This is a genomic window from Chryseobacterium sp. BGA-UO-ETr-SB22 (assembly GCF_059567885.1).
The window spans coordinates 1,556,996-1,614,666 of sequence record NZ_JCAQOV010000005.1 but is presented as its reverse complement, the minus strand read 5'-3'; the positions used below and the strand labels follow the sequence as shown (position 1 = coordinate 1,614,666).

The following is a 57,671-nucleotide window of genomic DNA, read 5'->3' as shown; positions in this document are numbered from 1 at the left end:
AAAAAATGCACCTAAGAAAAATAGCACCGTATCCATTATGGCAAGATTAACCATTAATGGCAGTATCTCTCAATTTAGCACCAAGCTGGAAATTAATATTCAACAATGGGATTTAAAATATGGAAGGGTAAATGGTAAAAGTAGGGATGCAGTGGAAACCAACCAAAGACTGGATAAAATAAGAGTCCGTATAGAGCATTGTTATTCTAGGATTTTGGATAAGGATGGTACTGTATCTACTGAAAAACTAAAAGGCAATGTGTACCAAGATATATTTTTTTTAATATAAATCAAATCTTAAAGGTTGATTGGGTCAAAGATTCAGTTGAAAACAGTGTTTTTTATACACAGTAGCCTTGGTACACTTTAGTATATCGTTGCCTTATTTATTTAAAAAAATTCCCATATGATAAGGAACCTAGTACCTAAGATGCTATCAACAGTAAGATGATCTTGCGATCTCACTGTTTAAATGACCCTCTTTATACCAGGAATCATAAGAATAATTGAGGCCAATAAAAAGCTTGCCACTACAGCGGTAGGTGCAAGGATTAGAAATTTGACTGCTGGATCTACAGACCAGTTTTTAATGGAAAGTGATAGTACAACAATTACTAAAGGATGAAAAATATAAGTAGCAAAGGTACTCTTTGATAGCTTACTTAATAATGGTGAGGACTTATTCCACGAATGTTTAGCCAAGCTGAATAAAGAAATGAGAATGGAAAAACCGATCCATTGTTCCCAAACAGCATACAATAGCGATTGCCAATGAAAGCCACCGGAATACCAGGAAATAGGCATATTGAGTTTAACCCTGATCAGAAAAAATACCGGAAAAAATAGTAAACTTAACCAAGCAGATATCCTGAGTTTTTTACCAGTTTTTATCGACAAGGAATCAAACCACTGATTTTTATATGCCAATAAACCGATAACAAATAAACTGATGTATTGTGGAAAGTGGCCTAACTGGAAGCCAAATGGTTTTAATACCCAGCCAACCGGAAATGCAACTCTAACCACAAATGTGATAATCCCTAATACAACAGCAAACAGCAAAATGGTTGTGGTTCCGGGTGTTGGCATAGGATTTTTGAATTTAATTGTAATAAGGCTTATTGCGCCCACATACAGCAGAGTAAAAAGTAATAATGCTGCAACGAACCAAAGCACCCCAAAATCAATCCAGGTATGATATCCTGAAAGATAATTCAGATAAGTAACGTGATTCCCATCTGCAAAATTATAAACCATATAGCCCAATGCTGGTGACAGGATAAAAGAATAAAACAGCAGTGGTATTCCTAATCTCATCAGACGGTCTCCAGTAAATTTTAAACCACCTTTTCTATCGTAAGATGGTTTGGTAAAGTAGCCCGAAAGCAGGAAAAAGAAGCCCATAAAAAACGATTGATTTAGGCTTACAAAAATTGTTGCTGGAACAATTGCTGCCATGTTGGTTGTTTTCTCTGTATAATACCAACCGCCCGGAGCGCAATAGGCAATGATAGCATGGTGCAGGATCACCAAAATTGTTAAGAGTATTTTAAGGTTGTCAATGTAAAAGAGTTTATTGGTTTTCGCTAGTGCTTGGGCAGGTAATGTTTTTGCTGACATAATAGAGTATGTGTTTATTTCTTAAGCATCTGGTTAGTCCAGTACTTACTGCAAATATATACCTGAAAAAGACATAGTTTGAGCCTTATGTTACCAGCAACAAACCTTTGTGACCAATAACTAGGTCTGGTGTTTTAGGGAGAAAGAAGCTCCTGGTAGCGTTTATTAAATGCAACCAGTTGAGATCTTGAAACGGGTACTTTATCAGTGGTAGGCCCGAAGGAAAGTTGGTAGCCCTGCGAGTTGCCGGTCATATTTTTTATATGGTTCATGTTTACCAGATAGGCTCTGTGACAACGGAATAAATTCTGAACTTCTAGCACTTGTGCTTCAAATTGTGTCAGGGAAATTCTTTTGAGTTCTATATTTAGCTGGTTATTATTGCAAGAAGTTATTTCAATATAATTTCCATCGGCTTTAACGAAAAGTAAATTTTTTACATCTAAACTGAAGTCATCTTGCTTGACTTGGGTTTTAATATAAACCAAAGTGCTGGTCGTATTTTCTTCAATTTTGGGGTTTAGGGGTGTAAATTGGAATATCAGGGAGGAATCTTTTTTTGATTCAAAATAGAATACTGCCAGCCGCATAAAAAAATACAAAATCACACCGCCAACAAAACAGTTTCTCACTTCTTCCCATAGATAGTTCCAGGTCCAATTATTTGAATTCAGATAAATGATATCGCGGATTAGGAAACTGCATACACCGGTTAATAGAAGAACAATGCTAATGTGAGTATATTCTTTTGCTAAAGACCAATTTTCGTTTTGGTGATTCTTGGCCTGCAAGTAGTTAAACCCAGTAAAGTAAAAGTATAAAATCAATGAAGGTATCAGGGCGTGAAAGCAGCATATCATAATATAGGACACTTTCTGCTGGGATATATTGACTTCAAAAGGTTTAACCAGGATTAAAAAACTAAAGATAACACCAAAAATAACGAGTACAGTTTTGAAAAGATTGTTCTTTCTGTAGCGATCCGGATAGTCAATTTCCTTAAATAGATGCTGCCGGTTGATGTAGATCTTCATTGTTAAGTCCAAGGTTAGATTTCTCAAATTTATGGAATTTTCTGTCGGAATTTTCATTTATTATTCTAATATCTGGTATTCCTGAGATTACAACGAGTAAGCAGGTTGTTAAAGTCATCCGTTCCGATAATGTTTTCAGTTGAGAGGATAACATCCTTAAATAGATTGAGGATCTCTGTGGGTTTCCAGTAAAAATGTTTCAGTATTATTTCTTTTTCTTGCAGAAAATCAGATCTTTTTTGAAAGCTACTATAAGATGTTGTCGATATGGATGCTTCGCAGTAAAGAACCTACCGAAACTAAGATTTTATAATAAATTCAAATTCATTGTAAATTTAGACTGTGTAAACATCTGCTCTAATACTTAGGTGGGAATTAGCAAATTAAAACCTGAATTGCTGGAAAATGATTTTGTTGGAAACAAGACTTTACTAAATTATAGTAGCGATCAAGAAAATTTTCTAGGAATATAAAGACGTATTTAACTGATGCATGTGAGCTGATTGTCTCTACATAGACAAGTGATTATATTTAAGTGTGCCTTGCCCAAGGAACAGACCTCTTAATACTACCGTTTACTTTTGAAATAATAAATATTATGAAGTACTTGTTGGAAATATTTAAATTTAGATAAATTTATTGTGTTTAGATCCAGTGTGATAGGAATGCATTAAGAATTAAACGAGAAGACTTTAATAGTAAGCAACATCTTATCCAAGATTGATACAAATACATGTTAAAAAAATATCCATTAAAACTTAGATCAAATGAATATACCATTATTTGAATCAAACCTTCCAACTAGGGTGCATCCTGAATTAGATGTGTTGGTACAGCATATGAAAGCCTTTATTAAGACACCAGCTTTCAATGTAATGAATGAAAACACTGCGTTGTATGGTGACTATATCGCAGTGGGAGCCCAATATACAGCCTACATTTTTCCTTTTGGGGGTATAGAAAAACTTAAATCTATTTGTAGGTATTACAGCATGTGGGCTTTAATAGACGACCAATTCTTTGACAATTCCGTAGATCTGGATCACATTGTTAAGACCATTAAAGGGTTTAAAACAGCATTGGATGAGCATCCAGATGTTGATAAGTTATTTTATCCAATTGTGAATTTTTGTTCAGAAAATGACTGGACAAAGGATGCAAAAAATATTTTCAAAATTGAATCGGTTAAATATCTGGATAATGTTCTGATGCAGCGTACTATCGAAGTGCAAAAGTTGGAGCCTTCTCTTGAAGAATATCTTGATTGCAGGGCTTATGATGTTGCAATGCCCATAATGTTTTCTTTATTGTGGTATCTTCATGATGATCTGCCTGCGTCATCATATTATAGTGGTTCATTTGAAAAAGCTTTTAAAATATCAGGTTATACAATAGGCTTACTTCTCGATTTGTACTCGTATAAGGCTAAAAAGAAGGAAATTAAAGATTACGCCCATGCTGTAAAAATTATTCAAAGAATTGAAAATTGTGATGAGCAGATAGCGATCGATAGTATTGTCTCTTTATTCTACCAATACTCAACTGATCTGGAAGAGGAGTTCGACCGATTGGAAATACAGTATCCTGTTGAAGTTTGTTATTTCAGGTATATTCAATCAGGTTCAATCAGATATTGTAATGAAAATAGGAAGATCCGATATTTGAAAGAATCAGAGGCAGATGAAAATTTATCTAAAGGGCGGTCAATACTTTAATTACACACTGAAAAGTTGATATGAATTTCGAGTTTTTAATTGAGAATATATAAATTTTTGATTTGAGATATGTCAAGCAGGATCTGTTTTTTTTGATCTGATAAAAATACTTAAAATAATAGCTTTTCAGAGGTTATTATATTATCTGATGTTCATTCTTCCAAAATTAATAGTTTCTTGGAATGGTAGAAACGAGAAGGTGGCAATTGTAAGACCTCAATAATAATGTGAAAATAAAAGCTTACTGACACTTCGCGTGACTCTCAATGCGACGGTAATACGATATTTACCCTTAAATTAAGAAATAAGGAGGTCTGATTGAAAATTTAGAGAGAATTTTGTGGATTTCAAAAAATATGGAAAGTCTTGACAAAGAGACGTTGTTCAGTATTTTTGAAAAGATAAATTAATATCAGAATATTATACGTGATTTGGTTTATCTTTATTTACTGGATTACGATGGATGAATTGAAGATAATTATCGTTTCTAACCAATAAGTTATTATAGAGTATGTGAAACTCTAAGTTTATGGTCTCCATATTGAAAATATTTTCTATTTTTGGTGAAACTGTAGACCTCTATCTATGAATAAAATAAGTTTTAAATTAATTTGCGCAATCGATTGCATTTTTTCATGTTTTTTACATGCTCAAAGATCTGTAAAAGTTGTTAATTCTTTGGATTTTTCCAGAAATGAAGTAGTGGCAATTCCCAGAACTATGCTGCGGTCATTTTTACATAAAAACAGTGAGGAAGAGCTTAGGATAAAAGATGCAAAAGGAAAATGGCTTCCTATTCAATGGATAGATTATGATGCTGATGGGAAAAATGAAGAATTACTTTTTCTGGTAAATATTGACGCAGAAAAAACAAATATATACACTATTGTTGCGGATAGGAGCGTTCAAATCCCGGAAAGCGGGATTTCTACCTATTCGAGATTAGTCCCAGAAAGAGTAGATGATTATGCCTGGGAAAATGATAAAATTGCTTTCAGAGTCTACGGTCCAAAAGGCCAGCAGGAAGCTTTAAAGGGAATTAAAAGCAGTACGCTTTCAAGTGGTGTTGACATCTGGTTGAAAAGAACAGACCGGCCTGTTATCAATACATGGTACAAAGGTTATCTTACAGATCCTATGTATTATCATAAAGATACAAGAGGGGAAGGCTATGATCCTTACCATGTGGGAAACAGCAGAGGAACAGGCGGGATTGGAATCTGGAAAAATGAAAAACTTCAGGTTTCCCAAAACTTTGTTGCCTCCAGAACAATTGCTGAAGGTCCTTTAAGAACAGTTTTTGAACTGACTTATCAGCCATGGAGTGAATTTGGAGTAAAAGAAACCAAAAGAATTTCACTGGATCTGGCTTCCAACTTTTCAAAGTTTGAATCTGTTTTTGAATCAGAAAAACCTGTTCCGAACTATACTATTGGAATTACGCTGCATAAAAATGAAGGAAAAACCCAACTGAATAATCAAAACGGATATTATCTTCACTGGGAGAAAATAGACGATGCTTTTGTGGGAGAAGGAATTGTTGTGAATCCGCAAATCGTTGAAAAATCAATCGCTTTTACCTCAGATGTTTCTGATGAAAGTCATCTATATGTTATTACAAAGCCTTATAAAACCTTAACATATTATGCTGGGTTTGCCTGGCAGAAAAGCGGTCAGGTTCAAACACAAAAAGACTGGGAGAATATGCTTCAGAAGCAGGCTCAGATCATTGCAAAACCATTGGTGGTGAAAGTAGGAGAGTAATGAAGGGATAATTTTAAATATTAAAAAATGAATCTAAAAATCTACACATTTACATTAGGATTACTGGCGGTAAATTATTCTGCTCAGTTGAAAGATACACTGGCAGAGAAAATGCTGGTCTATCAGCTTCGTAATGGCGGCTGGGGAAAACAGCTGGAAGACAAGTCAGTGGTAAACTATAATCTGCCTGTTGATAAAAATCTTTTGAGAAAGATAAAGTCTACGGGGGATGATCATGCAACTATTGATAATAACGCCACTTCCAGAGAAATCAATGGATTGATTAAAGCGTATTCAACTACAAAAAATCCTGAATATTTAAAAGCTGCAGAAAAGGGAATCAGTTATCTTCTTCTTATGCAGTATGATAACGGAGGTTTTCCACAATATTATCCCAATACAGGACTCTACAGAAAGCAGGTGACTTATAATGATAATGCGATGATCAATGCCCTGACAGTTCTGTATAATGCAGCGGAAGGAAAGAATGGTTTTGATATGGTTTCTTCTTCCCTAAAAGAAAAATCAAAAATTGCAGTTCAGAAAGGCATTGGATGTATTTTAAAAACTCAGGTTCTTCAAAAGGGAAATTCTTCTATTTGGGCTGATCAGTATAATGAAATTACTTTGCAGCCGGATAAAGCAAGAGCTTTTGAGCCTGTTTCATTAGCTACGGGAGAATCGGTAGGAATTATCAGGTTTTTGATGCAGCAGCCAGTGACTCCTGAAATAGAAAAGTCTATAAAAGCAGCAGTAGAGTGGTTTAAGCAGAATAAAATTGAAGGGTACAGTTATAATGTAGCAAAACAGAACGGAAAAGCGGTGAGAATACTGGCAGAAGATAAAAATTCTGTGATCTGGGCGAGATTCTATGATATTCATACCAACAAACCTCTGTTTGGAGACCGGGATGGCAGTGTAAAGTATAATTATAATGAAGTTTCGGAAGAAAGGAGAAATGGATATAGCTGGTTTGGAGACTTTGCCGAAAAACTGCTTGCTAAGGAATATCCGAAATGGCTTGAAAAAAATAAAATAATAGAATAGCAACAGATATTAATAAGAGCGGGCTTTAGTCCGCTTTTTATGTCAAAACCTTAGGCTTTATCTAATCTTTATAGAATACTGAAAGGCCGGAATACAAAAGAGAGCACCTCATTGCTGAGGCACCCTCCTTGTATTACTACTACTGTTATTTATGATTTAAAATGCGTCACAAACATTTCCTCCTAAAGTAGCACCTGCATTAGCTGTAACATCTGCTTTCACATCCGCAACATTTAGTTTTCCTATGTTGTATGGCGGTGTGAATGCTGTTCCGCTTCCGTTAATATTCCCTGTAACATTAATGAAACTACTTCCCGTTTGCGTTACTGCTGTAAAACCGCTCATTAAATTAATAGGCTCTTTTACGTTTTCAAAGACATTTCTTTCTACGAGAATATTGGCCTGTACTCCTGCTGCAATACATTTATTACTTACAGAACTGTTGAAATAACTGTTCAGGATATGGATTTTGCCAAATCTTACTCTAGGCATACGCTCTCTGCATCCCGGAGCCCACCAGCAACGGACAAAGGTTACATTCAGCTTCCCGGCGTCAGCAGTAGCACCATCACTGGATCCGATGAGGTTAGAGAATCTGTGGTCATCCGTTCCGCCTGAACCACCAGGTTTTGGAGCTTTCAGATAATGGAATTTGGTGTAGGAAACTGTAATAAAGTCTGATTTGTTTTTGATATCAAAATTTCCATCCACACCATCTCTGAATTCGCAGTGGTCTATCCATACATTTCGGCAGTCATCAAGAATGGCATTATCCCAGCCGTCAGTATCGTAAGCTCCCGGACCTTCAAAAATAAGGTTTCTGATAATGATGTTGTTACATCTTTTAACATTGATAATTCCTGAGCCGTCTTTCGTCTGGTTTGTAGATACCAATTTAGCTCCGGTTGTTCCGTAAATTGTTTTTCCGGTCTGATCCTGAAGAGATAAACGCGTAGTGATGGTAATGGTTCCGGTTACTTTAATCACTTTTACAGCCGTATTTTCAATAGCAGCCTTTAATTGGGCATACGTGGAAACAGTAGTCTCTGCAGCCGTTCCTCCTCCGGTAGTGCCTCCGTTTTCAGAAGCCCATCCGGGAGCCACACAATTGGCCAGAGGAACAATCTTTTGTGTAAGACTGTTTTTAATATTGATTTCGCTTTCTGCCAGGTCATTATTGATTTCTTCGTGACCACATCCGGTAAGGGCAAAAGCTGAACTTAGAGCTGCTGTAAAGAAGACAGCTTTGAACTTTGTTTTCATAGTTTATATTTTGTGATTTGTTCTGAAGTAAAATTATGAAGTTAATATTTAATTATTTTATATTTTACTATATTAATATTTATATAATTATAATGTTGAATATTTTATTTGGTTAATCGGTTGCATTTTGTTATTTATTTAAATTAGCAAATTGAAATTGATTAAATGTTAAAATAAAGCAGTAATAATTGGAGTATAGAGCTCAAATCTAATGAAGAATAGATTTGCTTTTTTCTGTTGAATATTCGGAAAGGCGCAAAGGTTTAAAAGTACCTGCATATTAAATTTCATTATTATCTTCCTTTTTCCGGCTTCCTAAATAAGAAAATCCTCTCTAAAAGGTGTAAAAGCATCAATCAGTTTTCCTTCCTCAAGGCATTTTACCCCATGGAAAACATTGGGCTGTGCAAAAAAGCCATCACCTTCCTGCAGAATTTTTGTTGCATTGTCTACAGTAACTTCAAACTTCCCTGATGCCACATATGTAATCTGAGAATGATAATGCTGGTGTAATGCTCCGGTTGCTCCTTTCGTAAATTTGACAATCACCATCATTACCTGAGCATTGTAGCCCACAAACTGTCTTGAAACACCGTTTCCCAGATCTTCCCAATCAGAGTTTCCATTAAAGAAAGGTTCTTTTTTAAAATCCATTTTTATCTTTTTTGAATTGAAATTTTGTAAAATCTGCAGAGAACTGTTTGTGTTCCCTCTGTCATTCTCTAGAAATCTAAATTTTTTATTTATTACCCAATAAAAAAATCTTTGCTGTACGAATTCCTTCAGAATGAAAACTGTATGGATAGCCTAAACGAGTAATTTGTATTACTGTATTAATTCAGGAACAAATTAATATCTATATACACTTACATACCTATACATCTTATCATTCCGAAGAAATCTAAACTCTTGTTTTTATCATCATGTATTACTCGATAAAAAAATATTGCTGTCTGATTAGTGCATAATGACAAACCGCGCAGATCGTAAAACTTTTTATTTAATATATTTCTCTAATCCGGTGTTTAGACTTTTCAATGAAGCCGCTGCCAGTTTTGCAACGGATTCAGCTCCTAGCTTTGACAAATGAGTATCATCATCTTTTCCTTCCGGATAATAATTTTCATCCCCTTTTTTATAATGCAGATGCAGCTTTTTTGAATTTTCCGGACCATAAGAAATTTCCAGTTGCTCTGACAATAATTGTAAATCCACAAAAGGAACTTTAAGATCATTGGCAACCATTCTTACTACCAAAGGATATTCTTTATGTGTATCCATCAAAACACCATTCTCATTAAAATTTCTTCTGGCAATAGACGTCATCAGAATTGGAATAGCACCTTTAGATCTTGCTTCGTTCACATATCTTTCAAGGTTGGCTCTGTATTGAGTATATGGATTGGTAAACCGTGTCGAGTCATTGATTTTCTGATCGTTGTGCCCAAACTGGATAACGACAAAATCTCCCTTCTTAAGCTGATTTATTACTTTATTCCATCTTCCTTCCGTTCTGAAGCTTTTTGAACTTCTCCCGTTAGTTGCGTGATTCTGAACGGATATTCCGGAGGTCAACAGAGAGGGAAACATCTGTCCCCAGCCATGTTCCGGGTTTTTATCCGGATTTTCTTTATTGGCCATCGTTGAATCACCAATCAGAAACAGGGTAGGTTGTTGTGCCCATGTCATGATTGAGAGGAAGAAAAGAAGTAGGGTAAGCTTTTTATACATAGTTGTTTTTTATAAATTTTTTTATCTTGTTACAATTGATTCTACATCATCAGATAAGTAAGCTGGAAAAACGCAAAGGAGCTAATGGAGTTAAAAGACAGTGTTTTAAGGTGCAATGATTTTATTTTCGATAAAATTTTCAATCATAAAAACTATTGGAAATTTCTGATTTTCTTGGATTGTAAACAGTATATTTTTTTTTTAATCTTTGCCCCTTTGCGTCTGTTCAACAATTCAATAATTAGGGTTCCAGCCATCAAATATTTTTTCCAGGGTGTAATTTTTCAGATCTTTTTTGGTAAGTTGATGAGACCAGTTGATGCGTTTTGAAGTGTTTCCGCCTTTTCCTTTACTTCCGGATTCTGCATAGTAGGCAGTTTTTTCTTTATCAGGGAACATTTTATCGCCTTTCCATGGGTTCCAGCCCTCGGGAAGAATATGTTTTCCCATTTCCGTATTGATAAAAATTGTTTTGGCGTAAGGTCTCCAAGGTCTTCCCAGATACACTTTGGAAATGCCATCTTTTGCAATCAGTTGACAGTCAAAAAATATAAAACCATATTTCCTGTCAATTTCGGTGGCGGCTGCAGTGATATAAGAATCAGCGAGACTTTTAATCGTACAGTTTTTAAATACGGCAGTAGCCTGTCCGAAAATAAAATCTGTAGTTCCTTCTATATAACAGTTATCAAAATATTGCCTGCTGTGATTGGTCGCAGAATATAAAGTATCCTGACATCCCAAAATAGCAGCGTTTACCATGATAAAACGATCACCTTCTACATGAAGCGCAACAGCCTGCCCTTCGTTGCATGAGCTGTTTTGAATGGTGAGATTAGTAATTTTAACATCATCCGACATTACCAATACCGTATATGAATTGAACGTCGTCATCTTTTCATTGAACGCATCTGGCTTTCCAGAGAAGTCGTTATGGGTAATGATCGTATTTTCTTTGTTTTCACCTTCCAGAGTGATTTTATGTTTCGAAGAGGGAATCTCTATCTTTTCATGATAGGTCCCCGGTTTTATTTTGATTAATGCCTCAGCAGGTCCCAGATCTCTTATAGAATTGATGGCTTTTTGAATGGAGGTAAAATCTCCGCTTCCTTTCTGATCAACTGTAATCGTAATGTATGGTTCGCCTGCCCATAGCAGTTGAGCTGCTGTTATGAATAGAATTAAAAGTGATTTTTTCATACCATTTATTTGATCCGTTTGAGATTAAAAGCTATTTTAAAACCTTATTTAAAAAATCTACAGTATACTTCAGAGTTTCTGTAAACCACGGTTCTGCCGACCAGAATGAATGCGGAGAATCTTTGAATTCATAAAATTCAGTAGGGATGTCATAAGACTGCAGTTTCTTCATCATATCATCTCTTCCTGCATGGAATCTGGACTGCGAACTGTTGATGAAAAGAGTAGGCGGTGTATGTTGATTTACATATTCCAACGGTGAGGCTTCCGTCCAGTTTTTGAGATTGATATCCCTGTCACCACCAAGCCAGTAAGAGGCATACGTACTTTCTTCAGCTTCAGGATGGATAAACGAAACAATTCCGTCAATATTGATGATCGCCTTTATTTTGTTTTTGGCTTTTACGCCTACCAGGGTTGCCATCTGTGCACCGGCAGACTCACCTAAAACCGCCATTTTATTTTGATCTAAAGCGTATCGTCTGTGATTTTTTCTGCCCCATTGAATAGCCGTTTCAATATCTTCAATACCTGCAGGATATTTGGCAATATCAGCAAGGCGATAACCAACAGCAATGACCACAAAACCTTTTGATGCCAGCTCCATTGCCATGTATTTTTCATTTTCCTTACTTCCGGAAATCCAGCCTCCACCATGTACCATAGCAATTCCTGCATGTTTTTTTGACGAATCAGCAGGGTAGTAAACATCTGCTTTTAAAGAAATTCCATGAGCAGTGCCATATTCAACATCTTTATCAATTCTGATATTTTGGGGTATCGGACGGTCAATAGGAGTAATAAAGCTGTGTTTCTTTTTAAGCTTTTCAAAAGTCCCTTCATTGGTGTAAGGAGAAGCATTCGGTCTCGTCTGCCCGAATGCCATCGTCCCTACGAATAAAATAGAAATATAAGTATGTCTTTTGTTAAAAATCATGAGCCGGATTCTTACAAATTATATTATTTTACTGCATTCTTAGGTACTTCTGTTCCTATAGAAAGCAAATTTTTGTCGGATCGTATTTCTTTTGGCAAAACAACAGCTCCCGTTTTGTTTCCTAAAATTTTGATATAAGGTTTGATTGGGGATTCAAATTTTACATCAGCAAGGTTAATATTTTTGCTGTTGTAAACTGTTGCTCCCGTACCTTCAGAGTATTTCAACGTTACATTTTTTAATTGAATTCCGTCTGCATCAACAATAGTCAGTGCTTTTTTGGTATCAAATTTTGAATCTTCAATCACAATATTTTTAAGGTTCATTTCTGCCAGACCAAATAGAGTGATGGCTTCATAAGAATTAATGGCATTGATGTTTTTAAAGAAGATATTTCTGAAAACCGGAGTTTCATCTGTTACAGGATACACTTTTTCGGGGGTCTTGTTTCCTTCCTGTTTCTGTCCGTCTTCTAAAACAGGGGAAGAACCTTCATAAAACATATTGAAACCAATTGTTTGGGTAGGAATATTAATCATATCAATATTTTTAATATAAATATTTTCTACAATTCCGCCTCTTCCACGCGTTGTTTTAAAACGAAGCCCGATGTCTGTTCCGATGAAAGTACAATCAGATACATGAATGTTTCTTGCTCCGCCGGACATTTCACTTCCCACGACAAATCCTCCATGACCATGATACACTACATTGTTTTTGATGATTACATTTTCTGTAGGCATTCCTCTTTTTCTGCCATCCTCATTTTTTCCGGATTTAATACAGATAGCATCATCACCTACATCAAATGTATTGTCATAGATCAGAACATTTTTGCATGATTCCAGATCTACACCATCGCCATTTTGTGAAAACCATGGATTTCTTACGGTAAGATTTCTTAGGATAAGGTTTGAGCACATCAGTGGATGAAGGTTCCACGCCGGGGAATTCTGGAAAGTAGGACCATCTAACAATACTTTGTCACAACCCACCAGACTTACCATCACCGGACGCAGAAAATCTTTTACGGAAGTCAGTTCGTCTTTGGATATTTTATCAGGAACATTAAAGCTTGAGCTACTTTCAAATCCTTTTTTATAGCTTTCCGAAGGGTACCATGTTTTGCCGTCGGATGATAGAATTCCACCCGATTTTATGATTTCTTTCCATTCAGATTCTGCAACTTTACTTTTTTTGATAGCCCTCCAGGCGTCACCGCTTCCATCAATGACTCCTTTTCCTGTAATGGCAATATTCGTAGCATTTTTTGCGAAGATAGGAGACTGGCAACGGATGGTATTTAATCCTTCAAAACTTACATCTACCAAAGGATAATCATTTTTATCTTTACTGAAAATAATAAATGCGCCTTCTTCTACATGAAGATTGATATTGCTTTTCAATTCAATAGGACCTGTTAACCACATTCCTCGTGGTACTACCAGCTTTCCTCCTCCTTTTTTACTAAGGTCTTCAATGGCTTTTTTGAAAGCTGCTGTATTTTTTACATTTCCACCTGAAATTCCGCCAAATTGTGTGATGGAAACTGTTCGGGCAGGAAAAGTGGTTTCTGCAACCTGAGGCATTGTAAACTCAATGTTTTTGTAAATATCCAGATTCTGAGCAAAAACTTGCCCCGAAAACATTATTGCTGTGGCTAAACCGATCATTGTAAGTGACTTCTTCATGTTATTTTTTTTGAGTTTTAATTATTTTTTTTAATTCCTGATACACCAAAGAGGCGACTGTTTTTGCTCCCTCAGGCTGAAAATGAGTATTATCTTTCTGTCCTTTTGGGTAGGCTTCATACAAGTTCTCAGGAAGGTTCATAAAATAATGAATGGTTGTAAAATCCTGCCCTTTTTTCGTAAAGTATTCCATCGATAATCTATTAAGATCGATATAGGGAACATTCATTTCCTTTGCAATATCAATAGGGGCCTGCCAGTAATCTCCATGTACATTTTCCAGTTTTCCGTCTTTCCATGGATAATTTCTGGCAACTGGAGTTACAATAATGGGATTTCCTCCTTTCTGTCTCGTCTGAGAAACGAATAAACGTAAAAATTCTTTATATCCCTGAATATTCACATAGCGTTCAGGATGCTTTTCTGAGCTGTCATTATGCCCGAACTGCATGATCACATAATCACCAGCCTGAAGGTGTTCATAGACATACCGCCATCTTCCTTCCTGGAAAAATGTTCGTGTGCTTCTTCCACCATGAGCCCTGTCAATAACCGCTACAGAATCTGTTGTGATCCCAGGTTTCAGAGATTGTATACTGTCTTTTACAAAAAAAGGCTGAAAAACCTGTCCCCAGCCTGTGATGGGATACCGGACTTTCATATAGTCTTTTCCAGGATCATACTCTCCTGTATAATCAGCCATTGTGGAATCTCCGATGAGGTAAATATGGGTTACTTTTCTATCCGTTTTTATTGCTGCTTTTTGTGCTTTATCCTGTGACTGGCATGCTGACAGAAATAAGATACTTAATAAAAACAAAATGGGTTTATATATTCTTTTATTCATGACTTTTTTGTTGGGTAATCGCAAAGGCGCGAGGTTTTTATTCTCTGATTTAAAGCGCAGAAATATCTTAAAACAGTGCTTTTTGCTATCGTTAGCCTCTTAGCATTTACCAATATTATTTTACTTTTTAGTAATTCTGAACCAATCAAAATCAGCATATCCTCCTCTTGGTGCTTTTGGCGTACTGATACTATAAAGCCCTACTTTTGCTCCAATCCATTTTCCCGGTTTTGCCTGGAAAACGTCACCCGCTTTGATGAAATTTTTACCGTTTTCGCTGTAACTGAACTGGCACAATCCATTGGGTTCGGTTACATTCACTTTTAAATAAGCCTCATTGCTTTTTAATTGAGTTTCCCAGAGTATTTTCTCCTCACCGCCTTTGTCTGCTTTTTCAGCTTTCCTTAGTTGTAGGTAATAGCCGTCAGGTTTGTTGGTGATGACCAGTGATGCATGATCTAGTCCCATAATCAGTAATCCTGCAGTCTTTCCATCCTTAGCTTCTTCGGGAACTAATTTTACCTTTGTTGTGGCAGTAAAATTAGGAGCTGGGAATTTTTGGGTTAACAGATTCGGAACATTCCACAGGTTTTTTTCACCTTCAGGAACTTTTATTGAGAATAACCTTAAAAATTGCTGTCCGGGAAGTTTGGAAGACCATACAATATTTTCATTCGCGCTCCATTGCCATTGTAAACCTAATTTCTTCCCATCAAATTCATCGGTCTCAGCAGGGGTAACAACAGGATATAATTGCCCAACATCAGGTTTTTTATAACTTACAACAGGCTCTCCGATTCCGTTTTTATTATAGTCTGTTCCCATTACGGGCCAGTCTTTTTCCCATTTCATTGGCTGTAGGTGAACAATTCTTCCGCCCGCATCCACATCCTGAAAGTGATAGAACCAGTTTTCTCCAGAAGGGGTATCTACCCATGCTCCCTGATGAGGTCCGTTGATGGTTGTTGAGCCCTGCTCCAGAACAATTTTTTCTTCGTAAGGGCCATATATATTTTTTGATCTCAGCGCAAGCTGCCAACCTGTTGCAACACCACCTGCGGGGGCAAAAATATAATAATAGCCGTTTCTTTTATACATTTTAGGCCCTTCAACGGTAGGATGAGCATCATGACCATCAAAAACGTGAATTCCTTTATCGAGTACTTTTGTTCCTTCCGGATTCATTTTATTGAGGGTTAACATACTTTTGACTCCGGCACGGCTTCCGGCCCAGCCATGAATAAGATAGGCATTTCCGTTTTCATCCCAGAAAGGGCAGGAATCAATCAAACCTTTTCCTTCCATCACCAAAACCGGTTTTTCCCAAATTCCCAGAGGATCTTTAGTTTTTACCATATAAATTCCGAAATCCGGATCTCCCCAGTAAATATAAAATTCTCCTTTATGAAATCTGAGGCTGGGTGCCCAAACGCCATCACCTCTTTTGGGTGTTGAAAAGTGTTCGGATGGCAAGATATCCTGGATTGCATAATTAACCAGTTTCCAGTTGATCATATCTTTGGAGTGAAGAAGAGGCAATCCGGGAGCTTCGTTAAAACTGGAGGCCGTCATATAATAATCATTCTCCACCCGGATAATGTCCGGATCTGAATAATCTGCATATAAAATAGGATTTCTGTAGTTTTTCCCCTGATCAGCAGTCCATACTTCGGAAACATAGTTTTTTTCCTGTGCCTGAAGATAGGTAGAAGCTGCCGAAAAGGCTGTAAGGGTAATGATATTTAAAACACTTTTTGTCTTCATATAATCAATTATACATTATCTGGCTAAGAGTTTCTCAATCCTTTTTTATTTTTCAAATTCTAAACTGGCAAGAATAAACGGACCTGTTCCTTTTGGGTCATTGGAACGGACTTCTTCATTTACATAATATTCATAAGAACCGCTTCTGTAAGGTGTTCCGCCCAAACCTGCCACAGCACAGCATTTATTTAAGCTGACAACACCGTTTTCATCTACTGTAATCAGGTTTTTGATAATGCCATCGTATCCTTTTTTGGCGTATGCTTTATATGATTTGGGTAAATATCCTTTGTTGACAGATTTTATCATGGTGTACACAAACATCGATGAACCCGTTGCTTCCAAATAGTTTCCTTTTTCTCCTCCTTTATCCAATACCTGATACCAAAGTCCTGTCCTGGAATCCTGAACTTTGATAACAGCATCACAGTAACATTTCAGGTAGGTAAGTAATTTTGCTCTTCCCGGATGGTTTTGAGGCAGATAATCCAGTACATCTACGATAGCCATTCCGTACCAGCCCATTGCTCTTGACCAGAAATTTGGTGAAAGTCCGGTTTCTTTATTGGCCCATTGCTGTTCTCTGCTTTCGTCCCAGGCATGATAGAGCAATCCCGTTTTTTTATCTAAAAGGTGCTTCTGAATCAGTTCAAACTGATTGATGATATCGCTGTAAGCTTTTTCAGCTTCTTCTCCTTTTGAAAAATCATGGGTATAATGGGCATAAAATGGCTCACCCATGTATAATCCGTCCAGCCACATCTGGTTAGGATAAATTTTCTTGTGCCAGAAACCGCCTTCTGAAGTTCTTGGCTGGCCATCAACCTGAGAGCGCAGAGTTTGCAGAGCTTTTAAGTATTTGTCTTTTTTCTCCTGCTTATAGAGGTAAAGAAGTACATTTCCACAATTCAGCATATCAATATTGTATTTGGAAAGATCATAAGAAACAACACTTCCGTCTTCTTTCACCATAGTATCACCAAAGGTTGTGATGTATCTGTAATATTCTTTGTTTCCCGTTTTTTCAAACAACCTTTCAGCACCTTCCAGAACGATGGCTGTGGGATAGCTCCATTTGGGCGCTTTGTTATAATCCAGCATCCATGCCTGAGGAAAGCGTTGTATTTCAGAAAGAAGCATTCTTTCCGACCATGGAAGTTTGGCTGAAATTTTTCCGTTTACTTTTGATTGTATTTCGGATGAAGAATTTTGCAGTGGCTGTTGTGCACAGGAAAAAAAGAGTCCTGAACATACTGTTGCCAATGCATAAATTGTAATAGAATTATTAATAAAGTTCATGATTTTAAACTTTAAAGTTGTTGAGTTTTATCCAGAATATCCAGTTTTTTATTCAGGTCCTGGTAGAAAGAGTCTTCGGTAGTTAAGCCGTTGGGTTCCTGTGACCAGGCTCCTAAAAAGTAATAAGATACATTTTTGGTCTTTTTGAAAATGATCGTATGGGTAGATTTTGTCTTTACATATTGATCTAGACTTTCAATAGGATAGAAGACTGCCATTCCCAGATTGTCTTCTTTTTTGGCTAAAGTTTGCGGTCCATAAGTCGCAATATAGCCCCATTTTTTATTTTTACTGATTCCCTGTTTCAAAGGAATGTCTTTAAAAGCAACAATTCCCGTACATAAACCTGAAAGGCTATTGTTTAGGGTAAGGTCCACTTTTACGAAACGATCTTTGGGTAAAATAGTCAGTTTTGACTGCAGATCTACCGGATTACCCCAGGTTTTCCATCCCTTGTAATTGATAATGGCATAAGACTGGTCTTTTTCATTGACCACTTTTGCGGTAGTCTTTTTTACGATTTTAAAAGTTTCAACATAATCATTCTGTTCATCATATCTTCCGTAAGACCCGATTCCGATGGTACGGCCGGACTTCAGGATATCCTGTCCCCACGGAGCATCATGATGATAAGATTCAAAACCATCCTGACCGACTTCCGGTAATACCAGAGTGTTTACTTTTTTACCAAAAATATCTGTAGCATTTCTCCAGTCCAGATAGAGCCTGTAGCCAATCTGATTGTTTTCCAGACCAATTCCTTCATATCTGATATATGAGGAGTGATCCGTATGGGTTTCCGGCAGGGTAAGTTCCTGAACATTTTTAAAAGTTCCGCCGATGTATTGATTGCCTTCCCATTGGCCGCCTTCTTTTACAGAAAGTTCAGCGTAGGAAAATGGTGCTTTAGGATTTTTCTTACTGTTTTCAATCACAGAAGTCTGTGCTGAAAGAGTTGAACTGATAAAAGCTCCCGCAATACATATTGTAAATAAGCTGAATTTCATACTTTTTCTTATTAGTTTACCGATTTGTAACAAAGAGTTTTCATGGTTATTAACGTTGTTCATCGGTTATTTTACTGACGATATCGTTGAAATAAACCTCAATATTGTCATAATTTTTATCCAGATCTCTGCCATAGGCATTGGCGGATTTCGGGTCTAAATGATGTTTAATTTCCCACTCATCAGGAATTCCATCATTATCTGAATCTGGGAGTGGTTTTTCCTGTCTCAAATTTGGAAATCCACCAACATCCTCCTGAGAGTCGATGATTCCATTTGTGCTTCCTTTTGATCCTCTATAAGTAAAGTTTCCGGTTTTGATATCTTTTATAATATGTAGATCAACAGCGTCACGTACCAGGCTTGCTCCTCCATATTGTAAAGTTTTTTCATAGGCTTCCTGGGCGGTATGGGTGATGGTATTATTTTTAATATCGTGAGGCTGATTAATCCTGATGGAATTTTTATCTTTTTCCGTTAGATTGTACGAGGATTTCATCTGATTAAAAACACCTTCTTTCCAATTGTCTTTGGTAGTTTCAGGATTTCCCTCCATGACATTTCCATGGATATAGTATTTTCCCCAGGTATTGTAGACTTCCGTTTTCGGATTTTCATTTTTATCTATGGCAACAATCCGTTGTCTGGTTATGGTTGCAGGTCCGGGTTTGTAATAATTATTGATGATGTTGACGTTCATTCCTTCACCGCCGTATATGCTGTTGTGTCCCCAGTTATACATCACATTATTTCTGAAATCAGTAAGGTCGGTGAGGGCAAATTTACTTCCTGCATATTCTCCCAATCGTGGATTCCTACTATCGTGATGAGCATATATATTGTGATGAAATGATGCCAGTTTACCTCCGGCAATTCCTCCGTAACCATGGGCTCCTTTCTGATGTAAGCTGTTTCTGAGGCTTTCCGCAATAATACACCACTGCAAGGTTGTATTTTCGTTGGCGTAGATGGAAACAGTTTCGTCTGTGGACCAGCTCATAGAGCAATGATCTACTATCAGATTTTTGATGAATCTTGCACCCAAAGCATCACCTTCAAATTTTTTCTGATCTCCCATTCTGAATCTCAGATAGCGGATAATAACGTTGTCAGCCGCTATAAATGTTTCGTAATTGGCAACGGTAATGCCGTCTCCGGGAGCGGTTTGTCCGGCAATGGTGACGTTACCTTCTTTTATTTTTAAAGGAGATTCAAGATAGATGGTTCCGCTGGTTTTAAAAACAATATATCTCGGCCCTTTCTGGTTCAGGGCATATCTTAATGTTCCTTCAGAATGATCGTCTTTCAGGTTGGTTACGAAATATACTTTTCCGCCACGACCGCCCGTTGTGAATCTTCCAAAACCTTCAGCACCCGGAAAGCTCAATACTTCCTGCGCATTGATCAACGTGGAAATACTGCATAAAATTCCGGTAGCGAACATTCTGATGAAACTCTTTGTCATGATTGAAAAATTCTCTTTGAAGGGTTGAATTATTTTAAACTCTTTTTTGCATTCCAGCTATCCATGCCTTTCAGGATATTTCCTGCCGTATATTTTTTTCTTTCATGTTGGGTTAACTGATGTGACCATGAAACTCTCTGCATGGGATTTGCTCCTGTACCTTTTGAGTGGCTTTCTGCGTAAAATGTTGTCTTTTCAGCATCAGGTTTACTCCAGTTGTGCCATCCTTCAGGCTTTATTGTTGAATTGAGTTCACAGTCAATATAAACTGTTTTAGCAAATGGCCTCCAAGGTCTTCCCAGATACACCGAATGTTCCTTTGCATTGCCGATAATTTTAGAATTGATAAACACAAAACCAAACTCATTTTCCAGTGGAGTAGAAGCTGCTGTAATATAGCTTGCCGTTTCTTTGGAATAAATGATACAGTTTTCAAAAACAGCGGTTCCTGCCCCGAAAATATAATCTGTGGTTCCTTCTATATAACAGTTTTTAAAATAATTTCTTGATGGTTTTGTCTTATCCTGAAGATCCTGAACTCCTTTCAGATATAAAGTATCTTGATTTCCTAAAAAACTGCAGTTTTCAAAAGTGATCCTATCACCTGAAATCAATACTGCAACGGCCTGTCCGACTTTCCCTGAACTGTTTTCAAATGAAATATTTTTAGCACTAAAATCATTGGAGTAAATAAATAGAGTAGACGAGCCTGTAGTTCCGATTTCTTTTCCGTCTGCATTTTTTTTAGAAGCAAAATCATCGTAAGTAATGATTGTTTTTTCAGAATTTTCACCTTCCAGAAAAAGGGGGGCTTTCGATTCAGGAATCACAATTTTTTCTTTATAAATTCCAGCTTTAATAACAATTTTTGTCCTCAGATAAGAATTGTTTTCAACTGCATCTATCGCTTGCTGAACGGTTGTAAAGTCACCTTTCCCGTCTTTCGAAACCAGGAGGGTTTTCTCCCTGGTCCGGAAAGAAAGAAGGCTGAATACAGCAATCAAAAAAGCAGAAAACAGCGTACAGTTTTTAAAAATAATGGAATGTCTCATAAAGCAATTTTGGTTTAAAATACAGGCTGTGTTCTTAAAGTAGATCAGCCTGTATTTTTGATATGAATGTAAACTTAAACTGTCTAGTATCCGTAATCCTGGGTAAGATTATAATTTGAATTGATTACGTCCAGGGCTATAGGAAGAAGTTCCTTTTTATTAGGCTGGAAATAATAAGCATAGCTTTTCACAGGATCTCCGTTGATGTAAGGCTGTGTCATGGCAAGTCTCCAGTTGATTTTTGTATATCCTGAAGGCGTGGCAACACTTTGGTTAGGATTGTAGAAAACATCGGCTTTGTTGATTCCGCTGACATAAATATCCATGTCCAGTACATTTTGCTGTGCTGTTTTTGTAGGAACATAATTGACAACGGTTGATGCCGGTTTTTTATAAAAAATATATTCAGGAACGTTGGCATAAGCTCCGGTACCGTTCATGAAATCTGTTAATTTTTGTCTGGTTTCATTGATTTTTGTTTCCAGAAGGTTCCAACGGATCAGATCATATTTTCTTAATCCCTCGCCTCCGAATTCCAGCAGTCTTTCCTGTACAATATACTGGAAAAACTGATTTTTGGAAGTTGGGATTGTTCCCACCTGGCCTGGATTTCCGGCATAAGCTCTTTGTCTGACAGCCATTACGGCATCAATAGCTTCCTGAGAAGGCGCACTGTGAAGTTGGTTATCTGCCTCTGCAAACATTAATAAAATATCTGCGTATCTCAAAAGCGGCCAGTCAATTCCTAAATTCTGGGAAGTTCCTGTAATGCTTGTCCAGGATTTTCTGAATTTTCCATCGTTCCAGTTGATAGAGGTTTGAAGATCTTCCTGTTTACTTGTACTTACTCTAAAAATAGCAATATTAACATCTCTTCTCAAATCATTTTTACCAAATTCATAGAAATAAGTAGGAATAGCACTGATTCCTCCTGCTGATTTCCAGTCTGAGTCATCATGTCTTAACCCATTATAATATCCGATTTTAGAATCTGTTCGTGAATTTCCTCCAAACGCTCCGACAGCGAAAATAATTTCATTCGTTGTATCCGGACTGTTGGTATGCAGTGATCTGAAAAGACCTTCATAGCTTGGATTTAGCTTATGCTGCCCGGAATTGATGATTTCTTTACACTCATCATATGCGATCTGGTAATATTTCTGAGGATTGGAGCCTTGTGCCATTAATTGGGGACTTCTTCTCAGAGAATATCCTGCTCTTGCCAGGGCTATTCTCGCTCTTAATCCTTTTACTGCAGCTTTTGAAAGTCTTTGTGCTGTAGTTCCTCCTTCAGATTTCCATGGAACTAAGGTTGAAGCTTTAGCAAGATCTTCCAGTATCTGATCATAAATGATGTCACGGTCTGTTTTAGGTAAATATACCGAAGGAAGATCAACTGATGGTTTGTCCTGAAATGGAACATCTCCCCAGTTTTTAATAAGATCATAGTAGAACATTGCTCTTAATGTCAAAGCTTCCCCGAGATAACGGTCCATCAGCTTTTTATCAGCTGCGGATCCGGTTTGATACACCGGAGAAAGTGGAATATTTTTAATAACAAGATTGGCTCTTTCGATACCTGTGTAAGTATCCAGGAAAGGTGTTAATAATTCTGTATTGGTAGGAACTGCTCCAAAACAGCTGACTCCTCTTCTGTCATTGGCATTGTAATCTCCTGACGTTCTGAAGTCGTCTCCTGACTGAGAGAGAATAAGGTTCATTCTCTGTCCATAGGTATTGTCACCCATAGCACTGTTATAAACTCCCACAAGAGCAGCAAAAGTATCCGGCGCTGAGTCAAACTGCTGCTTTTCTGCGGTGTTGGAAAGGTTTTCTACCTCTAAATATTCGCTGCATGAATTCAGGGTCACCACAAAGGTAAGAGATAAAAAAAGGCTTGAAAATTTATTTTTGTTCATAGCGTTCGTTTTAGAAAGTGATATCTACTCCTGATAAGATAAATCTGCTTCTTGGATAAGCTGAATAATCAACTCCCGGAGTTAATGGATTTCTTCTTGTATTGGCTTCCGGATCAAATCCTGAATAGCCTGTAATTGTAAATAAATTATTCACGGTAGCATACAGTCTCAGGTTTTTCACTCCAATAGCTTCCAGAGATCCTTTTGGCAGACTATATCCTATGGTAAGGTTATTCAGTCTTAAGAAAGAACCGTCTTCAATGGCATACGAATGCAGGAAGTAAGCCCCTGCAGGCGGAGTCCACATAGTTGTATTGGCGTTAAGGGCAGCAAGAGCCGTTGGGTCTGTTACCTTATTTCCTGCGTTGTCAAACCATCTCCATCGGTCTGCTACTTCTGCCAGCATATTATTATCCTTGTACAGATATTGGGTTGTATATTCTACTTTGTTGGCATTATACACTTTGTTTCCAATGGAAAAATTGAAAAGAAGGCTCATATCCCAGTTCTTATATCGGAAGGTCTGGGTAAAACCACCGTAGAATTTAGGCTGTGCGCTTCCAAGATCAGTCATATCTTTACTGTCAATGACACCGTCGCCATTAAGATCCTGAAGTTTAAGATCTCCCGGCTGTATAGCTTTGGCACCGTTGGCTACTGCAGCAGAATTTGGAATTCCTGTTTTTAGCGTATAAATCTGAGTGGCTGAGTCATAATTAAAATCGCTCACTTCATACCTTCCTGCCGTTACATATCCCCAATAAGTTCCTACCGGTTTGCCTACCTGTACCAGGAAATCAAACAGATTATTCTGCCATCCGGAAGGGTAGTAGTAAGAATTGGAACTTGCGGAGGCATTATTTCCTAAGCTTTTGATCGTATTTCTGTTGGATGAGATATTGGCATCAATCTTCCATGAAAAATTTTCTTTACTGATGATGGTACTTCCCATTGATAATTCGATCCCTTTATTTTCACTGCTTCCTGAATTTTGATATTGAAATTCATATCCTGAGGTCTGTGGTATTTTAGCCAGTAATAAAAGGTCCTTCGTATGAGTCTTATAGACATCAAGGGTACCATAAAGTCTTCCCTTGAATAAACCAAAGTCTATCCCCGCATTATAAGAGGTTGCAGTTTCCCATTTCACGTTAGGATTTGCCATGATATTTCCTGTTGTAGCACCAGGTGTAACACTGGTTCCAAAAGCATATCCATAATCTGAAGAAGAGGTGAAGAAGGTATCATATAAAAAGGCTCCGATTCTGTTATTTCCCGATTTTCCGTATCCTAAACGAAGCTTCAGTTCATTGACAAAATTGCTCTGTTTTAAGAAATTTTCTTCTTTGATCTTCCATGCTAAAGATGCCGCTGGGAAATATCCCCACTGGTTAGGGCCTGGTTTGAAAATACTTGAGCCGTCAGCTCTCACGGATACCGTTGCGATATATTTATTATTATAGATGTAATTTACTCTTCCAAAGAAAGAAGCCAGGCGGTCTACTTCTCTTGCGGTTTTAGGAGCATCCTGAATCATTCCTGACGGAGGAGAAGCCAGCTGTGAATTGGCAAATGCTTCCTGTGCTGAAGAAGATTTCGGGAACCATTTGATATTAATAGACGTCGATTCTCCGTCTGTTCTTACCGTTTCCTGACCTGCTAGCAAATCCAGCTTATGATTTCCAAAGGTTCTTCTATAATTCAGGGTATTGGTATTGGTAATTCTTCTGGTTTGGGCGTTGCTTAAAAATACTATAGGCTGATCATTATTCTGTCTTGCAAGGTTGGTTACCGGACCGGAGAACTGGTTGACAATCTGATCTCTCTGTACATATCCGATTACAGTTCGGAAAGTGAAGTCTTTACTGATTTTATAATCAAGCGTTGCATTAAGCAATAAATCGTTTCTTCCGCTTTCTTTTACTTCATCATTGGCCAATAGAATTGGATTGACAAGATTGGTCTGATCTGCGAATAACGGATCAAATTCATCAACATCTACCGTAGAACCTCCTTCAAAAGGCTGATATCTTATAGCATTTCTCAATCTGTTGGTCGTTTGCGAACCGGAAGCAGAAGTTCCTGCACCATAAATCATTTGGCGGCTGTAACGGGCATTAAGACCAATGGTCAGTTTTTTTGAAATATCATAATCATATCTGAAGTTGGCCATATTTCTTTTAAATCCGGAACCAATCATAATCCCGTCCTCTTCTACATTATTCAGAGTTAAAGAGAATGCTGAATTTTCATTTCCTCCGGATAGAGATACATTATGGGTAAAATTGAAGGCTTCTCTTCCGAAAAGTTTATCCTGCCAGTTTACATTCTTGACAGATTTATATTTATCCAGCTGATCAAATGTTCCGTAGCGGGTATTAAAGGTTTCAATATCTTTTAGGTCTCCATTCTTATAATATTGTTCGTACTGATAAAGTACATACTGATAAGGATCCAGAACATTAAGCTTATTCTGAATACTTCTTACTCCTACAAAACCATTATAATTGATTGTTGTTTTCCCCTTTTTACGGCCTCCTTTTGTCGTGATCAGAACGACACCGTTGGCTCCTCTTGAACCGAATATAGAGGTTGATGAAGCATCTTTTAAGACCTCAATTGATTCTATTTCCTTTGGCGATAAGATCGTCAGGGCATTATCCATCTGCACACCATCTACAATATAGAGCGGGGCATTACTTTGAGTGATGGAGTTTCCGCCGCGGATGACAATATCCACATCAGCTCCGGGAGATCCCTCACTCAGGGAAACCTGCACTCCGGCCAGTCTTCCCTGGATAGCTTCAGCAGCATTGGTAGACGGCATATCTTTAAGCGCTTCGCCTTTCACCGAAGAAACAGCGTTGGTAACATCTTTTTTAGAAACCTTTGTATATCCCACTAAAACCACATCATCCAGTTTGGTTTCTTTATCTTTTTTTGTTTCTTTTTCTTGAGCCATTGCAAGGACAGGAAGCAGAAAAACAGTTAAATATAACCACTTTATTGATTGTACTCTTTTATCCATTTTGTATCCTTATAGTTTTAATTCTTGGTTGAAAGTTTTTTCAATCGTTCTTGTTTAGGACTGTTAAGTATTATTCTGCGGACTTTAGTGGTCATGAAGCTTTTTAATATCTTTTACGCTTTTGTGCAATCGATTGCGTAATTTTTTATAAAACATTATTCTGGCTTCTAAACTAATATTATTTTTCAATATGCAAATAAAAAAATGTTATTTTTTTATTAATTTGATGGTTTAAATAAAAATATTGTATCCAACTAGAGCGGTTTTTTATTGTGTAACATATTGTAAATAAGGTTAATATTGGTTTGCTATGAATGTTGTGTAATTAGGTGAAAATTTTTCATTTTTTTAATGCTTAATATTTAGAAAACTTAAAAATAACTTAAAATTCATATGTTTTTTGTATCCTAAAAATCCCTGAATTATTATCTTGGAATAAAATTTTGTAATATTTTCTGATTTTTATCATCTTTTTTCGCGGGATTTTGTATCAGTATTTTATTGTTTTTAATAATATATCGTAATGTATGTGGTATATTTTATAAAAGCGTTTAATTTTTATCAATTTCACACCTTGTAAATGTCGCTTTATTTTGGCATGATTTTATATTTTTGAAGGTTCCGGGTTCTGTTTTTGGTTAATTTTTTTTGAATAAAAAGTTTTTATTTCAATAAAAATAAGTATAATTTTTAATTTTATCTATCTGAAAATCAACTGTTTTTAAATTTAAATTAATTTTTTGTTAACTAATTGAAGAATAATTCTATATTTATCCCACAAGTATTTCTGCCAATTTTAGTGTAATTTAATGCAATCGATTACATTTAATTTAACTGGTTTGAGAAAACCGCAAAAAAAGAAAAGTAAAATAGGAGTATGATACAGTCAGAATTTCGTTACGCCCATCATCCGGAAGATGTTAAAAATTATACCACAGAAGATCTTAGGAGGGAGTTTCTGATCAATGATTTATTCAATGAGGATAAGATAAAATTAGTCTATTCAATGTATGACAGACTTATTGTAGGAGGGATAATGCCTTCGTCCAAAGCTTTGAAGCTGGAACCTACGGATGATCTGAAAGCTGAAAATTTTCTTGACAGAAGAGAGCTGGGAATCATCAACGTAGGTGGTGCCGGAAAAGTAACGGTAGATGGAACGGTATATAACCTTGGGAATAAAGAAGCTTTATATGTGGGAAAAGGAGCTAAAGAAGTCTTTTTTGAAAAAGATGGTAAAGAGCAAACCTATTTTTACATCAATTCAGCGCCGGCACATCATTCATATCCCACCAAGAAAATCACGAAAAAGGAAGCGGAAATTGTGGAATTGGGTGAAGAAAAGTACGCCAACAAACGTACGATCAATAAACTGATTGTGAATTCTGTAGTTGAAACATGCCAGCTTCAGATGGGAATGACGGAACTGCACCCCGGAAGTGTATGGAATACAATGCCTGCCCATACCCATGCCAGAAGAATGGAAGCATATTTTTATTTTGATCTGGAAGAAGGGCAGACGGTAAGTCATTTTATGGGACAGCCTCATGAAACCCGTCATTTGTTTATGATCAACAGACAGGCTGTACTGTCTCCGGAATGGTCTATTCATTCAGGAGTAGGAACGGCTCATTATACTTTTATCTGGGGTATGGCCGGAGAAAATATGGACTACGGTGATATGGACGGTATCAAAACAAACGAACTAAAGTAATTTTTCCAATGAATTTATTTGATTTATCCGGCAAAGTAGCTGTCGTAACAGGTGGTACTCACGGATTAGGAATGGCAATGGCAGAAGGCCTTGCTGCTGCTGGTGCTGAACTGGCAATTACCAGTACAACGCCATCAAAATTAGAGGAAGCTTTGAATTATTACCACGAAAAAGGGTATAAAGCAACCGGCTATATTTTTGATGTAACTGATGAACTGGAAGCAGCTCAGAAAGTAGCTTTAATGGAAGCTACCCATGGAAAAATAGACATCCTTGTCAACAATGCGGGAATCATCAAGCGTATCCCGGCTATTGATATGGAAGTGGACGACTTTAGAAAAGTAATCGATGTGGATCTTACCGGACCTTTTATCATGTCGAAATTAATCGGGAAATATATGATTAAAAGAAAATCCGGGAAAATTATCAATATCTGCTCGATGATGAGTGAGCTGGGACGTGATAATGTAGTGGCATATGCTTCTGCAAAAGGAGGTCTTAAAATGCTTACTAAAAATCTGGCAACAGAATGGGCAAAACATAATATCCAGGTGAACGGAATCGGGCCCGGATATTTTGCAACCTCCCAGACAGAACCCATCCGTGTGGATGGAAATCCTTTCAATGATTTTATCATCAGCAGAACTCCGGAAGGAAGATGGGGAAATCCGGAAGATCTTGCAGGAACAGCTATTTTCCTGGCTTCTGATGCAAGCAGATTCATCAACGGACAGATTATTTACGTTGACGGAGGAATTCTCGCCACCATAGGAAAACCTGCTAATGAATAACTACAGATTAGACTAGAATGAAACCTTTTATAACAGATCAATTTTTATTACAAAATAAATACGCTGAAGAACTTTACTTCAGATTTGCAGAAAAACAACCTATCATTGATTATCATAATCATCTGATCCCCAAAGATATTGCAGAAGACACTGTTTTTGAAAATATCTCTAAAGTATGGATTGCCGGTGATCATTACAAATGGAGAGCCATGCGTACCATGGGAGTGAATGAAAAATTCATCACCGGAGATTCTACTGACAAAGAGAAATTTGAAGCATGGGCAAAAACGGTTCCTTATACATTGAGAAATCCATTATATCACTGGACTCATCTGGAATTAAAGAGATATTTCGGAATTGATGAATTATTAAGTGAAGATAACGCATCGGAGATCTATGAGAATATTACTGCTCAGCTTCAGACACCGCAAAAATCAACCAGAGGTTTGTTAAAAATGATGAATGTAGAATCTTTATGTACCACAGAAGATCCAACAGATATTTTAAATTACCATCAGGACCTTGCGAAAAGCGATTTCAGTATCAAAGTAAGCACGGCATTCCGTCCGGATAAAGCAATTTTGATTGAAAATCACAATTTTGCAGATTATATGGTAAAGCTGGGAGCATCGGCAGGTATTGAGATTAATTCCTACCAGACTTTATGTGATGCTTTGCTTAAAAGAATTGAATATTTTCATGAAAATGGCTGCAGATTGTGTGACCACGGCTTAAACAATATTTCTTTTGAAGAAACTTCAGAAGCGGAAGTGAATGCTATTTTTAATGATAAACTGGCAGGAAAAGTGATTGCCGAAAAGCAGGTTAATCAATTTAAAACAGCAATTTTATTATTCCTTGGTGAGGCATATCATAAATACGGATGGGTACAGCAGTTCCACCTGGGAGCTTTGAGAAATAACAATGAAAGAATGCATAGAATTCTTGGACCGGATACAGGTTGGGATTCCATCGGAGATTTTGTTCAGGCAGAAACGTTATCTAAATTCTTAAATACTTTAGATGGAAAGGATCAGCTGACAAAAACCATTTTATATAATCTGAATCCTGCTGATAATGAAATTTTCGCTACGATGATCGGAAATTTCAATGATGGAAGCATCAAAGGAAAAGTACAGTTCGGTTCCGGATGGTGGTTTCTGGATCAAAAAGACGGGATGATCAAACAGATGAATGCCCTTTCCAATATGGGATTAATCAGCTGCTTCGTAGGAATGCTGACAGACTCCAGGAGTTTTCTTTCTTATCCAAGACATGAGTATTTCAGAAGGGTATTGTGTAATCTTTTCGGAGAAGAGATGAAGAATGGCGAACTGCCGGATGATATTGAACTGATTGGGAATACGATTTCAGATATCTGTTATCACAACGCGAAAAACTATTTTGATTTTTAATTGAATACCATGAGCAAAATAGTCACATTCGGTGAAGTCATCATGAGGTTTTCCCCACCCGGAAACAGAACCATGAAACAAAGCCATGAAATGGAGTTCTTTTTTGGAGGAACAGAACTGAATGTCGCTGCCTCATTGGCAACAATGGGCTGCGAAGTACAGCATGTCAGCTGTGTATCCGATGATTTTGTCGGAGAATCTGCGGTTTCTTTCATTCGGGGTTTTGGCATTGATACCACCTTTATCGACAAGAATGAACATCCTCTGGGGTTGTATTTTCTTGAAGTAGGATCATCAGTTCGTGCCAGCAGAATTGCTTATAACAGGCTGAATGGTTCTTTTGCGAACATCCGGTCTGAAAAAATAGACTGGAAAAAAGTGCTTGAAGGATGCGAATACTTTCACTGGACAGGAATCAGTCCCGGTATTTCGGAATCAGCCTATGAAGCTTTAAAAGAGGGGTTGAAAACCGCTCAGCACATAGGAGTTGAAGTAACGACGGATCCTGCTTACCGTTCAAACCTCTGGAAATATGGTAAAAAAGGAAGTGAAGTGCTTAAGGAACTGGTTTCTTATTCCACCATTTTTATCGGAGGAGTGAATGAAATTAATGAGGTTCTCGGAACCCGGTTTTCTTCAGATAAAGAAGGTTTTATTGAAGCCTGTAAAGAATTAAAAAAACAGATTCCTTCCGTTCATAGGATTTTTGATAAAATAAGAATAGGGGTTACCGCAAGTTCCCAGCAGACACAGGGAAGAGCGTGGGTAAACGAAAATTACTTTGAAACAAATCTTCTGGAAATCAATCCTGTTGTAGACAGAGTCGGGACGGGAGACGCTTTTGCCGCAGGATTAATCTATGGTTTAAAGAATTTTGATGATGAAAAAGCATTGAATTTTGCAAACGCAGCCTGTGCGATCAAACATACTATTCCGGGAGATATTAACTATTCAAGTGTAGAAGACATCCTGGAAGTGATGAACGGAAATTCAGGAGGAAGAATAAAAAGATAATTATGGCAAGATTTAATCGTATAGAAGTAGCCTTAAAAGCTAAGCAAACCGGTATTGTTCCTGTATTTTATCATGCAGATGCTGAAGTTTGCAAAAAAATTATAAAAGCTTGTTTTGATGGTGGTGCCCGCGTTTTTGAGTTTACCAACAGGGGAGATTTCGCCCACGGGGTTTTTGCCGATCTGATAAAATATGCAACTATAGAAATTCCTGAAATGATATTGGGAATAGGCTCTGTCATTGATCCCGCAACAGCTTCTTTATACATTCAGAATGGAGCCAACTTTATTGTGGCACCTTCTTTAAACCCGGAAGTCGCTAAAATTTGCAATCGAAGAAAAATTGCATGGATGCCTGGCTGTGGTTCAGTTTCTGAAATTTCTTATGCCGAAGAATTAGGCGCTGAAATTGTGAAAATATTCCCGGCAACACAAGTAGGAGGCCCGGAATTTATCAAGGCAGTAAAAGGCCCGATGCCATGGTCAAACATCATGCCTACAGGCGGAGTAATGCCTGCAAAAGAAAATATTACCGAATGGATTTCTGCAGGAGCCTATTGTGTAGGATTGGGTTCCCAGCTGTTTGTAAAAAATGAGGAAGGAGAATATGATTATGAAAAGATTACAGAAGCAGTAGCCTATTCGATTCAGGTTATTAATGAATTAAGATAACGATCCTTACATTTTGTTTTAAGCCGGTAAAAAAATTAAAAACTGAGTAAAAACTTTGATGAGGTAATCATTGAAACTCAACTTAATTGTTTTCAATTCTTTAATTAAATAACAATGGTTTAAAAAATTAATAGATTCTGTGTTTAAATAGCATGGAAAGGATAGTTTTTGTCTTGTTCTGTTGTTAAAATCAATAAAAATCAATACTATTAACGATTGATATGAAAAAAGAAATATCTCCGAAACCAAGTAACTTCAGATGGACGATCTGCATGCTACTTTTTATTGCAACGACCATCAATTATATGGATCGGCAGGTGCTGTCTCTCACCTGGAAAGATTTCATCGCTCCGGAATTTCACTGGAACAATAATGATTACGGAAATATCACTGCATTATTTTCTATTTTCTACGCAATAAGTATGCTTTTTGCCGGAAAGTTTGTAGACTGGATGGATACCAAAAAAGGATTTCTCTGGGCGATCGGAATCTGGTCAATAGGAGCTATACTCCATGCTTTCTGCGGAATTGCTACTTCAGGAACTCTCACCGGAAGCTGGTGGGTTGGTTTTGAAGAATCCAAAGAGATTATCGGAAGAGTAGATAATGTTGGAGCTATCATCAGTACCAGTGTCACACTGTTCATTTTTGCCCGCTTCGTTCTGGCAGTTGGGGAAGCAGGGAATTTTCCTGCTGCGATAAAAACTACTGCAGAGTATTTCCCAAAGAAAGACAGAGCGTTAGCAACCAGTATCTTTAATGCTGGAGCAACGGTTGGAGCATTAGCTGCGCCGGTTACAATTCCTTTTATCGCAAAATCGATGGGCTGGGAATGGGCATTTATCATTATCGGAGCATTAGGTTTTGTCTGGATGGGCCTTTGGATATTCTATTACAAAAAGCCACACGAACATCACAAGGTTAATGAGAATGAGCTTATCTATATTCAGCAGGATCAGGATGATTTTCCAGCAGAAGATACGTCGCTGCCGGAAAAGAAATTTTCTTTCAGGGAATGTTTCAGTCACAGACAAACCTGGGCTTTTGCCTTTGGAAAGTTTATGACAGATGGAATCTGGTGGTTTTTCCTGTTCTGGACGCCGGCTTATTTAAGTTCCGTTTACAAAATGGATTCTACACAGAGTGCATTTCCTTTATTTGTTCTTTATATGATCACTTTATTGTCGATTATCGGAGGGTGGCTTCCTAAATATTTTGTGGAGAAAAAAGGGATAGATGCTTATACAGGAAGGATGAAGGCGATGCTGATCTTTGCATTTTTCCCACTGTTGGCTCTGTTAGCACAGCCTTTGGGTTCTGTTTCATATTGGATTCCGGTACTGATTATCGGAATTGCCGGAGCAGCACACCAGGCATGGTCTGCCAATATATTCTCTACGGTAGGCGATATGTTTCCTAAAAAAGCAATTGCAACCATTACCGGAATCGGAGGAATGGCGGGCGGAATCGGATCATTTTTAATCAATAAATCTTCAGGAGTCCTGTTTGATCATGCTCATAAAGCATGGACTACTGTCGACGGAATGCCTCTACTTGAAAAATATCCCCAATACATCAATGAACGTCTGCCTGAAAATTTTGTCCATGATCTGGAAAAATCAGGAGCTATTATTTCTGATGGAATTGATAAAGGCTACATGATCATTTTCTCAGTATGTGCAGTGGCTTACCTGATTGCCTGGAGCGTAATGAAGACTTTGGTTCCGAAATATAAAGTGATTAAATAGAAACAAAAGCTATCAGATCCAAAGATAGTTTCATTCAAATTAGAAAAAATGGAAAATCAGATAAAACAAAAATTAAATCGTGAATTCAATGGTTCTCACGAAAAGCTTCCGATTAAAATCGTACAGTTTGGAGGAGGAAATTTCATGAGAGGATTCACTGATTATGTGATTGATCAATTGAATAAAAAAGCAGGCTTCAATGCCGGAATTGTCAATGTTCAGCCAACTCAGGGTGGTTCTGTTCATAAGCTTGAAGAGCAGGAAAATCTATATACTCTCTTTACAAGAGGAATTAAAAAAGGTGAAATTATTGATGAAAAGATGGTCATTTCTGCAATTCAGAAATCAATTAATCCCTATACAAATTATGATGAATTCCTTGCAGTGGCAAAAGAAGAAGAATTGGAATTTGTTTTCTCCAATACTACAGAAACGGGGATAGCGTATGATGAAACTGAAGATCAATATTCCGGCCCACACAAAAACTTCCCGGCAAAAGTGACAGTTTTATTATATGAAAGATTTAAATATTTCAAAGGATCATCAGATAAAGGATTAAGAATGATCCCTTGTGAGTTGATTGAAAATAATGCTTTTGTATTAAAGGAGATTATTATTCAATATGCCAGATTATGGAATTTAAAAGAGGATTTTGTGCAATGGATTGAACAATGTAATTATTTCCACAATACATTGGTTGACAGGATTGTTCCGGGATATCCTAAAGATGATGCAGAATCCTACGAAGAACAGTTGGATTATGAAGACCAGATGATGGTTGTTTCTGAAGTATTTTTACTTTTTGTAATTCAGGATGCTAAAAATCTGAAAGAAAGAATCCCTTTTGATCAGATCAATGATCAGATTTTAGTGGTGGATGATATTCAGCCTTACCGTCTTAGAAAAGTAAGAATTTTGAACGGCGGTCATACTTTAATGCTGGCTCCAGCACTATTATCAGGAAAAGAAACGGTAAAAGAATCTATTGACAACGCATTTATAGGACAGTTTTTAAGAGATTCAATTTTTAATGAAGTAAACCCCACTTTAGGCCTGGATGAAAATGAGCTGAAGGAGTTTGCAGAAGAAGTATTTGACAGGTTCAGAAATCCTTTTATTAAACATTATCTTGCAAGCATCGCTTTGTATTTTGTTTCTAAATTTAAAGTAAGAATTCTGCCGAGTCTGTTGAGGTACGTAGAAATTAATCAAAAATTACCACTTAATTTAACTTTCTCTTTGGCAAGTTTAATCAGATTCTACCAGGGAAGTTTTGATGGGAGAGCCCTTCCGTTGAATGATGAAGAGGTAATAATCAACCAATTCAAAGAAATCTGGACAGCCAACGATTATCAAAAGGTTGCAGAACTGGCATTATGTGAAACTTCTTTCTGGGATACGGATCTTACCAATGTTGAAGGCTTGAAAGAGGCTGTGGTAAAAGCATTGTGGGAAATTGACCATCATGATGTGGAAAAAGCGTATCAAAACTTTATTCAATCTTACTCTTAAATATTATGCAAAAGAAAGTACTGAAGGTAAATCCTGATGATAATGTAGCAGTTGCACTGGTTGATCTTACACAGGGTGAAACGGTTACACTGGATGATCTTACTTATGAGATGATAAAAGATACAAAGGCTAAACATAAGTTCGTTACAGAAGATCTTTCAGCAGGAGATTCCATTATCATGTATGGTGTTTTGGTGGGAAAAGCAAGTCAGCCTATCCAAAAAGGAGAAGTGATTACCACCGGAAATGTAAAACATCAAAGTGCAAAAGTAGAAGGCAAAACAGAAACTATTTCCTGGACAGCTCCGGATGTGGAGGAATGGAAGGATAGAACTTTTATGGGTTATCACAGAGAAGACGGACAGGTGGGAACGGAAAATGTATGGCTGTTTTTCCCTTTGGTTTTTTGCGAAAACAGAAATGTAGAGATTTTAAAAGAAGTTTTCGAAAAAGAACTTCTATTTGAAAAAGTAACAAAACATCAACTATTACTGAGGTCTCTGATCAATAACTCAGAGGAAGAACTTGTAACTGAAGAAGATCAGGATTCCAGAGTTTTTAAAAATATTGACGTTAAATTCATTACCCACCAGGGAGGCTGTGGCGGCATTCGCCAGGATGCCGAAGCATTGGGACGTTTACTGGCTGGCTACGTCAATAATCCCAATGTGGCCGGAGCAACCGTTTTGAGCCTTGGATGTCAGAATTTGCAGGTTCAGATTTTTAAAGATGCCCTTGAAAAGATCAGTCCCAACAGTAAAAAACCGATTATCATATATGAACAGCAGAAATCTGGAACAGTGGATGAAATGCTGAGCGGGATTATCAAAGATTCTTATGAAGCCATTAAAAAAGCGAATGAAATCCAAAGAAAACCGGCATCCATTTCAAAGCTGGTAGTAGGACTGGAATGTGGAGGTTCAGATGGTTTTTCAGGAATTTCTGCCAATCCGGTTTTAGGACGCCTATCAGATCTAATGGCAGGAATCGGAGGTGCTACAATTCTTTCTGAATTCCCCGAATTATGCGGAGTAGAGCAAGAGCTGGTAAACCGTTGTGTAAATGAAAAAGATGCGGAAAGATTTTTACAATTAATGAAAGACTTTGAAGAATCAGTCGTTGCTGCAGGATCTGGCTTTGATATGAATCCGTCACCGGGGAATATTAAAGACGGGTTGATTACCGATGCCATGAAATCTGCAGGAGCGGCTAAAAAAGGAGGCTCATCTCCAATCAATGACGTCCTTGATTTTACGGAATACATTGAAAAACCGGGATTAAATCTTCTCTGTACGCCTGGGAATGATGTAGAATGTACAACAGCTTTGGTAGGATCAGGATCCAATGTCGTATTATTTACGACAGGTCTTGGAACGCCTACCGGAAATCCTGTGGTTCCTGTAGTGAAAATCTCGTCCAATACTTCTCTTTCCGAGAGAATGCCGGATATTATTGATTTTAATACAGGCGATGTCATCACCGGAGAAAAAACGATTGATGAAAAGGCAGAAGAACTGTTGGAGTTTATCATCAAAATAGCCAGTGGAGAAGTGAAAACCAAAGCTGCTGTTTTAAACCAAAATGATTTTATCCCCTGGAGAAGAGGGGTGAGCTTATAAATGTTTTTTAATTATAAATATTAATTAGGGTTGAAAATGCTTTCTGCGTAATGTAGAGAGCATTTTCTTTTATCAGAGGTAAAAACGATGTATATTTGAATTGCATTCAAGGCTACAATGATGGAGTGTTAAAAATAGAACAATCATTTACATAGACCAGTGAAGAGGTCATAGAATGAATGTAGACAACGGAATAAAAACTTTACTTTAAGATGTACAAAATAATATGGACAATCCTTTAGAACTTTATGAGACCATTTTCTTATCTAAAATACTTAAAATATCAATCTTTCAGTACAAAGACGGAAAAGTTTATACAGCTGATGAGTATAATAATATAGAGGAACTTGAGGTGTCAAAAATCGTTGATTATTCAAATGGAATGGTTCGATTTTATAATATGATTGAAGGACAGAAAAAATGGGGTGTTATGCTAATTAATGGCTTCCAGATTATACCTCCTGTTTATGATTATATATCTCCTTTGATTGATCAAAAATATTTTAAGATTTTTATAGGTAACTATCATTGGAAATATGATGATGAGTCTAATGAGCTTTTTTACGAGTTTTTATGGGATAACAAGTCGTGGAATGGTGACGAATATAAGGGAAGGCTAGGACAGGGAAAGTGGGGCCTGATCAATACAGAAAACCAGATCCTGATTCCTGTAGAATATCAGTGGATAGATATATTGGATCAGCGTACTGTATGCTGTAATATAGGAGATACTCCCGTTATAAAATGGTATCATGGAGATAACAAAAAAGACGTAGTGTCAATAGGCGGTGGTTTATGGAAAGTGATTTACCTCAGTCGCTTCCAGAATATAGAGACCGAATTGGGGATGTACTATGACGTTATTGAAAAGTTTCCCGAAGAATATAAAAAACATACCAACCTTGATTATCATTCCTTTTCCTATGAATTTCAAAAGATTCATAAGTTTTAATCTGTTCGTAAAAATATGAGGGACGGATCAAAATGTATAATAGATCTATTCTGTATAAACATTATTTCCTTTTCGAGGACTTCCTGATATAAAGCTGAGGGGTAAGTACCACTTTTTTCTCAATAGAAACGCCAGATCCGTTTTCTTTTACGTTTTCTAAAAATACCTGTCCTGCCATTTTCCCCATTAACACTGGAGTCTGATCCACTGAACTGATAGGAAGCTCCATAAACTGAGTAAATGGTTCATTGGAAAAACCAATAATGGCAACTTCCTGAGGAATTTTTATTTTTCTCTTTTTTAATTCCTGACAGGCACCTAAAGCAGCAAAGTCACTGGAAGAAAATATAGCATCAGGAACAGATTTTTTACCCCAAAGCTTTTTGATAGCTTCCGTTCCTTCATCAATAGAACTGCCTGTAAGAATGATATTATCCTCTTTTACAGGAAGATTATGATCAATTAGGGCTTGTTTATAGCCATTAAGACGGTTCTGATAAATTTCAAGATTAAGATCTCCGGCAAAATGGCAGATATTCCTGTAACCCTCTTTGACTAGGTGTTCTGTAGCCATATATCCGCCCCGATAATCATCAATCGTTACGGTGCTGATGCCAGCGATATCCTTTTTTCTGTCAAAAAAGATAATCGGAGTATTGGACGTATCCAGAATGTTTCTGATGTGATTAATATCTGTTGTTGTTTTGGATACAGACATGAAAATACCATCTACCTGAGCATTCAGCAACGTGTTAAGCTGTCTTTTTTCAATATTGACATCTTCGTGACTCTGGCAGATAATGACATGATAACCAAGTGGAGAGAGTTCCTCCTCAATTCCCCGTATTACTGAGGAAAAAAAATTGGTATTGATATAGGGAACAATAATTCCTACATTTTTGGTTTCACCACTTTTTAAGGCTTTAGCAAGGTTATTTTGCTTATAGTTCATTTCCTTGGCCGTTTTGCGGACCAGCTCTTTGGTTGCTACGCTTATTCTTGGGTGGTCATTCAGTGCTCTCGAAACAGTGGCAACACTTACGTTGAGCTTATTGGAAATGTCATATATCGTTGCACTTTTCTTGTTCATAGAAGTTTTCTGGATGTTTTTATAATGCATGAATTCTATGCATTGGTGATGTAAATTTAATCAAATTTTGGCTATTTAAAGGGAATATAGCTGAGTTTTATATCATCTGCGTATATATTAACAGAATAGACTGTTTGGATTCCCTTAAATGATTGTTTTTATATGGATTACATCTTTTTCAACATGGAAAAAATTTAGGTAATAATATACTTAATTGTACCAAAGTATATTTTTTGAATATATATCGGATTTAAAGATTGATTGAGTGAAGGAGTTCCTGTTTGCAGCAATTCCAAAAAGTCAAACTTTAGAACAAACAGAAAATAGAGCTGTAACCCAAGAACAGAAATTCGTGAACTTTTATCCATTTAATGATATAAAAACTATTTCACCGCGCCCACTAGTGTTTATTATCTTCCATGATGTTAAATATTGAATTAACAGTGAAGTTAAGAGGGATAGGATCAGATCAGATGAAGATGAAGATGAAGATGAAGATGGCGGTGAAGGGGAATATTTGGGAATAGTAGAGAAGTATTGATTTTTTCTTAGCTATTTTTTGTCATTATTGTAAAAATAATTAATTTTAGAACGTCTCAATCAAGAGACATTTTTTTTCATCATTTGTGTTTTTATCCTGTTTTATGAATAATGAAACAGGATTTTTTAGTTAGGTAAATCACAGAGCATTATCAAATTAAATGGTGATGATTTGAGTTCAAAAAAGAGTATATTTGAAACAATCACCAGCCTAAATATTTATAAATGAACCTTATTAAAATAATACCATTCATTTTATTGAGTATTTCTTGTTTTTCACAAACGGATTCTGAAAAATATATTATTGATGATGGTATAACGGTTGAAAAACCTGACGGCATCAGAACGTACAATGAAGTTTATAACAGCAATAATATCATATACACGATTGGGAAGAAATTTACTTACTCCTATTTCTATCAAAATATAAAAGGAGAGAAATTTCTGATAAAAAAAGGGAAGGAAATTCTACAGGCGGAAGGTTATAGTATTGCTGATTGGGAATTTGTGGAGATCGGTAAACAAGATATGGAAACCATAAATCATTTAATTCTAAGACCTCGGCCAGGAAATCCGTTTGAAAGAATTAATCCTGATTATAATCAAACAGCGATAGGCTACGAGTATGTTATGGCTAATAGCGAATTTCTGAGCACAGAAGAAACCGGTGCCATTGAGAACGAAATGAACGTCTGGATACATCCGCCAAGAAATGATTTTTTTAAAATTTTAGAAATTAATCCTTTTCCTTATATCAAAGCACCTTATCAGATAGGAACAAAATGGAACTGGAGTCTGGAAATTGGAGATCATTGGTCAGAAAAGAGATGGCTTGAATGGAAAGGAAGTATTGAAAATCGATACACTTATGAAATAAAGGACAAAAAAAATATAGTAACGAAGTTGGGGAATTTAGAATGCTATATTGTTCATGCAACAGCAAATAGCAGAATTGGTAAAACTGAACTTATTTCTTATTTCAATCCCAAATATGGTTTTGTAAAACTTGAATACACCAATATTGACCACACCAAAACCGTTCTTGAATTAGAGAAAGTAGATTAAAATATTATCGATTAGCCCTCAAAAAAGAATGAAATAATAATCATAGCTATTTCTTCTATTTATAATGAGATTTATTCTCAAAAAGATTTATTCCATTGATTTTATCGTTAGTAGTATCGTAAATTAGTTCCACCGCAATATCACAAAATTCTTATTCCAAATGAGGTTATCACTATTTTTATCAATGTTATTTTTAATATTTTCTTGCAAAGAAAAACCAGAATTAGAAATGGATATTAAAACTGTGAATATAAATTTAAATCGAAATAATAATCAATACTTAAAAGAATACCACCCTGAAAAAACTGGTCAAGAAGTAGAAATTCAATTTATAAAAAATAAAAATAAAAATAAATTATATGTAATTATGAGTTGCTCATACAATAGCAACTTCATACTTGACAACAATGATTTTTCATTTGAAACTTTTAGATGCGATTCTAACTTTCCTGTATATATAGAGTTTGAAAAAAATACTTCTGAGAAATATAAATTACTGGTGACAAGAAATCCTAATTCAAAAAGGAAATATTTCAAAATTGGATTCAAAAAAATTATTTTTCCAAATAAATATTATTCTTTTGGATCTTACTGGGAAAAAGTCGAGAACAATAAATATGAAATTCTATGGAGCGAACCAATAAAATTTGAAAATTAATTAATAAATGATTCTGCAGATTCATATTCAGTTTCTACCATAATCTCTGATATTAAACGGATTTAGGCACGGAAAATGATTGACTATGCAAAATTGATTTTAATGAAAAAGATGACTAAAGCGCTGGGACTGGGGTTGTTTATGCTCGGTTTACATTTTATATCAGCTCAGACCCCTCAGAATTATATTTATACTTCTTCAGGTGACCTTAGGAAAATTGAAAAAATGATTACCCGTCAGGATATCGGAGGAGTACAGATTGTTTACAACTGGAGAGCTTTGGAAACCTCAAAAGATGTGTATAATTTCTCTGTGATTGAAAAAGACCTGGACTATTTAACTTCCATCAATAGAAAGTTATTTATTCAGCTTCAGGACAGGTTTTTTGAGCCACAGGCCAGATATATTCCTGATTATGTATTGAATGATAAAGAGTATGCGGGAGGATTGGTTCCTCAATATGATAATCCCGGAGAAAATAAACCTGTTGGAAGCGGATGGGTTACCCAGCAATGGAATCCTGCAGTTCGGGAGCGATTTCAGAAGTTGATAGGAGCGCTGGCACAGAAGTTTGATGGCAAAATTCAAGGGATTAATCTTCCCGAAACATCAATAGATATAGAAATGAAAGCAGATAAAACAGGTTTTAGCTGTGACCGTTATTTTCAGGCTGAACTGGAAAATCTGAAGTTTGCGAGAAATGCTTTCCATCAATCCAATGTACTGCAATATGTCAATTTCTTTCCCTGTGAATGGAACAATGACCATCAATACATGTCCAGACTGTTTGATTTTGCTTATAAAAATAATATAGGGCTGGGAGGGCCAGATATTGTTCCGAATAAAAAAGGTCAGATGAAAAACTCTTATCCTTTTTTTAATCAATACAAGGGAAAGCTGTCTTTAGTCGCCATGGCGGTTCAGGAGCCGACGCTCACTTATACAAATCCGAAAACGAAAAAGCCCTTTACCAAAGAAGAATTTGTAGAATATGCTGAAAATTATCTTGGCGTAAAAATTATCTTCTGGAGTGTGGAATCTCCCTGGTTGAGAGATTCCTAATGTATTCTGATAAAGATAATTCTCCTTATATTTTTAGTATTCCTCTGAACCCTCTTGCTGCATAATAAGAATCTGCACCATTGTGGTAGGTGAATACGGTGTTATATCGTCTGTCACAGAAAAGAGCGCCTCCAAGTTCTCTTACCTGTGATGGCGTTTTTATCCAGCTTGAGGTCTTTTGATCGAACTTTCCAAGTTCCTGAAGACTGCGGTATTGTTCTTCTGTTAAAAGTTCAATACCCATTTCTTTAGCTTTGTCGATGGCGTTGCTTTCCGGTTTGTTGGCTTTTCGGGCATCCCAGGCTGGGTAATCATAGCAAAGGCTTCTGCGTTTTGGGCTTTCCGGAGAACAGTCAACGAAAGAATATTCATCTGTTTTTTTATTGTAATCTACGATGTCGGGTTCACCTTCTGTAGTTTCCATTTCGTGTAAAGACCATATTTTTTCAGGGTTGGCTTCCAGTTTTTGCTGGATTTTTTCCCATTTCAGATCCTTATGACGGTTCATGTTTTTTTCAAAACGGGCTTTTAATGTTTGTAAAAGTTCGTTGGTTTGTTCTTGGGTCAGTTTCTTTTTCATATCAAATTTTGTTTTATTATTGATTGAATTGTTTTGTAGTGTTGGATAATCGCAGAGGCGCAAGTTTTGCAAATAAGAGTTTTTTTTAAGGCGCGAAGATTTTATCTAAAGATTAATCAATAATGGTAATTTTTCTGTCTGCAGGTCTGAAATACCAGGAAATAATAACCAGTACGAATAATAATACTGCCGGAAAGGTTCTTCCTGCCGTATCACCCACGATAAGATGGGAAACTACAGCGCCCGACATGACAAAGAAAAATCCTGCATAAGCCCATTCTTTTAACAACAGACGTTTTGGGATCAGTATAGCAATAACGCCCAATATTTTCCATATTCCGATAATGGTCATCAAATAGGAAGGGTAACCCAAATTAGTGAAATTGAGAAGTTCATCTTTACTTTTTATCAGCTGCACAATTGCGGTGGAAACCATTCCCAAGGCCATCCAAAGTGTAAATACCCAATAGATGATCTTTGTTCTTTTTTGTGATTGTTGTGGTGTGTTCATGATTTAGTTTTTATAGTGAATCGTTTAATCCTATTCCGTCCATGATTTGTGGAATGCATTTTTCAATGCGGGCTTCACGGGTTTTAGACTGTTTGGCAGAGGAAAAGTGGAGTAGATAGGCTCTTTGTCTTCCGGGAGTTAATGCTTTAAAAGCCTCTTGTAATGCAGGATCCTGATCAAGTTTATTTTGAAACTCTTCAGCTATTTCAAACTCTTTAGTTTTCTTCATTTCAACTTTAGCCCCTGATTCTTCAATTTCAACGGCTTCAAACATATAATTGCGAAGAATAGCTTCCAAATCATTGATTTGCTCTACATCTGTAAAACGAACCTGCCTTGCAGCCTGTACATTTTTAGATTGATGGATCAGAATTTTGTCCGGATCTTTCATCAATGCTCCTTTAAAGAAAAGGATCGCACAATATTCTTTAAAACCGTGGATCAGGAAAATATTTTTCCCTTCGTAGGTATAACAAGGACAGCCCCATTTTAGGTCTTCTACAAGGTCTGTGCTTAGGGCTATTGTTCTTAATTTTTCAAATTCTTTGTGCCATTGCTGACTTTTATCAAAGAAGAAATTCACTTTTGGATTCATGGTGTTGTATGTTTGAGGGTTTGTGAGTATTAGAGTGGGAGAGTTGGGTTTTTGGGTGGGATATAAATCTCGAAGCTCGCATCCCGCATATTTTGATTTAAGTATTTCCTATAACCTATTATCTGCTACCTGCTACCTAACAACTCCTGTAAACGATTATGAGCCATATTGATTCCCTGAGTGAATGGTAATTTCAGCATCTGGTTTCTGAAATCTACGGATTTATAGATTGTCTGAATCGTAAGTTTGCTGGTGGTATCCATTATTTTTTCAAATTCTAAAAACTCCATCTGAACAGGAAAAGGAGTATTTTCCATCTGAAAAGTTCTTATAATTTTATCATTATCTATCACTTCGTGAATGGTTCCATTGGCGCTGAAAACTACGTCACCTTGTGGATTGGAGGTTTCAAAGCGATAACTTCCGTGTTGTTTGTTTTCAAATTTTGTCACTTTGGTGCCCATCCATTGTTCGAAAAGTTCAGCTTCTGTATACGCTTTGAAGAGGAGTTCTACCGGAAGATCAAATTCTCTGGTGATGAAAATTTCCTGTTTTCCGTCTTCTGCGTGGATTTTTGTTTTAAGTTCCATATTTTGAGTTTTGGTGTGTGTTAGTGTATTAGAGTATTAGAGTAGGAGAGTTTTAGGGTTTGATGCGTGTTACGCGTTTCGGGTTAAGAGATTCGAGTTATTTTGTGGGTGAGGATTTTGAGATTTTAAACTGCACATCCCAAAAACCGCACCATGAATCTCGATAACCCGTATCTCGCATCACGTATTTTTATTTTGGTACGCTTTCATTACACTTTCCAGCTTGTTGAATTTCTCGTCCCACATTTTGCGGAAGGGTTCTATAAAATCGGCTATTTCTTTCATTTTATTGGGATTTAGGTGATAGATTATTTCGCGGCCGTTTTGTTCAGATCTTAGCAGTTCGCATTCTGTAAGGATCTGGAGATGCTTTGAAACGGTAGGTCTCGCCGTATCAAAATTAGAAGCAATAGCTCCAGCTGTCATCGACTGTGCCGCCACCAACATCAATATAGATCGTCTTGTAGGATCTGCTATCGCTTGAAATACATCTCTTCTTAAATTCATCGTGTAGTTATTTGACTACAAATATATGTGTAGTTATTTAGCTACGCAAATTTTTTATAATAAATTTTTGATTTTAATTAAAAAAGCTCAAAAATGTAGGGAAATACACTTTTGAGCTCTGTAATGTTACATTCCGAATAAAGAAGTACGCTTATGACCTTATTTCAATATCTTCAACTATATTTATGGCTTCTTGCAAATACAGGTCTTTTTGCAGATTTTTTACCCATACTTCAGATTTATTCTTGAAGGCTGCATCACTTTTCTCTCTTTCAATATCCTTTGGATACATAGTGAATTTAAGACCGCTTTCTAATGTTTTTAAAACTTTGAATTTATCATCCTGAGTTTTTCTCAGTTTTATAAGATCACTGTATTTTTGGATGCTAATGGGCACTGTTTTTTCTTTACCCAGGTTTTCTCTCCATTGGGCGTATTCAAGCAATAACTTATAATTATCGTTTTTAGCGATTCTCTCCTCACTTACTTTCTGCAAAGCCTGAATATTAATAAAGTTCTGTTTGTTGAAGTTTGTTCCCGGAATTTTATCCCAGGCCAATGCATAGTCATCATATTTTTCACCTATGTCTGCGTAAGAGAAAACATCTTTCATCTGAATATCTGAGCTTACTCCTTTTCTCTGTGTAGACTCACCTGTGATTCTGTAATATTTCTGAATGGTTAGTTTTATGGAACCAAAATCTTCCTGAGTATTTAGAAACCTGTTCAGATCTACAAATACCTGCACGGTTCCTTTTCCGTAAGATACAGGAGACCCCATGATAACGGCTCTTCCATAATCCTGCATCACACCGGCTAAAATTTCTGCTGCAGAAGCAGACAATTCATTTTGTAGAATCACAAGCGGACCGTTCCATATTGGCGCTTCATTTTTATTTTTTAAAGTTGTAATCTTTCCATTTCCGTCCTTCACCTGTACATATGGGCCTGTATCCATGAAAAGCCCCATAATATCACCAACTTCTGATAAAGATCCCCCGGAGTTGCCCCTAAGGTCAAGAATAATTCCCTTAATATTTTGCTCCTTCAGTTTGATGATCTCATTTTTAATATCATCAGATGCATTTCTTCCATTCTTATCTTGAAAATCTTCATTGAACTTTGGTAAATTGATCAATCCGTATTTTTTGTCGGCTGCATTTACAATAATACTTTTAGCGAAAGTATCTTCAAGAGTTATTTCTTCGCGGATTATGGTTACATCCTGAATGGTACCGTCTTTTTTCTCTACCGTAAAAGTTATGGGCGCACCTTTTTCCCCTCTGATTAATTTTATGGCTTCACTGGCAAGCATATCAACAACGTTTACAGGATCGGTATTGGGGTTAGATTTTATTTTTAAAATTTTATCACCTTCTGTCAGCTGTTTTGTCTTCCATGCCGGAGCTCCAATGGATAATGTACCGATGTAAAGGTTTCCTTTCTTTTCCTGAATCACCGCACCTATACCGATTATTTTTCCTTTGAAGTCGTTATCAAAATCTTCTTTGCCCTGTGGCGAATAATAATTGGTATGAGGATCAAAAATATGGGTATAGGAATTCATATATACCGTAAACCAATCCATTTTTTGTCTTTTCTTGAATCTGATAAATTTTTCCTCCAGAAGATCTTTTACATTTTCTGTCGCTTTTTTTATCTTTTCATCCTGGCTCAGTACTTCGGGCTTACTGTTGTTGTCTTTATTAGTAGAATCATCCTTCTTTTTTTCCTCGCTTTTCCTGTTTAGGGATTCTATTTCCTGGAGAATATTGTATTTCACATATTTCCTCCATTCATTATACTGCTGCTGCTTGTTGGGCGGTGAATTTTTCAGTTTGGGCTCTAGCGTTAATATTTCATCTTCTTCCAGATTGATTGGCTTACTGAAAATATCTTTGGTCATTTTATCAATTTCATCAATCCTTTGATACAATTTATCAACTGTCAGTTTATAAAAAGTCAGATCTCCGGTGTTCAGATAATCATCCAATTTGGTTTCATACTTACGAAACTCATCCATATCAGATTGCAGGAAATAAGTTTTTGTAGGATCTATCGATTCAAAATACTGTTTATAAACTTCTTTTGAATAAGCATCATTAATAGGTTTTGGACTGTAATGCAGATAAGACAAAATATTCTTTGTATTGACCATAATGATCTGCATCTTTTCTTCTTCATTGATGGCAGGACGAAAACCGAACAAGGAAAATGAAAGTGGAAGAAGAAGTAAAAAACGAACGGTTTTAAAATTTTTCAACATATCTCTGATTGTGCTTTTAATTGAAAACTATCTTTGTTTGTTGTCATTAATTGATCTTTTTTCAATTTAATGATTGAAAATAGTAGTAAACAGGAGTTTTCAATGTGCTTTTATAAAAATCATGTGAATGTATGAAAAATATTTATAATAAGTATTTGTGGGGGAGGATTTTAAGATAAGTTTAAGGTTTAATAACAGCCATCTGTATTAAAATAAATGATACGAACAAAACTGTTCTTATTAGCTACGCTATTCTTTTTATATTAAATCAATTATTGTATTTCTTATTTCTTTATAAATGGAAGAATGGCTTTCATTATTTTTTCCAGAGCATTAATTGGAGAGCCTACCGCAGAATAGTTTTCTTTCCGGAGATCAGAATGGCAGGGAAGTGGCTGCAGGATTGTGGTTTTGAGCCGGGAGATAAAGTGCTGGTGACGGTCAGCAAAAATCAGATTATTTTAGAAAAAGAAGTAGTGAGCTATGAATTATAGGTATGTTGACGGATTTTGATGATTTCCTGGAGGTTTTTTAGAGTATACTAATTTGTGATATTTGCGTGATATTGGGAGAATTTTTTTTTAAACGCAAAGTTTTATGTGATGAGGTGCTTTATTTTAGGGAGCTAAGAGTGGGCAAGTGAACTTGCCAGATTAAGGTGTTGGATAGTTTCGGCCGCTTGCGGCCGAAATATATGCCGTTACGAGAATGCTATTGTAGAAGGAAATAATCATCTATCTAAGAAAAGTAGAGTAGTTATTTTCTTCCTGACGGATGTTATTGAACAGATTGAATATCAATCTTGTTTTTGTCTGTTTAAGGTTCTGACCGCTTCTTGGGATTTAAGAAGGATTTTTTGTTTTTTCTTTACAAAAATGTCTTTCCAAAAATATATGGATTACGGTCATAAAAATGGTAATGTTTTTCTGCTTTTTCAATTGGGTAGGTTTGTTATTTTTATTAGCACACTAAAAAGTGTGTTGTCTAATGACTGCAAATGTATAAAATAATTGTGTAAACAGAAAGATAAATTAAATAGAATTGTTCTTATTATAAAATTAAAGCTCAAAAATTTTTATATTGATAATTTTTAACCGCAAAAGGCGCAAAATTTTTAAATACTTAAGTTTTTTTAAGCCAGGCTTTATGCATAATAACTGCACCTGAGTTTCTGTGAGAATTTTAAATTTTCATCTTATAATACTTCAAATAAATTCTTGAAAATGTATTGAGAAAAGCTATCCTTAGGAAAATACTTACCTTTGCAGTCCGGTGTTTTCTATACATTAATCAATATTATCATAGATGAAATTTTTACTAGACTTTTTATTTCGTGTTTTGCAGCTTTTTGCAGAACCTTATTTCTTATTACTTCTTGCGGTAGTTATAATCGCGCTGTTGAAAAGAAAAAGCAAAAGCAAAAGCAAAAGCAAAAGCAAAAATCTGAGAATAGGAATTGGTATCTCGGTAATTTTAATCATCATTTTTATAGGAAATGGTTTTCTGGGTAAACTAGCCTCGGGATATCTGCAGAACAGTTATACCCATACTTCTGAGATAAAAAGTACAGCTTCTCAGAATCCTGTGATTGTCGTATTAGGAGGCGGAGTTGTAGATATTAACAATACAGAAAAACTGCATACCATGTCTTATTCCAGAGTCGTTACAGCCTATCAATTGTATCATGAATTCAAGAAAAACAATACGTCTTGTAAAATAGTCATTTCAGGAAAGGGAAGTGGACATACGAGTGAAGCGGAATTATTCAGTGATAACTTTAAAAAAATGGGAGTATCAGATTCTGATATTATTAAGGAAGATAAAAGCATGAATACGTATCAAAATGCAAAATTCTCAAGTCCGATTATAAAGAAGCTGGCTCCTACAAGTGTATATCTGGTTACTTCGGGTTTTCATATGAAAAGATCTGTTTCTCTGTTTCAGATATTTGGCTTAAAACCTATTCCGCAGGTATCAGATTTTATAGATACTGAAATAACGGTTTTTCCCAACAGCTATAATGCAGCATTTACTTTTGTAATGCTTAAAGAGATTGTGGGAATATGGCAGGTACAGTTATATAATAGCCTGGGAATGAATAAGTAGTATTTTTCAGCTTATTACAGATAAAACCGGACACTTAAAGTTAATTTGAGTGTCCGGTTTTTGTTTAAATAAAATGATTTAGATTACTTTATTATTTTGCTTTCTTCATCGAAATCAATGTCTGCAAAACTACAGAAGCAATAATAAATGCCAATCCTATATAAAACGAAAGATTAACTTCTTTGCTTTCATCGAAAAATAAAAAAGCAATAATAATAGCATATACCGGCTCCAGATTGAAGGTTAAGTTAACCGTAAAGGCTGGAATTTTCTTTAAAACTTCTGCAAATATCACATAAAGTCCTACAGTACAAAAAAGTGCTAATAGCCCCAAATAAGCCGTGTTTTTTAAGTCAGGAACTATGCTATCTGCCTTGAAATAGAGGAGGTAAATGGGCAAAATTGCTCCGAGGCATACAGTACCGGCAAGCATCTGGTAATAGTTGATAATAATACTGTCAAAACGCTGAACCAGACGTTCATTATAAATAGTATAAAGCGCAGCAACTGCAGAAGAGAATACACCTAGAATAATTCCCACTTGATAAGATGCATCGAAATGGAAGATGAGACTGATTCCCAGAAGTGTCAAAGTACTGAGTCCCAATTCTGATAGCTTGAATTTCTGTTTGTCAATAACTGGTTTCAATAAAGCTGTAAAAAAGCTGGTGAGACAATAGCATACAACTCCAATTGATATATTGGAATATTTGATACTTGCATAGAAAAGTACCCAATGTAAAGTAATAAGAAGTCCTGCCTGAGCGATTTTCAGTTTTTCTTTTCCTGAAGTCATATTTGGAATTTTAAATATTTTCAGGATAAAAAACAGAATAATACAAGAAAACAGAACTCTGTACCAGGTTAAAAGCCCTTCGTTAAGTGATATTAATTTTCCGAATACCCCTGTAAATCCAGCCAGTACTACGGCCAGATGCAATAATAAATATGATTTTTTCATTAGATAATGAACTGTAAAAGATTTGAATTAATTTTTTTGTTAGAATTAGAAGCATAAACAATCTTGTTGTTAATTAGTTAACAACATAAGTACACTTCAAAATATTAAGGTGCCGGAGGAGGCAGACAGTTCGATCGGTTCATATGTATCTGTTGAATGTCAAATATAGAGAAAAATATTTCAAATGGTTACATATAAAGAACATTAAATTTGTGTCCATCAGGATCTGCAAATACAAAACCGTAATAATTTTCTCCAAAACTTTCAGGTTCTGAAACAATAGTTCCACCGGCATTTTTTACTTCTTGAGCCCATTCGTTTACCTGTTCTTTACTTGCTGCAGAAAGGGTAAAGATGATCTCATTGGAACTTTGAGGATCTCCAAATTTCATTGTTTTTAAGTTCCTTTCTATGATATTTTTTAAGAAAAAATGAATGATAAATTCATTTTCACCAGCAAAAAAGCTGACCAATTCATTAGAGGTGTGCGGATTATTGGGCTTGAATCCCAGCTCAGTATAAAATTTCTGTGTGCGTTCAAGGTCGGCTACAGCCAGATTGGCCCAGATCATTTTAGGTTTCATACTATTTTATTTTTTGGTTAGGATAAAGGTATTGAGTTTCATGATCATAAAAGCTGTCATGTGGCAAGATTTTGTAATTTTAAGATCAGAGAGAGTTCTTAATTGCTTCAATTTAACATAATATATAGCAAAAAAAATAAATTATAGGAATATGACTGAGAGTATTGTGAATAAAATCAAAGAGTTAGGAGGAAATATAGACGCTGTAAGTATTGACAAAAATTTTGCCGAGAACTGGCGGAGTATTAGATTTGGACATCATCTTTATGACAGAGATTGGGATGTTTACGGAATAGATGAGTATTATGAAAAATATAAAACCTTATATCATAATGATCAGGAAGGTTTTTACAAGAATTTATTAGAACATTATTTTTCTGACCATGAATTGCCATATGGGCAATATTTCCTCAGAGATTGGTTTTTCACGCCGTTTAAGAAAGGTACAGAGGATCACGAAGAATTGGACGGCCTTATAGATGAGCATGAATTAAAAGAAATTGTAGAAGGCTCTGAAATGGAATTTATTTGCCTATTTTATTTTTACGGTTATCATGATCATTTTTTTGTCTGCACAACAGATCCTGATCAGGAAAATCCTGTGGTGTACAGTACAGATCATGAAGTTTATTTTCAGGAGATTGAAAACGAAGGAAGGCTGCAAGATTTTCTGGATCGGTTTATGACCAAGGAAGAGTTCTTAGAAACAGTTAAAGAATATTTAAAAGGAAAATGATAAAAAATAAGGGATTCTGGAGTCCTTAGTACTCTCTTCCAGGATTATAATAAATGTCCTATAATTTATATTATGTTAAATTGAATATTATTTGAGTTTTCAAAGGTTCAAAGAAATGTCAGATTTTATTATTTTACTGTTGAAGTTATTATATCAAATTTTTAAAGCAATAGTAAATCATCAATATTGTCTTTGATAGCCATCAGCGTATTGTATGTAGTTTTTTGTCATTATTTAATCTTAATGTTGTTGTAAATAATCCATCGCTTTAAATTCCCTACCATTCTTTTTAAATGATCTTCATTCAAAAAAATATTGGTCCAATAATCAAATCTGTCACACTGAACACTGATATAATAGGTCATGATTGCTAAACATGCATAAGGTAAAAACTTTTTTTCTTCATTACTTATTTTAGTTACAGTCTCATATCCTTTTATGAAGCTATCTGCCTTTACCTGATATTCCTCTTCGTTCAAATGGGTTGACAATAACTGAAACATGAAATAAGAAATGTCAAAGCATAAATAGCCGTTGCCACAAAAATCAAAGTCAAAAAATGTTATTTCTTTTTCATTATCAATGTGCAAATTGTCAAACCAAACGTCAAGATGAACAGTTCCATATCTCATTTTCTGTTGGTCAATATTTTCCATTTTTAGCGTTAAAAAAGCAGAAAGGGTTTCTAAAAATTCAATTTCGCTGCTATTTTTACTATAGAATTCTTTTATTCTTACAACAGGTTTCTTAAGAAGGTTTTGAGCATTATAGGACATTCTCTTCAGTTCGATATTTTCTGTGGATTGATGAACTTTTGCTAATGCCTGCCCTATCAGAAAGCTTGTTTCGGGTGAAAATTTTGCTGTTTTTATACCCTTAGCAAATGAAAACAAAACACCAAATCTTATTCCTTCTGGAGCTTCGATTTCTTGAATGAATTTGTTCGATTTATCAGCTATTGGAAAAGCAACCTGTTTACCTGCTTCTTTTAAAAGAATTAAAAGTCTTACTTCTTCTTCAATTTCTAATTGAGTCCGCCAATTGTGGGTGTAAACTCTAAAAACATATTGGTTTTCGCCATCATGAACAATATATAAATGATTCATAGCCAGTCGAAATATGCTGCATTCCGTTTTGTCGGTTAGCTCATATTTTTGTTGAATAAGTTGTCCAAGTCCAGTGGGTGAAAGTGTACTGTTTATTGTGGGAAATTTTTCTGTCATTGATTCGCAGCTCATAGTTATTTTTAAAATCTGTGCAATTTCGCTAACATTTTTCGATTTTACGCATAAAAAACTCCAAAATCCGTAGATTTTGGAGCTGATTTTTATAAATAGCCTCCCGGCTGATCTCTTATTGCTTGATTATTTTAGTGAAAACAGTATCACCTTTTAAGAAATAATCTCCTGATGGATATTCTGTAAGATCAATTGTGTTCTTCCCTTTTCTAAACAACATATTTTTAATGAGGTTACCGTTGATATCATATAAATAAACACTTTCGTCTGCTGAAGATTCCACATTGATCACTCCTATCGTTGGATTAGGATAAGCGGAAGTTTTAGTTTTTGCTGAAACTTCTCTTGTTGACAGAAAACAACCGGAAATATAGGAATCTCCAATAATATTAAACCCTTTGTTGATCAGTTGGGCTCTGGCCAGCATAGCTTGTTGTGTAGAATAAACAAGACCTGTTGCATCTATAGTTCCGGACGTTATTGTAGAGTTCGGCCATGTAGGATTATTATTCAGAGCAATGAGAAAATTGCTGTAATTGGTACACGATAAACCTGCATTTTTAAATCCGAAATAAATTGAATCCCAGCTGAAGTTTTGAAGTTTGATATTCCACCCAGAAATATCCTGGTCAAAATGTGAAGCACCCGCAAACATATTAAATCCTGCAAAATAATCAACTTTACTTACATCCCAGTTTCCGATGGGCTGATTGAATGATACTGCATTTTCAAACATATACTCAAAATCTGTTACTTTACCTGTATTCCAGTTATTAAGAGGCTGATTAAATGCTGCTGCATTATAAAATGTATAGCGGAAATTAGTAGCATTTTCTGTATTCCACGAATTTAATGGCTGGTTGAAAGCTGTCGCATCCGAAAACATGGAAGAGAAATCAGTTCCGGATATCGTGTTCCAGGCAGAAATATCTTGATTGAAAGAAGAGGCAGAAGCAAACATGCCGCTAAAATTTGTTACATTTGCTGTATCCCAGTTTCCAATATTCTGATTAAACAGAGTCGCTCCGCTGAACATGCCACTCATGTCTGTAATATGGTATGGATTCCAGTAAGAAAATGAAGTGTGGCCTGTCAAAGATGAACAGTTAAGGAACATTTGTGATAAACTGGTTACCTGTGTCATATCAGGAGTGTCTGCAGCCGTTACGTTAAGATTAGGACAGTTTGCAAATGCCCTGTCGAATTGCTGAAGCCATGTAGCATTTCCCCACTGGCTGAGTTCTATGAGTTCCTGATTTCCTCCGGGAGGCATAATGCCGGTATTGGCTCTGAATCCATAAAATAATCCATTACCGCCGGATGCTTTTACTTCGTAGGTTGCCTGCAGAGGATCTGCCTGTAATGATGGCCCGAAATTTATGGTTATCGGATTGTTGCTGTTAGAGGTTACAGCATCCATGAGTCCGTTATGCTGAGGATATCCTACTTCTTCCCAATAAATGGTGTAATCGGTTCCTGTACCGCCAAAGTTTATTGAATGATCAATAATGCCATTTGCATTTGGCTTCCAGATAGTAACAAATTCATTCTGCGCATAAGAAATGAAAAATAAAAAAAGAAAAATGATTATTAGTTGTTTTTTAAACATAAATAAAAAAGAGTTGGTTTAAGGTTAAAATTTGGTTTAGTAAGACAATTAATTTCCCGGGATTCTTTATCTTATCTCTAATACAAAGATAGAGACGCACAGCGACAGAACTTGTCGTATTAAAAGTTTTCACCTCTTTTTTTTAAGTTTTTTTTGATAATTTTTGTATAAATAAACGGGATGAAAACCACCAGAAAAGGTTTGTATTATAAGGCTGATTTTGAATAGATAACCTAAAAAAAATCTGCAGCTATTAATTAATAATAACTGCAGAAATAATATTGGTTTATATTGTTATTTTCACCCCGGCTGAAATATTAATTCCAGGAAGAGGACTTAGAAATTTTAACTGAGAGTTTTGAAGTCTTGCTTCGGTGTTCAGCAGATTATTTCCAATAAGATAATATTCCAGATCGCCAATACCTAAACTGCTGTCTTTATAGGCTAAACGGACATTCAGTAATGAAAATGCCGGCATAGGAAGCTCAGGATTAATATTTTTCCCTAAATATTTTTGTTTTAAATAATGGTCTAAACTTATATTCAGGCTGAAGTTCTGCAGTGTTCCTTCCAGATTGAATCCAAAACGGCTTGTGGGCATATTGGGCATATAATCGCCATCACTCCATTTTCTTATGGAACTGTCGGCTACACTTATATTTCTCACTAAATCATAGTAACCGCCAATCTCCCACTTCCCTATTTTTCCTAGATCTGCTTTGTAAGCGGCTTCTGCTTCAATTCCGTTGATTTCCGTATCATCAGAACGCCATTCTTTAACAAGGAAAACTTCTCTGGAAAGTCCTGTGTGGGCAAGATAAATATAATTTTTATATGAAGTATGGTACCAGCTGGCAGATATCCGTAGTTTTTTCAGATTTAAACCTCCTCCCAATTCAACAGTGTTTGCCGTTTCTTTATCTAATCTGTCATCCCCATTTTCTTCTGTAAGAATGGCAAAATGATTATTTCCTGCATACATCTCGTTCACTTCCGGCGCTCTTTCTGAATGGTTGTATTGTACTTTCAGATAAGCTTTTTTTAAGATATTCCATTGTGCTGAACTTTGGAACTGATGAAGGGTAAAGTCTCTGTCACTGAGTTTTCCACCGGAAAGTCCGCGGCTTCTGACGTATTTATCATCTGCTTCGGCCCTGCGTTGTACATGTTCATTTCTATATCCAAAATCCATCTGAATGGTATTAAAGTCAAGGTGCTGCATCGTAAAGATTCCGATTTCGCGGCTTATAGTATTGGGCAGGTATCTCTGGCTTCCAGTTCCTTCCATATCTCTGTATTGTACTTCAAGACCAGTGGTTCCTGTTAGAAATTTTAATTTCTGCTGTGTAATTTCAAGACGTCCATTGTGCTGGTTTATCACAAACTGATTAGCTCTGAAATTATCGAGAAGTTCTGCATTTTTTGAGAATACTCCCATATAGTTTAGTTTGATTCCGGAAATTGGAAAATTTGTAAATCTGTAAGCCGTTTCCAGCATAGCTTTATGGGATAAACTTCTGATATTAATAGGAAGATATTCTATCTTTTGCTGTGGTTTTCCATGAGTATGCTTGGGAATTTTAGCAATTGCATATCCAGGAACTCCAAAATAAGAATAAGAATTTTGATAAGCTCCTCCTGCATAAAAAGATTTTCCGATATAGCTGGTCCCAACATAGAATGAATTGCTTTCAGAGTGGCTGTTGGGGATAACACCGTCTTTTGTTTCCACATAATCTCTGATGCCGTTTACCTCACTTTTGTATCGGTCTTTCGATGGATCCTGACCTGGAACGTAAAGGTCATTCTTGGGATTAGGATAATTTTTACCGTCTGCAGGGTTATAATAGGTAGAACTGAAGGTGTAAAGATCATCTTCGGACAGTTCATAGTCTATCATATGATCTTTGGCAAACTGGCTGATGTAGGGAAAGAGGCTTTTGTTTAAAACACGCCTGGAATCCACATCTACCTGACATAATGATTGTAAAATACTATTGAAACCCATCAGGTTAGGATCATAACATCTGCTGTCCTTAGATTTTCCCGGAATTCTTACAATATCCTGTTTGTGGTTGCTTCCTCCTACAGTCCATATCCAGTTTTTTGCAATGACACCTTTTGCAGCAAACGCCTGTTTCTGTCCGCTATTGCTTCCGCCTTCTAGAAGTCCTTTTACATTTATTTTTTTATCCGGTAATTGTCGGGCAATATAATCGGTTTCAATATCAATGGCTCCTCCAATAGTTTTTCCTCCATATAAAACTGAAGCGGAGTTCTTATAAACTGTAATATTTTGGACACTATTCATCTCAATGTCCGTATTAAAGTCAGGGCTTATTCCCGAAAGATCATTTACTGCTGTTCCATTTTCCAGTATTTTTACCCGGTTTCCGCTCAGACTTCGGATAACAGGAGCTCCGGAATTGGGACCGTATCCTGAGTTTTGAATCCCGGGAATTTTGCTTAATGTTTCTCCCAATGTTCTGGACTGAATGAAATCCAGTTTTTTTCTTGAAATATTGACGGAATTGTAATTGGTCTTTCCCTGTATCTGGACAGATTCAATATCCTTTACGGTCTTTTTTTCAGGATTAAGTTTCTGCGCCTTCAGAATGGATGAGGAATACATCAGTGTGCTTCCTATCAAAAAATAAACGGTCTTTTTCATATGCATATACTTTAATAATCCGGCAAAGCTAGATAATTAAATTTATTAATGCAACTTTGTTGCTTTATTGATTTGTTGAAAATTTCCATGTTTAAGCCTAAGTAACTGAAAAAATAGGGCTGTCGGTTATTTACTGCTCTCAGTACTTTCTGTAGTGCATAAAAAAACCACTCTGAAAAGAGTGGCTGAACTATTAATTATAATATTATAAACTTGTTTAATTTCAAGCACATTAGTTTGGATATTTTATAGCATCCGTCAGCTCTATCGGATTGTTGTATTTTTTCAGACGAGACTGGATTGTTTTGGTCATTTCTCTGAAATCAGGCTTCACCTCTTTTCCTTTTTCATCTATAAATTTTGCTTGCACATTACTTGATTTCATTTCTCTTAAAGGGTCATTATAGTAATCTAAAGATACTTTCTGTAACTGCTTTTGCGGAACAGTAAGTGCTCCTTTGTACATATTCTCAAAATCTAAAG

General features: G+C 36.2%; 48 protein-coding genes (2 of these 48 running past the window's edge). 19 read left to right on the top strand and 29 right to left on the bottom strand.

What is annotated here, in order from left to right:
• Positions 1–289, top strand: the 3' portion of a protein-coding gene (locus AC57AW_RS14625; RefSeq protein ID WP_318845667.1) for an Arm DNA-binding domain-containing protein. The gene continues 47 nt to the left of window position 1, outside the view; only the last 289 of its 336 coding nucleotides appear in the window; the start codon falls outside the window, past its left edge; the stop codon is at positions 287–289.
• Positions 290–468: 179 nt separating this feature from the next.
• Here the strand turns inward: AC57AW_RS14625 and AC57AW_RS14620 are convergent, their stop codons facing one another.
• Both AC57AW_RS14620 and AC57AW_RS14615 read right to left on the bottom strand, forming a co-directional pair.
• Positions 469–1,620, bottom strand: coding sequence for an acyltransferase family protein (locus tag AC57AW_RS14620; RefSeq protein ID WP_496352485.1), 1,152 nt, complete (start codon positions 1,618–1,620; stop codon positions 469–471).
• Between the two features lie 134 nt (positions 1,621–1,754).
• Positions 1,755–2,654: a LytTR family transcriptional regulator DNA-binding domain-containing protein gene (locus AC57AW_RS14615; protein WP_496352484.1), complete on the bottom strand. Its 900-nt coding sequence runs from the start codon at positions 2,652–2,654 to the stop codon at positions 1,755–1,757.
• 767 nt (positions 2,655–3,421) lie between these two features.
• On the opposite strand from AC57AW_RS14615, the gene AC57AW_RS14610 reads away from it, so the two are divergent.
• The 3 genes from AC57AW_RS14610 to pelA all read left to right on the top strand — a co-directional run bounded on the left by AC57AW_RS14610 (position 3,422) and on the right by pelA (position 7,180).
• Positions 3,422–4,369 carry a terpene synthase family protein gene (locus AC57AW_RS14610; protein ID WP_496352483.1) on the top strand — a complete coding sequence of 316 codons (948 nt, stop codon included), beginning with the start codon at positions 3,422–3,424 and terminating at the stop codon, positions 4,367–4,369.
• A 678-nt stretch (positions 4,370–5,047) separates the two neighbouring features.
• Positions 5,048–6,133 carry a BT3233 family polysaccharide utilization protein gene (locus tag AC57AW_RS14605; protein ID WP_496352482.1) on the top strand — a complete coding sequence of 362 codons (1,086 nt, stop codon included), beginning with the start codon at positions 5,048–5,050 and terminating at the stop codon, positions 6,131–6,133.
• Between the two features lie 27 nt (positions 6,134–6,160).
• On the top strand, positions 6,161–7,180 hold the full coding sequence (gene pelA, locus AC57AW_RS14600; RefSeq protein ID WP_496352481.1) for a pectate lyase: 1,020 nt from the start codon (positions 6,161–6,163) through the stop codon (positions 7,178–7,180).
• 156 nt (positions 7,181–7,336) lie between these two features.
• On the opposite strand, the gene AC57AW_RS14595 is transcribed toward pelA, so the two are convergent.
• The 14 genes from AC57AW_RS14595 to AC57AW_RS14530 all read right to left on the bottom strand — a co-directional run bounded on the left by AC57AW_RS14595 (position 7,337) and on the right by AC57AW_RS14530 (position 26,383).
• Entirely contained in the window at positions 7,337–8,443 is a 1,107-nt protein-coding gene (locus tag AC57AW_RS14595) for a pectate lyase family protein (RefSeq protein ID WP_318845673.1), read from the bottom strand.
• 315 nt (positions 8,444–8,758) lie between these two features.
• Entirely contained in the window at positions 8,759–9,097 is a 339-nt protein-coding gene (locus tag AC57AW_RS14590; RefSeq protein ID WP_496352480.1) for a cupin domain-containing protein, read from the bottom strand.
• Between the two features lie 342 nt (positions 9,098–9,439).
• Complete coding sequence (locus AC57AW_RS14585; protein WP_496352479.1) at positions 9,440–10,174, bottom strand: rhamnogalacturonan acetylesterase; 735 nt, start codon at positions 10,172–10,174, stop codon at positions 9,440–9,442.
• 234 nt (positions 10,175–10,408) lie between these two features.
• On the bottom strand, positions 10,409–11,374 hold the full coding sequence (locus AC57AW_RS14580) for a pectinesterase family protein (protein ID WP_496352478.1): 966 nt from the start codon (positions 11,372–11,374) through the stop codon (positions 10,409–10,411).
• A 31-nt stretch (positions 11,375–11,405) separates the two neighbouring features.
• Entirely contained in the window at positions 11,406–12,311 is a 906-nt protein-coding gene (locus AC57AW_RS14575; protein ID WP_496352477.1) for an alpha/beta hydrolase, read from the bottom strand.
• A gap of 23 nt (positions 12,312–12,334) precedes the next feature.
• Positions 12,335–14,002 (bottom strand): glycoside hydrolase family 28 protein, encoded by a 1,668-nt coding sequence (locus tag AC57AW_RS14570; protein ID WP_496352476.1) that lies wholly within the window; start codon positions 14,000–14,002, stop codon positions 12,335–12,337.
• A 1-nt stretch (position 14,003) separates the two neighbouring features.
• Positions 14,004–14,849 (bottom strand): rhamnogalacturonan acetylesterase, encoded by an 846-nt coding sequence (locus tag AC57AW_RS14565; protein WP_496352475.1) that lies wholly within the window; start codon positions 14,847–14,849, stop codon positions 14,004–14,006.
• Between the two features lie 120 nt (positions 14,850–14,969).
• Positions 14,970–16,613, bottom strand: coding sequence for a glycoside hydrolase family 43 protein (locus AC57AW_RS14560; protein ID WP_496352474.1), 1,644 nt, complete (start codon positions 16,611–16,613; stop codon positions 14,970–14,972).
• Between the two features lie 45 nt (positions 16,614–16,658).
• A complete protein-coding gene (locus AC57AW_RS14555; RefSeq protein WP_496352473.1) occupies positions 16,659–17,912 on the bottom strand; it encodes a glycoside hydrolase family 88/105 protein in 1,254 nt (417 codons plus the stop codon).
• Between the two features lie 11 nt (positions 17,913–17,923).
• Positions 17,924–18,919: a DUF4861 family protein gene (locus tag AC57AW_RS14550; RefSeq protein ID WP_496352472.1), complete on the bottom strand. Its 996-nt coding sequence runs from the start codon at positions 18,917–18,919 to the stop codon at positions 17,924–17,926.
• Between the two features lie 49 nt (positions 18,920–18,968).
• Entirely contained in the window at positions 18,969–20,384 is a 1,416-nt protein-coding gene (locus tag AC57AW_RS14545; protein ID WP_496352471.1) for a pectate lyase, read from the bottom strand.
• Positions 20,385–20,413: 29 nt separating this feature from the next.
• On the bottom strand, positions 20,414–21,436 hold the full coding sequence (locus AC57AW_RS14540; RefSeq protein WP_496352470.1) for a pectinesterase family protein: 1,023 nt from the start codon (positions 21,434–21,436) through the stop codon (positions 20,414–20,416).
• Positions 21,437–21,519: 83 nt separating this feature from the next.
• Positions 21,520–23,355 carry a RagB/SusD family nutrient uptake outer membrane protein gene (locus AC57AW_RS14535; RefSeq protein ID WP_496352469.1) on the bottom strand — a complete coding sequence of 612 codons (1,836 nt, stop codon included), beginning with the start codon at positions 23,353–23,355 and terminating at the stop codon, positions 21,520–21,522.
• A gap of 10 nt (positions 23,356–23,365) precedes the next feature.
• On the bottom strand, positions 23,366–26,383 hold the full coding sequence (locus AC57AW_RS14530) for a SusC/RagA family TonB-linked outer membrane protein (protein WP_496352468.1): 3,018 nt from the start codon (positions 26,381–26,383) through the stop codon (positions 23,366–23,368).
• A gap of 877 nt (positions 26,384–27,260) precedes the next feature.
• On the opposite strand from AC57AW_RS14530, the gene kduI reads away from it, so the two are divergent.
• The 9 genes from kduI (at position 27,261) to AC57AW_RS14485 (ending at position 37,819) form a co-directional block, all read left to right on the top strand.
• The gene (gene kduI, locus AC57AW_RS14525; protein ID WP_496352467.1) at positions 27,261–28,097 is read left to right on the top strand and encodes a 5-dehydro-4-deoxy-D-glucuronate isomerase; all 837 of its coding nucleotides are present in this window, start codon (positions 27,261–27,263) and stop codon (positions 28,095–28,097) included.
• A gap of 8 nt (positions 28,098–28,105) precedes the next feature.
• A complete protein-coding gene (locus AC57AW_RS14520; protein WP_034694252.1) occupies positions 28,106–28,888 on the top strand; it encodes a gluconate 5-dehydrogenase in 783 nt (260 codons plus the stop codon).
• Positions 28,889–28,905: 17 nt separating this feature from the next.
• Positions 28,906–30,303, top strand: coding sequence for a glucuronate isomerase (gene uxaC / locus AC57AW_RS14515; RefSeq protein WP_496352466.1), 1,398 nt, complete (start codon positions 28,906–28,908; stop codon positions 30,301–30,303).
• Between the two features lie 9 nt (positions 30,304–30,312).
• A complete protein-coding gene (locus AC57AW_RS14510) occupies positions 30,313–31,317 on the top strand; it encodes a sugar kinase (protein WP_496352465.1) in 1,005 nt (334 codons plus the stop codon).
• Positions 31,318–31,319: 2 nt separating this feature from the next.
• The gene (locus AC57AW_RS14505) at positions 31,320–31,988 is read left to right on the top strand and encodes a bifunctional 4-hydroxy-2-oxoglutarate aldolase/2-dehydro-3-deoxy-phosphogluconate aldolase (RefSeq protein ID WP_496352464.1); all 669 of its coding nucleotides are present in this window, start codon (positions 31,320–31,322) and stop codon (positions 31,986–31,988) included.
• Positions 31,989–32,209: 221 nt separating this feature from the next.
• Complete coding sequence (locus tag AC57AW_RS14500) at positions 32,210–33,736, top strand: MFS transporter (protein ID WP_496352463.1); 1,527 nt, start codon at positions 32,210–32,212, stop codon at positions 33,734–33,736.
• 48 nt (positions 33,737–33,784) lie between these two features.
• On the top strand, positions 33,785–35,248 hold the full coding sequence (locus tag AC57AW_RS14495; RefSeq protein ID WP_496352462.1) for a tagaturonate reductase: 1,464 nt from the start codon (positions 33,785–33,787) through the stop codon (positions 35,246–35,248).
• A 5-nt stretch (positions 35,249–35,253) separates the two neighbouring features.
• Positions 35,254–36,867 (top strand): UxaA family hydrolase, encoded by a 1,614-nt coding sequence (locus tag AC57AW_RS14490; protein WP_496352461.1) that lies wholly within the window; start codon positions 35,254–35,256, stop codon positions 36,865–36,867.
• A 226-nt stretch (positions 36,868–37,093) separates the two neighbouring features.
• On the top strand, positions 37,094–37,819 hold the full coding sequence (locus tag AC57AW_RS14485; RefSeq protein ID WP_496352460.1) for a WG repeat-containing protein: 726 nt from the start codon (positions 37,094–37,096) through the stop codon (positions 37,817–37,819).
• Positions 37,820–37,880: 61 nt separating this feature from the next.
• On the opposite strand, the gene AC57AW_RS14480 is transcribed toward AC57AW_RS14485, so the two are convergent.
• The gene (locus AC57AW_RS14480; RefSeq protein ID WP_496352459.1) at positions 37,881–38,909 is read right to left on the bottom strand and encodes a LacI family DNA-binding transcriptional regulator; all 1,029 of its coding nucleotides are present in this window, start codon (positions 38,907–38,909) and stop codon (positions 37,881–37,883) included.
• 765 nt (positions 38,910–39,674) lie between these two features.
• Between AC57AW_RS14480 and AC57AW_RS14475 the strand changes: the two genes are divergently transcribed.
• The 3 genes from AC57AW_RS14475 (at position 39,675) to AC57AW_RS14465 (ending at position 42,234) form a co-directional block, all read left to right on the top strand.
• Positions 39,675–40,514: a hypothetical protein gene (locus tag AC57AW_RS14475; protein ID WP_496352458.1), complete on the top strand. Its 840-nt coding sequence runs from the start codon at positions 39,675–39,677 to the stop codon at positions 40,512–40,514.
• A 160-nt stretch (positions 40,515–40,674) separates the two neighbouring features.
• The gene (locus AC57AW_RS14470) at positions 40,675–41,172 is read left to right on the top strand and encodes a hypothetical protein (RefSeq protein WP_496352457.1); all 498 of its coding nucleotides are present in this window, start codon (positions 40,675–40,677) and stop codon (positions 41,170–41,172) included.
• A 102-nt stretch (positions 41,173–41,274) separates the two neighbouring features.
• Entirely contained in the window at positions 41,275–42,234 is a 960-nt protein-coding gene (locus AC57AW_RS14465; protein WP_496352456.1) for a hypothetical protein, read from the top strand.
• 25 nt (positions 42,235–42,259) lie between these two features.
• On the opposite strand, the gene AC57AW_RS14460 is transcribed toward AC57AW_RS14465, so the two are convergent.
• The 6 genes from AC57AW_RS14460 to AC57AW_RS14435 form a co-directional block, all read right to left on the bottom strand.
• Positions 42,260–42,814: a DUF4256 domain-containing protein gene (locus tag AC57AW_RS14460; protein WP_496352455.1), complete on the bottom strand. Its 555-nt coding sequence runs from the start codon at positions 42,812–42,814 to the stop codon at positions 42,260–42,262.
• Between the two features lie 112 nt (positions 42,815–42,926).
• Positions 42,927–43,325 carry a DoxX family protein gene (locus AC57AW_RS14455; protein ID WP_496352454.1) on the bottom strand — a complete coding sequence of 133 codons (399 nt, stop codon included), beginning with the start codon at positions 43,323–43,325 and terminating at the stop codon, positions 42,927–42,929.
• Positions 43,326–43,335: 10 nt separating this feature from the next.
• The gene (locus AC57AW_RS14450; RefSeq protein WP_318845707.1) at positions 43,336–43,920 is read right to left on the bottom strand and encodes a YdeI/OmpD-associated family protein; all 585 of its coding nucleotides are present in this window, start codon (positions 43,918–43,920) and stop codon (positions 43,336–43,338) included.
• Positions 43,921–44,045: 125 nt separating this feature from the next.
• Positions 44,046–44,510, bottom strand: a complete 465-nt coding sequence (locus tag AC57AW_RS14445) for an SRPBCC domain-containing protein (protein ID WP_496352453.1) — start codon at positions 44,508–44,510, stop codon at positions 44,046–44,048.
• A gap of 180 nt (positions 44,511–44,690) precedes the next feature.
• Complete coding sequence (locus tag AC57AW_RS14440) at positions 44,691–45,017, bottom strand: ArsR/SmtB family transcription factor (protein WP_309511942.1); 327 nt, start codon at positions 45,015–45,017, stop codon at positions 44,691–44,693.
• A gap of 151 nt (positions 45,018–45,168) precedes the next feature.
• Entirely contained in the window at positions 45,169–47,283 is a 2,115-nt protein-coding gene (locus AC57AW_RS14435; protein ID WP_496352452.1) for a carboxy terminal-processing peptidase, read from the bottom strand.
• 275 nt (positions 47,284–47,558) lie between these two features.
• Here AC57AW_RS14435 and AC57AW_RS14430 point away from each other — a divergent pair, with 275 nt between their 5' ends.
• Together AC57AW_RS14430 and AC57AW_RS14425 are read left to right on the top strand one after the other, a co-directional pair.
• Positions 47,559–47,777: a SymE family type I addiction module toxin gene (locus tag AC57AW_RS14430; protein ID WP_496352451.1), complete on the top strand. Its 219-nt coding sequence runs from the start codon at positions 47,559–47,561 to the stop codon at positions 47,775–47,777.
• Positions 47,778–48,588: 811 nt separating this feature from the next.
• The gene (locus tag AC57AW_RS14425; protein WP_496352450.1) at positions 48,589–49,389 is read left to right on the top strand and encodes a YdcF family protein; all 801 of its coding nucleotides are present in this window, start codon (positions 48,589–48,591) and stop codon (positions 49,387–49,389) included.
• A gap of 91 nt (positions 49,390–49,480) precedes the next feature.
• On the opposite strand, the gene AC57AW_RS14420 is transcribed toward AC57AW_RS14425, so the two are convergent.
• Together AC57AW_RS14420 and AC57AW_RS14415 are read right to left on the bottom strand one after the other, a co-directional pair.
• The gene (locus AC57AW_RS14420) at positions 49,481–50,350 is read right to left on the bottom strand and encodes a DMT family transporter (protein WP_496352449.1); all 870 of its coding nucleotides are present in this window, start codon (positions 50,348–50,350) and stop codon (positions 49,481–49,483) included.
• 188 nt (positions 50,351–50,538) lie between these two features.
• Positions 50,539–50,934, bottom strand: a complete 396-nt coding sequence (locus AC57AW_RS14415) for a VOC family protein (RefSeq protein ID WP_496352448.1) — start codon at positions 50,932–50,934, stop codon at positions 50,539–50,541.
• 151 nt (positions 50,935–51,085) lie between these two features.
• On the opposite strand from AC57AW_RS14415, the gene AC57AW_RS14410 reads away from it, so the two are divergent.
• Complete coding sequence (locus AC57AW_RS14410; RefSeq protein ID WP_496352447.1) at positions 51,086–51,670, top strand: hypothetical protein; 585 nt, start codon at positions 51,086–51,088, stop codon at positions 51,668–51,670.
• Positions 51,671–51,900: 230 nt separating this feature from the next.
• Here AC57AW_RS14410 and AC57AW_RS14405 read toward each other — a convergent pair whose 3' ends face one another.
• The 4 genes from AC57AW_RS14405 to AC57AW_RS14390 form a co-directional block, all read right to left on the bottom strand.
• Positions 51,901–52,893, bottom strand: a complete 993-nt coding sequence (locus tag AC57AW_RS14405) for a phosphotransferase (RefSeq protein WP_496352446.1) — start codon at positions 52,891–52,893, stop codon at positions 51,901–51,903.
• Positions 52,894–53,023: 130 nt separating this feature from the next.
• Positions 53,024–54,517 carry a BspA family leucine-rich repeat surface protein gene (locus AC57AW_RS14400; RefSeq protein WP_496352445.1) on the bottom strand — a complete coding sequence of 498 codons (1,494 nt, stop codon included), beginning with the start codon at positions 54,515–54,517 and terminating at the stop codon, positions 53,024–53,026.
• A gap of 286 nt (positions 54,518–54,803) precedes the next feature.
• Positions 54,804–57,188 (bottom strand): TonB-dependent receptor, encoded by a 2,385-nt coding sequence (locus tag AC57AW_RS14395; RefSeq protein WP_496352444.1) that lies wholly within the window; start codon positions 57,186–57,188, stop codon positions 54,804–54,806.
• Positions 57,189–57,420: 232 nt separating this feature from the next.
• Positions 57,421–57,671 carry the final stretch of a GLPGLI family protein gene (locus tag AC57AW_RS14390; RefSeq protein WP_496352443.1) on the bottom strand. 556 nt of this gene lie beyond the right edge of the window, so only the last 251 of its 807 coding nucleotides appear in the window; its start codon lies beyond the right edge, outside the window; its stop codon occupies positions 57,421–57,423.

Excerpts from the sequence above, each read along its gene's own strand:
- AC57AW_RS14620 (WP_496352485.1), bottom strand. The coding sequence starts at position 1,620 with ATGTCAGCAAAAACATTACCTGCCCAAGCACTAGCGAAAACCAATAAA.
- AC57AW_RS14615 (WP_496352484.1), bottom strand. The coding sequence starts at position 2,654 with ATGAAGATCTACATCAACCGGCAGCATCTATTTAAGGAAATTGACTAT.
- AC57AW_RS14610 (WP_496352483.1), top strand. The coding sequence starts at position 3,422 with ATGAATATACCATTATTTGAATCAAACCTTCCAACTAGGGTGCATCCT.
- pelA (WP_496352481.1), top strand. The coding sequence starts at position 6,161 with ATGAATCTAAAAATCTACACATTTACATTAGGATTACTGGCGGTAAAT.
- AC57AW_RS14595 (WP_318845673.1), bottom strand. The coding sequence starts at position 8,443 with ATGAAAACAAAGTTCAAAGCTGTCTTCTTTACAGCAGCTCTAAGTTCA.
- AC57AW_RS14590 (WP_496352480.1), bottom strand. The coding sequence starts at position 9,097 with ATGGATTTTAAAAAAGAACCTTTCTTTAATGGAAACTCTGATTGGGAA.
- AC57AW_RS14585 (WP_496352479.1), bottom strand. The coding sequence starts at position 10,174 with ATGTATAAAAAGCTTACCCTACTTCTTTTCTTCCTCTCAATCATGACA.
- AC57AW_RS14580 (WP_496352478.1), bottom strand. The coding sequence starts at position 11,374 with ATGAAAAAATCACTTTTAATTCTATTCATAACAGCAGCTCAACTGCTA.
- AC57AW_RS14575 (WP_496352477.1), bottom strand. The coding sequence starts at position 12,311 with ATGATTTTTAACAAAAGACATACTTATATTTCTATTTTATTCGTAGGG.
- AC57AW_RS14570 (WP_496352476.1), bottom strand. The coding sequence starts at position 14,002 with ATGAAGAAGTCACTTACAATGATCGGTTTAGCCACAGCAATAATGTTT.
- AC57AW_RS14565 (WP_496352475.1), bottom strand. The coding sequence starts at position 14,849 with ATGAATAAAAGAATATATAAACCCATTTTGTTTTTATTAAGTATCTTA.
- AC57AW_RS14560 (WP_496352474.1), bottom strand. The coding sequence starts at position 16,613 with ATGAAGACAAAAAGTGTTTTAAATATCATTACCCTTACAGCCTTTTCG.
- AC57AW_RS14555 (WP_496352473.1), bottom strand. The coding sequence starts at position 17,912 with ATGAACTTTATTAATAATTCTATTACAATTTATGCATTGGCAACAGTA.
- AC57AW_RS14550 (WP_496352472.1), bottom strand. The coding sequence starts at position 18,919 with ATGAAATTCAGCTTATTTACAATATGTATTGCGGGAGCTTTTATCAGT.
- AC57AW_RS14545 (WP_496352471.1), bottom strand. The coding sequence starts at position 20,384 with ATGACAAAGAGTTTCATCAGAATGTTCGCTACCGGAATTTTATGCAGT.
- AC57AW_RS14540 (WP_496352470.1), bottom strand. The coding sequence starts at position 21,436 with ATGAGACATTCCATTATTTTTAAAAACTGTACGCTGTTTTCTGCTTTT.
- AC57AW_RS14535 (WP_496352469.1), bottom strand. The coding sequence starts at position 23,355 with ATGAACAAAAATAAATTTTCAAGCCTTTTTTTATCTCTTACCTTTGTG.
- AC57AW_RS14530 (WP_496352468.1), bottom strand. The coding sequence starts at position 26,383 with ATGGATAAAAGAGTACAATCAATAAAGTGGTTATATTTAACTGTTTTT.
- kduI (WP_496352467.1), top strand. The coding sequence starts at position 27,261 with ATGATACAGTCAGAATTTCGTTACGCCCATCATCCGGAAGATGTTAAA.
- AC57AW_RS14520 (WP_034694252.1), top strand. The coding sequence starts at position 28,106 with ATGAATTTATTTGATTTATCCGGCAAAGTAGCTGTCGTAACAGGTGGT.
- uxaC (WP_496352466.1), top strand. The coding sequence starts at position 28,906 with ATGAAACCTTTTATAACAGATCAATTTTTATTACAAAATAAATACGCT.
- AC57AW_RS14510 (WP_496352465.1), top strand. The coding sequence starts at position 30,313 with ATGAGCAAAATAGTCACATTCGGTGAAGTCATCATGAGGTTTTCCCCA.
- AC57AW_RS14505 (WP_496352464.1), top strand. The coding sequence starts at position 31,320 with ATGGCAAGATTTAATCGTATAGAAGTAGCCTTAAAAGCTAAGCAAACC.
- AC57AW_RS14500 (WP_496352463.1), top strand. The coding sequence starts at position 32,210 with ATGAAAAAAGAAATATCTCCGAAACCAAGTAACTTCAGATGGACGATC.
- AC57AW_RS14495 (WP_496352462.1), top strand. The coding sequence starts at position 33,785 with ATGGAAAATCAGATAAAACAAAAATTAAATCGTGAATTCAATGGTTCT.
- AC57AW_RS14490 (WP_496352461.1), top strand. The coding sequence starts at position 35,254 with ATGCAAAAGAAAGTACTGAAGGTAAATCCTGATGATAATGTAGCAGTT.
- AC57AW_RS14485 (WP_496352460.1), top strand. The coding sequence starts at position 37,094 with ATGGACAATCCTTTAGAACTTTATGAGACCATTTTCTTATCTAAAATA.
- AC57AW_RS14480 (WP_496352459.1), bottom strand. The coding sequence starts at position 38,909 with ATGAACAAGAAAAGTGCAACGATATATGACATTTCCAATAAGCTCAAC.
- AC57AW_RS14475 (WP_496352458.1), top strand. The coding sequence starts at position 39,675 with ATGAACCTTATTAAAATAATACCATTCATTTTATTGAGTATTTCTTGT.
- AC57AW_RS14470 (WP_496352457.1), top strand. The coding sequence starts at position 40,675 with ATGAGGTTATCACTATTTTTATCAATGTTATTTTTAATATTTTCTTGC.
- AC57AW_RS14465 (WP_496352456.1), top strand. The coding sequence starts at position 41,275 with ATGAAAAAGATGACTAAAGCGCTGGGACTGGGGTTGTTTATGCTCGGT.
- AC57AW_RS14460 (WP_496352455.1), bottom strand. The coding sequence starts at position 42,814 with ATGAAAAAGAAACTGACCCAAGAACAAACCAACGAACTTTTACAAACA.
- AC57AW_RS14455 (WP_496352454.1), bottom strand. The coding sequence starts at position 43,325 with ATGAACACACCACAACAATCACAAAAAAGAACAAAGATCATCTATTGG.
- AC57AW_RS14450 (WP_318845707.1), bottom strand. The coding sequence starts at position 43,920 with ATGAATCCAAAAGTGAATTTCTTCTTTGATAAAAGTCAGCAATGGCAC.
- AC57AW_RS14445 (WP_496352453.1), bottom strand. The coding sequence starts at position 44,510 with ATGGAACTTAAAACAAAAATCCACGCAGAAGACGGAAAACAGGAAATT.
- AC57AW_RS14440 (WP_309511942.1), bottom strand. The coding sequence starts at position 45,017 with ATGAATTTAAGAAGAGATGTATTTCAAGCGATAGCAGATCCTACAAGA.
- AC57AW_RS14435 (WP_496352452.1), bottom strand. The coding sequence starts at position 47,283 with ATGTTGAAAAATTTTAAAACCGTTCGTTTTTTACTTCTTCTTCCACTT.
- AC57AW_RS14425 (WP_496352450.1), top strand. The coding sequence starts at position 48,589 with ATGAAATTTTTACTAGACTTTTTATTTCGTGTTTTGCAGCTTTTTGCA.
- AC57AW_RS14420 (WP_496352449.1), bottom strand. The coding sequence starts at position 50,350 with ATGAAAAAATCATATTTATTATTGCATCTGGCCGTAGTACTGGCTGGA.
- AC57AW_RS14415 (WP_496352448.1), bottom strand. The coding sequence starts at position 50,934 with ATGAAACCTAAAATGATCTGGGCCAATCTGGCTGTAGCCGACCTTGAA.
- AC57AW_RS14410 (WP_496352447.1), top strand. The coding sequence starts at position 51,086 with ATGACTGAGAGTATTGTGAATAAAATCAAAGAGTTAGGAGGAAATATA.
- AC57AW_RS14405 (WP_496352446.1), bottom strand. The coding sequence starts at position 52,893 with ATGACAGAAAAATTTCCCACAATAAACAGTACACTTTCACCCACTGGA.
- AC57AW_RS14400 (WP_496352445.1), bottom strand. The coding sequence starts at position 54,517 with ATGTTTAAAAAACAACTAATAATCATTTTTCTTTTTTTATTTTTCATT.
- AC57AW_RS14395 (WP_496352444.1), bottom strand. The coding sequence starts at position 57,188 with ATGAAAAAGACCGTTTATTTTTTGATAGGAAGCACACTGATGTATTCC.